This window comes from Marinifilum fragile JCM 15579, assembly GCF_001310955.1.
Taxonomy (GTDB): domain Bacteria; phylum Bacteroidota; class Bacteroidia; order Bacteroidales; family Marinifilaceae; genus Marinifilum; species Marinifilum fragile.
The window spans coordinates 57,672-115,342 of record NZ_BAZX01000009.1; the positions used below are offsets into that span (position 1 = coordinate 57,672).

Annotated in this window: 55 protein-coding genes, 1 tRNA gene and 1 pseudogene (2 of these 57 cut by a window edge); 33 read left to right on the forward strand and 24 right to left on the reverse strand. The window is 36.3% G+C overall.

Annotated features, from left to right (window positions below; translation table 11 throughout):
* Positions 1-287: the 5' portion of an STAS domain-containing protein gene (locus JCM15579_RS08850; protein ID WP_083464610.1), read on the reverse strand. Its footprint begins 25 nt before the window's first position; 287 of the gene's 312 nt are visible here — the first part of the coding sequence; its start codon is at positions 285-287; its stop codon lies beyond the left edge, outside the window.
* A gap of 354 nt (positions 288-641) precedes the next feature.
* Here JCM15579_RS08850 and JCM15579_RS08855 point away from each other — a divergent pair, with 354 nt between their 5' ends.
* The 6 genes from JCM15579_RS08855 to JCM15579_RS08885 all read left to right on the forward strand — a co-directional run bounded on the left by JCM15579_RS08855 (position 642) and on the right by JCM15579_RS08885 (position 9,686).
* The gene (locus tag JCM15579_RS08855; protein ID WP_218186114.1) at positions 642-3,842 is read left to right on the forward strand and encodes a S41 family peptidase; all 3,201 of its coding nucleotides are present in this window, start codon (positions 642-644) and stop codon (positions 3,840-3,842) included.
* A gap of 736 nt (positions 3,843-4,578) precedes the next feature.
* Positions 4,579-6,363: a DegV family protein gene (locus JCM15579_RS08865; RefSeq protein ID WP_054718795.1), complete on the forward strand. Its 1,785-nt coding sequence runs from the start codon at positions 4,579-4,581 to the stop codon at positions 6,361-6,363.
* Between the two features lie 188 nt (positions 6,364-6,551).
* Positions 6,552-7,334 (forward strand): DUF1295 domain-containing protein, encoded by a 783-nt coding sequence (locus tag JCM15579_RS08870; protein WP_054718799.1) that lies wholly within the window; start codon positions 6,552-6,554, stop codon positions 7,332-7,334.
* 16 nt (positions 7,335-7,350) lie between these two features.
* The gene (locus JCM15579_RS08875) at positions 7,351-7,938 is read left to right on the forward strand and encodes a peroxiredoxin (RefSeq protein ID WP_218186115.1); all 588 of its coding nucleotides are present in this window, start codon (positions 7,351-7,353) and stop codon (positions 7,936-7,938) included.
* Entirely contained in the window at positions 7,935-8,537 is a 603-nt protein-coding gene (plsY, locus tag JCM15579_RS08880) for a glycerol-3-phosphate 1-O-acyltransferase PlsY (RefSeq protein ID WP_054718802.1), read from the forward strand. Before JCM15579_RS08875 ends, plsY begins: the two co-directional genes overlap by 4 nt.
* Positions 8,538-8,624: 87 nt before the next feature.
* Positions 8,625-9,686 (forward strand): ATP-grasp domain-containing protein, encoded by a 1,062-nt coding sequence (locus JCM15579_RS08885; protein ID WP_054718805.1) that lies wholly within the window; start codon positions 8,625-8,627, stop codon positions 9,684-9,686.
* A 63-nt stretch (positions 9,687-9,749) separates the two neighbouring features.
* Here JCM15579_RS08885 and JCM15579_RS08890 read toward each other — a convergent pair whose 3' ends face one another.
* The 14 genes from JCM15579_RS08890 to JCM15579_RS08955 form a co-directional block, all read right to left on the reverse strand.
* On the reverse strand, positions 9,750-10,742 hold the full coding sequence (locus JCM15579_RS08890; protein WP_054718808.1) for an electron transfer flavoprotein subunit alpha/FixB family protein: 993 nt from the start codon (positions 10,740-10,742) through the stop codon (positions 9,750-9,752).
* 9 nt (positions 10,743-10,751) lie between these two features.
* The gene (locus JCM15579_RS08895) at positions 10,752-11,537 is read right to left on the reverse strand and encodes an electron transfer flavoprotein subunit beta/FixA family protein (RefSeq protein ID WP_054718811.1); all 786 of its coding nucleotides are present in this window, start codon (positions 11,535-11,537) and stop codon (positions 10,752-10,754) included.
* Positions 11,538-11,598: 61 nt separating this feature from the next.
* On the reverse strand, positions 11,599-12,738 hold the full coding sequence (locus JCM15579_RS08900; RefSeq protein WP_054718814.1) for an acyl-CoA dehydrogenase: 1,140 nt from the start codon (positions 12,736-12,738) through the stop codon (positions 11,599-11,601).
* A 122-nt stretch (positions 12,739-12,860) separates the two neighbouring features.
* A complete protein-coding gene (locus JCM15579_RS08905) occupies positions 12,861-14,066 on the reverse strand; it encodes an acetyl-CoA C-acetyltransferase (RefSeq protein WP_054718817.1) in 1,206 nt (401 codons plus the stop codon).
* 46 nt (positions 14,067-14,112) lie between these two features.
* Positions 14,113-14,772, reverse strand: coding sequence for a 3-oxoacid CoA-transferase subunit B (locus JCM15579_RS08910; RefSeq protein ID WP_054718821.1), 660 nt, complete (start codon positions 14,770-14,772; stop codon positions 14,113-14,115).
* Between the two features lie 33 nt (positions 14,773-14,805).
* On the reverse strand, positions 14,806-15,594 hold the full coding sequence (gene kamE / locus JCM15579_RS08915) for a lysine 5,6-aminomutase subunit beta (RefSeq protein ID WP_054718824.1): 789 nt from the start codon (positions 15,592-15,594) through the stop codon (positions 14,806-14,808).
* A gap of 67 nt (positions 15,595-15,661) precedes the next feature.
* Entirely contained in the window at positions 15,662-17,230 is a 1,569-nt protein-coding gene (gene kamD, locus JCM15579_RS08920; protein ID WP_218186116.1) for a lysine 5,6-aminomutase subunit alpha, read from the reverse strand.
* The gene (kamC, locus tag JCM15579_RS08925) at positions 17,230-18,642 is read right to left on the reverse strand and encodes a lysine 5,6-aminomutase reactivase ATPase KamC (protein WP_054718827.1); all 1,413 of its coding nucleotides are present in this window, start codon (positions 18,640-18,642) and stop codon (positions 17,230-17,232) included. Before kamC ends, kamD begins: the two co-directional genes overlap by 1 nt.
* On the reverse strand, positions 18,629-19,651 hold the full coding sequence (kamB, locus tag JCM15579_RS08930; RefSeq protein ID WP_054718828.1) for a lysine 5,6-aminomutase reactivase subunit KamB: 1,023 nt from the start codon (positions 19,649-19,651) through the stop codon (positions 18,629-18,631). The genes kamC and kamB overlap by 14 nt, the downstream gene beginning before the upstream one ends.
* On the reverse strand, positions 19,638-20,900 hold the full coding sequence (gene kamA / locus JCM15579_RS08935; RefSeq protein WP_054718831.1) for a lysine 2,3-aminomutase: 1,263 nt from the start codon (positions 20,898-20,900) through the stop codon (positions 19,638-19,640). Before kamA ends, kamB begins: the two co-directional genes overlap by 14 nt.
* Positions 20,900-21,934 carry an L-erythro-3,5-diaminohexanoate dehydrogenase gene (kdd, locus tag JCM15579_RS08940; protein WP_054718834.1) on the reverse strand — a complete coding sequence of 345 codons (1,035 nt, stop codon included), beginning with the start codon at positions 21,932-21,934 and terminating at the stop codon, positions 20,900-20,902. Before kdd ends, kamA begins: the two co-directional genes overlap by 1 nt.
* 34 nt (positions 21,935-21,968) lie before the next feature.
* A complete protein-coding gene (kce, locus tag JCM15579_RS08945) occupies positions 21,969-22,793 on the reverse strand; it encodes a 3-keto-5-aminohexanoate cleavage enzyme (protein WP_054718837.1) in 825 nt (274 codons plus the stop codon).
* 9 nt (positions 22,794-22,802) lie between these two features.
* Positions 22,803-23,186 (reverse strand): 3-aminobutyryl-CoA ammonia lyase, encoded by a 384-nt coding sequence (gene kal, locus JCM15579_RS08950; RefSeq protein ID WP_054718840.1) that lies wholly within the window; start codon positions 23,184-23,186, stop codon positions 22,803-22,805.
* A 14-nt stretch (positions 23,187-23,200) separates the two neighbouring features.
* On the reverse strand, positions 23,201-23,851 hold the full coding sequence (locus JCM15579_RS08955; RefSeq protein ID WP_054718843.1) for a CoA transferase subunit A: 651 nt from the start codon (positions 23,849-23,851) through the stop codon (positions 23,201-23,203).
* A gap of 497 nt (positions 23,852-24,348) precedes the next feature.
* Between JCM15579_RS08955 and JCM15579_RS20750 the strand changes: the two genes are divergently transcribed.
* Together JCM15579_RS20750 and JCM15579_RS20755 are read left to right on the forward strand one after the other, a co-directional pair.
* On the forward strand, positions 24,349-24,957 hold the full coding sequence (locus JCM15579_RS20750) for a zinc-binding metallopeptidase family protein (RefSeq protein ID WP_218186117.1): 609 nt from the start codon (positions 24,349-24,351) through the stop codon (positions 24,955-24,957).
* A gap of 5 nt (positions 24,958-24,962) precedes the next feature.
* Positions 24,963-25,928: a M28 family metallopeptidase gene (locus JCM15579_RS20755; protein ID WP_218186118.1), complete on the forward strand. Its 966-nt coding sequence runs from the start codon at positions 24,963-24,965 to the stop codon at positions 25,926-25,928.
* A gap of 141 nt (positions 25,929-26,069) precedes the next feature.
* Here the strand turns inward: JCM15579_RS20755 and JCM15579_RS08965 are convergent, their stop codons facing one another.
* Positions 26,070-26,507, reverse strand: a complete 438-nt coding sequence (locus tag JCM15579_RS08965; RefSeq protein ID WP_054718845.1) for a hypothetical protein — start codon at positions 26,505-26,507, stop codon at positions 26,070-26,072.
* 184 nt (positions 26,508-26,691) lie between these two features.
* Positions 26,692-27,369 carry a zinc metallopeptidase gene (locus JCM15579_RS08970; RefSeq protein ID WP_054718849.1) on the reverse strand — a complete coding sequence of 226 codons (678 nt, stop codon included), beginning with the start codon at positions 27,367-27,369 and terminating at the stop codon, positions 26,692-26,694.
* A 276-nt stretch (positions 27,370-27,645) separates the two neighbouring features.
* Here JCM15579_RS08970 and JCM15579_RS08975 point away from each other — a divergent pair, with 276 nt between their 5' ends.
* The 4 genes from JCM15579_RS08975 (at position 27,646) to JCM15579_RS08990 (ending at position 29,907) form a co-directional block, all read left to right on the forward strand.
* The gene (locus tag JCM15579_RS08975) at positions 27,646-28,815 is read left to right on the forward strand and encodes a 1-acyl-sn-glycerol-3-phosphate acyltransferase (RefSeq protein WP_054718852.1); all 1,170 of its coding nucleotides are present in this window, start codon (positions 27,646-27,648) and stop codon (positions 28,813-28,815) included.
* A gap of 104 nt (positions 28,816-28,919) precedes the next feature.
* The gene (locus JCM15579_RS08980; RefSeq protein WP_054718855.1) at positions 28,920-29,135 is read left to right on the forward strand and encodes a hypothetical protein; all 216 of its coding nucleotides are present in this window, start codon (positions 28,920-28,922) and stop codon (positions 29,133-29,135) included.
* Positions 29,136-29,301: 166 nt separating this feature from the next.
* Positions 29,302-29,496, forward strand: a complete 195-nt coding sequence (locus JCM15579_RS08985) for a hypothetical protein (protein WP_054719019.1) — start codon at positions 29,302-29,304, stop codon at positions 29,494-29,496.
* Positions 29,497-29,625: 129 nt separating this feature from the next.
* The gene (locus tag JCM15579_RS08990; RefSeq protein ID WP_054718858.1) at positions 29,626-29,907 is read left to right on the forward strand and encodes a hypothetical protein; all 282 of its coding nucleotides are present in this window, start codon (positions 29,626-29,628) and stop codon (positions 29,905-29,907) included.
* A gap of 58 nt (positions 29,908-29,965) precedes the next feature.
* Here JCM15579_RS08990 and aspS read toward each other — a convergent pair whose 3' ends face one another.
* A complete protein-coding gene (aspS, locus tag JCM15579_RS08995; protein ID WP_054718861.1) occupies positions 29,966-31,717 on the reverse strand; it encodes an aspartate--tRNA ligase in 1,752 nt (583 codons plus the stop codon).
* 208 nt (positions 31,718-31,925) lie between these two features.
* Here aspS and JCM15579_RS09000 point away from each other — a divergent pair, with 208 nt between their 5' ends.
* The gene (locus JCM15579_RS09000; protein WP_054718864.1) at positions 31,926-32,387 is read left to right on the forward strand and encodes a nucleoside deaminase; all 462 of its coding nucleotides are present in this window, start codon (positions 31,926-31,928) and stop codon (positions 32,385-32,387) included.
* A gap of 251 nt (positions 32,388-32,638) precedes the next feature.
* On the forward strand, positions 32,639-33,355 hold the full coding sequence (gene deoD, locus JCM15579_RS09005; protein WP_054718867.1) for a purine-nucleoside phosphorylase: 717 nt from the start codon (positions 32,639-32,641) through the stop codon (positions 33,353-33,355).
* 137 nt (positions 33,356-33,492) lie between these two features.
* Here deoD and JCM15579_RS09010 read toward each other — a convergent pair whose 3' ends face one another.
* Entirely contained in the window at positions 33,493-34,719 is a 1,227-nt protein-coding gene (locus JCM15579_RS09010) for a 3-phosphoshikimate 1-carboxyvinyltransferase (RefSeq protein WP_054718870.1), read from the reverse strand.
* 210 nt (positions 34,720-34,929) lie between these two features.
* A complete protein-coding gene (locus tag JCM15579_RS09015; RefSeq protein ID WP_172677405.1) occupies positions 34,930-35,460 on the reverse strand; it encodes an adenine phosphoribosyltransferase in 531 nt (176 codons plus the stop codon).
* Positions 35,461-36,300: 840 nt separating this feature from the next.
* Between JCM15579_RS09015 and JCM15579_RS09020 the strand changes: the two genes are divergently transcribed.
* The 9 genes from JCM15579_RS09020 to JCM15579_RS09060 all read left to right on the forward strand — a co-directional run bounded on the left by JCM15579_RS09020 (position 36,301) and on the right by JCM15579_RS09060 (position 44,101).
* On the forward strand, positions 36,301-36,891 hold the full coding sequence (locus JCM15579_RS09020) for a putative outer membrane beta-barrel protein (RefSeq protein WP_054718876.1): 591 nt from the start codon (positions 36,301-36,303) through the stop codon (positions 36,889-36,891).
* 48 nt (positions 36,892-36,939) lie between these two features.
* Positions 36,940-38,046 carry a DNA-processing protein DprA gene (gene dprA, locus JCM15579_RS09025; RefSeq protein WP_054718879.1) on the forward strand — a complete coding sequence of 369 codons (1,107 nt, stop codon included), beginning with the start codon at positions 36,940-36,942 and terminating at the stop codon, positions 38,044-38,046.
* A gap of 204 nt (positions 38,047-38,250) precedes the next feature.
* Positions 38,251-39,585, forward strand: a complete 1,335-nt coding sequence (gene gdhA, locus JCM15579_RS09030) for an NADP-specific glutamate dehydrogenase (protein ID WP_054719022.1) — start codon at positions 38,251-38,253, stop codon at positions 39,583-39,585.
* 120 nt (positions 39,586-39,705) lie between these two features.
* On the forward strand, positions 39,706-40,473 hold the full coding sequence (locus tag JCM15579_RS09035; RefSeq protein ID WP_054718884.1) for a TatD family hydrolase: 768 nt from the start codon (positions 39,706-39,708) through the stop codon (positions 40,471-40,473).
* Positions 40,474-40,484: 11 nt separating this feature from the next.
* Complete coding sequence (locus JCM15579_RS09040) at positions 40,485-41,519, forward strand: asparaginase (RefSeq protein WP_054718887.1); 1,035 nt, start codon at positions 40,485-40,487, stop codon at positions 41,517-41,519.
* Between the two features lie 214 nt (positions 41,520-41,733).
* Positions 41,734-42,546, forward strand: coding sequence for a MotA/TolQ/ExbB proton channel family protein (locus tag JCM15579_RS09045; RefSeq protein WP_054718890.1), 813 nt, complete (start codon positions 41,734-41,736; stop codon positions 42,544-42,546).
* Positions 42,547-42,555: 9 nt separating this feature from the next.
* Positions 42,556-43,005, forward strand: coding sequence for a hypothetical protein (locus JCM15579_RS09050; protein ID WP_054718893.1), 450 nt, complete (start codon positions 42,556-42,558; stop codon positions 43,003-43,005).
* Between the two features lie 44 nt (positions 43,006-43,049).
* A complete protein-coding gene (locus JCM15579_RS09055; protein WP_054718896.1) occupies positions 43,050-43,628 on the forward strand; it encodes an ExbD/TolR family protein in 579 nt (192 codons plus the stop codon).
* A complete protein-coding gene (locus JCM15579_RS09060; protein WP_054718899.1) occupies positions 43,628-44,101 on the forward strand; it encodes an ExbD/TolR family protein in 474 nt (157 codons plus the stop codon). The genes JCM15579_RS09055 and JCM15579_RS09060 overlap by 1 nt, the downstream gene beginning before the upstream one ends.
* Before the next feature lie 98 nt (positions 44,102-44,199).
* Here JCM15579_RS09060 and JCM15579_RS09065 read toward each other — a convergent pair.
* Positions 44,200-44,273: transfer RNA gene (locus JCM15579_RS09065), tRNA-Arg, on the reverse strand.
* A 212-nt stretch (positions 44,274-44,485) separates the two neighbouring features.
* Here JCM15579_RS09065 and leuS point away from each other — a divergent pair.
* From leuS to JCM15579_RS09090, 5 genes and pseudogenes are all read left to right on the forward strand, one after another.
* The gene (gene leuS, locus JCM15579_RS09070; protein WP_054718902.1) at positions 44,486-47,245 is read left to right on the forward strand and encodes a leucine--tRNA ligase; all 2,760 of its coding nucleotides are present in this window, start codon (positions 44,486-44,488) and stop codon (positions 47,243-47,245) included.
* A gap of 91 nt (positions 47,246-47,336) precedes the next feature.
* Positions 47,337-47,929 (forward strand): annotated as a pseudogene (locus tag JCM15579_RS21400) (YitT family protein); the annotation flags it as partial.
* A gap of 87 nt (positions 47,930-48,016) precedes the next feature.
* Positions 48,017-48,196 carry a DUF2179 domain-containing protein gene (locus JCM15579_RS21405; RefSeq protein WP_262493505.1) on the forward strand — a complete coding sequence of 60 codons (180 nt, stop codon included), beginning with the start codon at positions 48,017-48,019 and terminating at the stop codon, positions 48,194-48,196.
* A gap of 12 nt (positions 48,197-48,208) precedes the next feature.
* On the forward strand, positions 48,209-49,075 hold the full coding sequence (locus tag JCM15579_RS09085; RefSeq protein WP_054718911.1) for a YitT family protein: 867 nt from the start codon (positions 48,209-48,211) through the stop codon (positions 49,073-49,075).
* A 96-nt stretch (positions 49,076-49,171) separates the two neighbouring features.
* Entirely contained in the window at positions 49,172-50,485 is a 1,314-nt protein-coding gene (locus JCM15579_RS09090) for a M23 family metallopeptidase (protein WP_054719024.1), read from the forward strand.
* Positions 50,486-50,516: 31 nt separating this feature from the next.
* On the opposite strand, the gene purN is transcribed toward JCM15579_RS09090, so the two are convergent.
* Positions 50,517-51,077: a phosphoribosylglycinamide formyltransferase gene (gene purN, locus JCM15579_RS09095; protein WP_054718915.1), complete on the reverse strand. Its 561-nt coding sequence runs from the start codon at positions 51,075-51,077 to the stop codon at positions 50,517-50,519.
* A 197-nt stretch (positions 51,078-51,274) separates the two neighbouring features.
* On the opposite strand from purN, the gene JCM15579_RS09100 reads away from it, so the two are divergent.
* The 5 genes from JCM15579_RS09100 to rprY all read left to right on the forward strand — a co-directional run bounded on the left by JCM15579_RS09100 (position 51,275) and on the right by rprY (position 56,219).
* Positions 51,275-51,511: an acyl carrier protein gene (locus JCM15579_RS09100; RefSeq protein ID WP_054718918.1), complete on the forward strand. Its 237-nt coding sequence runs from the start codon at positions 51,275-51,277 to the stop codon at positions 51,509-51,511.
* A 21-nt stretch (positions 51,512-51,532) separates the two neighbouring features.
* Positions 51,533-52,786 (forward strand): beta-ketoacyl-ACP synthase II, encoded by a 1,254-nt coding sequence (gene fabF, locus JCM15579_RS09105; RefSeq protein ID WP_054718921.1) that lies wholly within the window; start codon positions 51,533-51,535, stop codon positions 52,784-52,786.
* A gap of 3 nt (positions 52,787-52,789) precedes the next feature.
* Positions 52,790-53,530 (forward strand): ribonuclease III, encoded by a 741-nt coding sequence (rnc, locus tag JCM15579_RS09110; protein ID WP_054718924.1) that lies wholly within the window; start codon positions 52,790-52,792, stop codon positions 53,528-53,530.
* A gap of 512 nt (positions 53,531-54,042) precedes the next feature.
* A complete protein-coding gene (locus tag JCM15579_RS09115; protein ID WP_172677406.1) occupies positions 54,043-55,527 on the forward strand; it encodes a sensor histidine kinase in 1,485 nt (494 codons plus the stop codon).
* A 5-nt stretch (positions 55,528-55,532) separates the two neighbouring features.
* Positions 55,533-56,219: a response regulator transcription factor RprY gene (rprY, locus tag JCM15579_RS09120; RefSeq protein WP_054718930.1), complete on the forward strand. Its 687-nt coding sequence runs from the start codon at positions 55,533-55,535 to the stop codon at positions 56,217-56,219.
* A 65-nt stretch (positions 56,220-56,284) separates the two neighbouring features.
* Here rprY and JCM15579_RS09125 read toward each other — a convergent pair whose 3' ends face one another.
* Together JCM15579_RS09125 and lepA are read right to left on the reverse strand one after the other, a co-directional pair.
* Positions 56,285-56,989 carry a hypothetical protein gene (locus JCM15579_RS09125; RefSeq protein WP_157471407.1) on the reverse strand — a complete coding sequence of 235 codons (705 nt, stop codon included), beginning with the start codon at positions 56,987-56,989 and terminating at the stop codon, positions 56,285-56,287.
* Positions 56,990-57,486: 497 nt separating this feature from the next.
* On the reverse strand, positions 57,487-57,671 hold the final stretch of the coding sequence (gene lepA, locus JCM15579_RS09130) for a translation elongation factor 4 (protein WP_444542998.1). It continues 1,552 nt past the right edge of the window; 185 of the gene's 1,737 nt are visible here — the last part of the coding sequence; its start codon lies beyond the right edge, outside the window; its stop codon occupies positions 57,487-57,489.

Here is a 57,671-nt window from a genome sequence, read left to right on the forward strand (position 1 = left end):
TCTTTCATTCCAACAAGATCTACCAATTCAATAACATCATCAGATAAGTTCGCTAAAGAAAACAATTGCTCGTTGGCTCTGGCTAGCTCAGCAATGGCTTTTAATGCCGAAAATCCCTGAGAATCAATAAAGCTTACCCCATTCAAATCCAGCACAACTTGTTTTCCTGATTTTTCAATAAAATCAATGATTTCTTTCTTCACCATTTCCGAAATCATACTATTAATTCTGCGTGTTCCTTCTAAAGATGCGATTACAGATTGTTCTTGTATCCGAAAATTAAACATTGCAATTCTAATTGATTTATAGCTATATAGTATCAAACAAAGAAAACGGAAATTCTTTAAAATCCAATTTTAAGATTCTAATTTAAAGTTGATCCGATTCCAATAGCATAGTACGATACCGAACATGATTTTGTTCACATTCGAACAACTTTTTTTTTTCTGAACAAGATTCCAGACAATAATTTCCCTAATAATCATGTTATTATATTTTTTGGTATAATATCTGATAAGAATGCTTTGTCAAAAATAATCAAGTCACAATTTAGAGTTTTTAAACTAGACCAATTCGTTATGATTAAAAAACTGTTTTTTCTTACAACCTTTTTAATTGCGCTAGCAAAAAGTTTACTCGGAATGGATACACCTTTATGGCTTAGGTATCCGGCAATCTCTCCAAATGGTGAAACCATTGTTTTCGAATACGGTGGTGATCTGTTTACTGTTTCAGCTGAAGGTGGTGTTGCATATCCACTAACTACGAACACTGCATACGATTATAAACCAGTATGGTCACCTGATGGTTCTACCATTGCTTTTGCATCAAACAGGTTTGGGAATTTTGACATTTACAAAGTTGCCGTTAATGGAGGTACTCCTGAAAGACTAACATTTTATTCTGGTAGCGAATCTCCATCTTCTTTTACTCCTGATGGCAAGCACATTTTATTCTCAGCATTAATTAGCGATGATACTAAAAATGTAATGTTCCCTTCTGGTGCTTTATCTGAACTTTATCGTGTACCAAGCACTGGAGGAAAAATATCTCAAATTCTTACCACTCCAGCTTTAGATGCTAAATACAGTAACAATATGGAATATATCCTATATCACGACAGTAAAGGATATGAAAATCACTGGAGAAAGCATCATACATCTGCTGTAACAAGAGACATTTGGTTGTACAATACCAAAACACAAAAACATAGCATGTTCTCTGAATTTAATGGAGAGGATTTGTATCCGGTTTTTAGTGCTGATAACAATGAAATTTACTATTTATCCGAAAAATCAGGTAGTTTTAATGTTTGGAAAGCTCCTGTTAATAATAAATCTGAACTGACTCAAGTATCTAATTTTGATAAGCACCCAGTTCGATTCCTAAGCATTTCAAACAATGATAAACTTTGTTATTCCTATAATGGGGAAATTTACACTCAGGAAAAAGGCAAAGATCCAGTTAAACTTAAAGTAAGTTTAGCTACAGATAATAAAGAAAATGCCATTAGTTTCGAAAGATTGAGTAACGGAGCCAGAGAAATGAGTGTATCTCCTAATGGTAAAGAAGTTGCTTTTATAGTTAGAGGCGAAGTGTTTGTAACCTCTGTAGAATATGGAACTACCAAAAGAATTACCAATACTCCTGAACAGGAAAGATCAGTTAGCTTTAGTCCTGATGGCAAAGCATTATTATATGCATCGGAACGAAATGGAAGCTGGAACTTATATCAAACCAAATTGGTTCGTGAGGGAGAAACTCAATTCTCAAATGCAACTACACTAAAAGAAGAAGCAATTTTAGAAACTCCTGCGGAAACTTTCCAACCTAAATTCTCACCTGATGGAAAAGAGGTAGCTTTCCTTGAAGAAAGAGTAATTCTTAAAGTGATTAATCTTGAAACGAAGAAAGTTCGCGAGATTTTAGGCAAAAAATACAATTATTCATACTCTGATGGTGACCAACATTACGATTGGTCGAACGATGGAAAATGGTTTTTAGTTGACTTTTATCCTCATACTATCTTTATGCCAGATGTAGGAATTGTAGATGCTCAAGGCAATGGCAAGATGATCAATATTACCGAAAGTGGTTACAGCGATTCAAATGCCAAATGGTCACTTAAAGGCAATGCAATGATTTGGTTCACCGACCGCAGAGGATATCGCTCTCATGGAAGCTGGGGTTCTCAATCAGATGTTTACATTCAGTTCTTTAATCAGAAAGCATTAGATGATTTCAAACTTTCAAAAGAAGAGAAGGAATTAGTTAAAGAGGAAGAAAAGGCGAAAAAGGAAAGTAATAAAGAAGACGAATCTGATAAAAAAGACAAAAAAGATAAGAAAGACAAAAAAGATAAGAAGGATGATGAAAAAACTCCACTTGACATTGAATTCTCAGGAATGGAGGATCGTCAGATTTGTCTTACCATAAATCCTTCGAACCTATCGGATGCAATTTTAACTCCTGATGGAAAAAAATTATTCTACCTAAGTAAATTCGAAGATGGATATGACCTTTGGGTTAACGATTTGGAAGAAAAATCGACTAAAAAAGTACTTGATCTGAAAGGTGGTGGTGGAGCCATGCAGTTCGATAAAGATGCGAAGAATTTATTCTTAATGTCAGGAAGAAGTATTATCAAGGTAGACGTTGCTTCGAATAAGCGCAGTAACATCAGCTACTCTGCCGAGATGTACCTTGATAAGTCAAAGGAAAGAGAATATATGTTCAATCATGTTTGGACAACCATGAAGAAAAAATTCTACGATCCGGAGATGCATCAGCTAGACTGGGACTTCTACAAATCAGAATACGAAAAGTTTTTACCACATATCAATAACAACTATGATTTTGCAGAAATGCTAAGCGAATTGTTAGGTGAATTAAATGCTTCGCATACAGGTTCTGGTTATCGTCATAGCTCAAGTAATTCTGATAATACAGCAAAACTTGGCGCATTCTATGATTGGAAATATGAAGGTGATGGACTAAGAATCGCTGAAATTCTGGAAAAAGGGCCTTTAAATCAGGCTGATTCTAAAATTAAGCCAGGTGTAATCATCGAAAAAATTGATGGTATTGCAATCACAAAAGATAAAAGTCACTACCCATTGCTAAATCACAAAGCAGGTAAAAAGGTATTATTGAGCTTATACAGCCCTTATACAAAAGAGCGCTGGGAAGAAGTAGTAAAGCCTGTTTCAAGTGTTAGTACATTGCTTTACGAACGCTGGGTAAAAAGCCGTCAAGAAGAGGTTAAACGTTTATCTGATGGTAAAATAGGATATGTTCACGTTAAAGGTATGAACTCTCCAAGTTATCGTAAAGTCTACTCAGAGATGTTGGGTAAATATGGTACTTGCGATGCAATTATCGTTGACACCAGATTTAACGGCGGAGGCTGGTTACACGATGATCTTGTTACCTTATTAAGTGGTCAAGTCTATTCAACTTTATCCCCACGAGGACAAGACTTTGGTAAAGAGCCAATGTTCAAATGGAAGAAACCATCTGCAGTATTAACAGGTGAAGGAAATTACTCTGATGCATGTGCATTCCCATACGCATACCAAACTTTAAAAATTGGTAAGTTAATTGGTATGCCTGTGCCAGGTACAATGACAGCTGTTTGGTGGGAAACTTTACAAGACAAAAGCTTGTATTTTGGAATGCCTATGGTAGGTGTAAAAGACATGAAAGGAAAATATATCGAAAACCAACAAATTGAACCTGACATTAAAGTTCGTAACGATTACGAAATGGTAATTCAAGGACGTGATCAGCAACTTGAAAAGGCTGTGGAACATTTGCTTGAAGAGATTAAAAAGAATAATTAGTCTGTGTAGTCAAGATACCCCGAAAAGCACGGCTCACATTGGGTTAGTGCTTTCGGGAAATCTTAATTGCCTGCAAAGAATTAAGAGGCAAAGCTCATTACTTCTCATTTCACCTCAAATGAATTGAGCTTTGTCCTCGCTTTAAATGAACAACAACAAATATACCTCCTTCCAGAACTTTGGAAGAGTCTGTTCCTCCCTCCTCTTCAACACATTGAACAGACAAAATAAAGCCGAAAATTGCAAAGCATAGGGGCACTGCAATTTTCGGCTTTTTATTAATTATTTTCACTGAAAGAAGTACCCAAGCTTGTTGAAGCAAGTGTCATTTCGTAACAAAACTCAAAAACAAATAATGAGTAGATATTGACTTATGCATTGGTAAATCTTAAAAATGGAACAGCACCTCTTAAAATTGAACACACATCATTTACTTGAACAGGTAAATGGATCGTAATAGTTACATTATACTCCTCGCCGAAGATTTATACTTTTCTCGACGACAACAATTACACTCTTCGTCGACGTTTGTGATATTTCTCGTCGAGAAATATTACTTGATCCATACCTAGGTGTTGTAAGAAATAATAAACCAACTTTTGCAGGGAACTGTATCAAAAGATATTTAGCTTGTAAAATTGGCATTAAACTTTTCTGTCGATACAATTGTTTATAGCTAAGTAGTTTTCAAAATGCAATAATATAAGTACCTTAAAGTCAATCTTAAGAATCATATATGAATACCATGCAAAATATCGATGGTCGTTACCTCTACTTCGCCTTTTTAGCCGGTGCCAATAAGTTGATAAAAAACTTAAATGAACTAAATCGAATTAACGTTTATCCTGTTGCCGATAAGGATACAGGCAGCAATATGGCATCAACCATGAGATCAGTAATGGATCGTATTTCGCCCAATGTTTCCTACAAATTCATGGTCGATCAGATAGCAGAAGCAGCACAGGTAGGCGCTAGAGGGAATTCAGGAATCATCATGGCTCAGTTCCTATACGGATTAAGCAGTGAAACATCAGAAAAAAAGAGCATCAGCTTCTTAGAATTTGTCGAAAGTGTTCAATCTTCTATTCCATACATCTATGAATCGATTGGTACACCAGTTGAAGGAACCATGCTCACGGTAATCAAAGACTGGTCGGAATTTCTCTATTCGAAACGAAAACAACTGGAACAGTTCAAGCAAGTTCTGAATGAATCCATGCAAGTATTGGAAACATCGCTTAAAAGAACTACTGATCAGCTGGCAGTTTTAAAAAAGCACAACATTGTAGATGCGGGAGCCAAAGGTTTTGTGGTATTTATTGAGGGTGTTATGGATTTTGTAAACCATGGCATTATAGATAGAATAAAATCACCTAATTTCATTCCTTCTGCCTCCGCTGCCATTGATCATTTGGAAGATATCAATTATAGATATTGCACTGAAGCCATCCTTAAAAATTCTTCCATTGCCTTAAAGGAAATCAAAGAAATTTTAAATAAAAATGGCGATTCTATTGTAATTACCGGAGGGAAAAACTCTTGCAGAGTTCATGTTCACACCAACAATCCATCTGAACTCTTTCATCAATTAGAAAACTTTGCCACCATCAATTCTCCAAAGGTTGATGATATGCTAAGGCAGAGTGAAATCAGCAAAAATCAAAAATGGAAAATTGGGATTGTAAGTGATTCCACCTGCGATCTACCTCAGAAAATCATCGATTCTTACCAGGTGAATATAATGCCTTTGCATCTCTCCTTTGGTGATAGTCAATATCTCGATGGGATAACCCTTAAAGCCAGAGAGTTTTATGAGCTTTTAGATAAATCGGAACACTTTCCTAAAACCTCTCAAATCAATGAATATAGTTTCTTAAACACCTATTCTCAGATGGCTCAAAATTACGATGCCATCATCTCCATTCATTTATCTGAGAAATTCAGCGGCACCTTCCGCAGTGCACAAAAAGCTGCCGAAAGAGTACAAAAAGAACTAAATATTCCCATTCATGTAATCAATTCACGTAATGTATCTGGTGGATTAGGCCTTGCTGTCCTGCGTATCGCGAAAGCGATTGAGGAAGGAGAAAATATTGATGCAATTCTTTCCCAGGTAGATTCATGGCTGAACAAAACCAAGATATTTGTGAGTGTAAAGAGTTTAACTGCCATGATTAAAGGAGGTCGTGTTCCTCCTGCAGTGGGAAAAATTGCAATGTTTCTGAGAATTAATCCAATTGTATCCCTAAACGAGTTGGGAGAATCTAAACTATTTGGACAAGCCATTGGTCAGAAAGCCAATATCAATAAAGTCATTAAGCATGTTATGAACCTGAAGAAAGATCAAAAAATCTGGAACTATATCATCCTGCACGCCAATAATCATGAGGTAGCCAAAAAATATGGCGATCGTTTGAATGTTCTCTTAGGCAAAGCTCCTGTTGAAATCATTAATATCTCCCCGGTAATTGGAATGAATGCTGGAAAGGGCACTGTGGCGGTTGCACTTCAGTTTGAATAAAAAGAAAGATAATTATTATTGACTGTAAAGATGACATTAATGCCGTCTCTACAAAAATATCATTACAATTATTAACAACTCCACCTGTATGAGACTCTCAAGTTAATGACTACTGAAAATTAAATGGTTGGAATAAAACATTTTTTATTATTCGCTTGTTTTAGGATTGAACCGTAAGTATAGAAATTATGAATTTATATTTCAATGCAAGCATCCTAATTATCGTATTGGTAACATTACTATGGATGTATAGTGTATACATTAAAAATGCCAGTATCGTTGATATTTTCTGGGGATTCGGATTTGTTGTTATTGCTACTTATCTATTTTTTACAGCCGAATCTCAATCGCTGCGCCAAATCATTTTATTTACATTAGTTTCTCTTTGGGGATTGCGTCTTACCATCCATTTATTCATTCGGAATGCAGGTAAACCCGAAGATTTCAGATATCAAAAATTCAGGAAAGATTACGGGGAACACCGCTACTGGTGGTTCAGTTATTTTCAGGTTTTCCTTTTACAGGGAGTATTAATGTTAATGATTGCCTCTCCTTTGTTTGGTGCTTATATTGCTGAAGAAGATACTCCTTTAAATGTGTTTGATTTTGTGGCTATGGCAGTCTGGATTGTCGGAATCAGTTTTGAAGCAGGTGGTGATTACCAATTGACCAAATTTAGAAAACAAAGAAAAAGCAAGGATGAAGTCCTCTCATCAGGTTTCTGGAAATATACCAGGCATCCCAATTATTTTGGTGATGCAGCCGTGTGGTGGAGTTATGCGCTCTTTGCCATTGCAGCCCAACAATACTGGTTTGTTTTAGGTTCCCTGTTAATGACTTACCTCATCATTAAAATATCGGGTATTGCCATGTTGGAAAGAACACTTACAAGCGATAAACCTGCATACAAGGCTTATGTAGAAAGAACCAGTGCCTTTTTCCCATGGTTTCCTAAAAAGCAAGTGCAATAAATCAAAATGGTTTATCATGTTACAGAAAGCAATTCATATCAAAATGCAAGATTATTTCAGCACATTACATTGGGACCTACGCTTAAAGACATTAATTTTAGTACTCACAATTATTTTTCCTATATCGGCAATGGCAGGCAAATTAAAAGAATTACAAATTGGTGATCAAATTCCTATCTTTCAGCTTCAAAACCAAGATGGAGAACTCATCAACATCAAGGATTTTATTGGAAAGCAAAATCTTGTAATCTACTTCTATCCAAAAGATGATACGCCAGGCTGCACAAAACAGGCATGTAGTTTTCGTGATCAATACGAAGACTTCAACGATTTAAATGCAGAAGTTTTTGGCATTAGTGGTCAATCGGTTAGCAGTCATAAGGAATTTGCTGAAAAACACAAGCTGAACTTCAACCTGCTATGCGATGTGAACAACACGGTTCGCAAGCAATTTGGGGTACCCACCAACTTTTTTGGTCTTTTACCGGGAAGAGTTACCTATGTTGTGGACCGATCGGGGAAAATTGTTCATATCTTTAATTCACAGTTTCGAGCTGAAGAGCACATTGATCAGGCCAAAAATATCTTAAAACAACTTGAATGACATTCTTTTGGGACTATGCACTAATTCTAACAGCCTACATGCTAGGATCTTTCCCTGCAGGCTATGTGTATACCAAAATCTCAACTGGAAAAGACATTCGTAATTTCGGGAGTGGCAACATTGGTTCTACCAATGTAAAAAGAATTGCAGGTAGTAGAATTTCGATTTACACACAAATTACTGATATGACCAAAGGATTATTGCCAGTCTTATTTGTCCTTTTCATTCAAGAATATCAATTCCTCACGATTTCCCCTACGTTGATTTACTTTGTAGCATTGGCTGCAATACTTGGTCACAATTTTAGTTTTCTTCTAAAGTTTAAGGGTGGAAAGGGTGTTAACACTACTTTGGGGGCTTCGGTCTTAATTGCTCCCATATCTGTTTTCATTTCGGTAGCAGTTTATTTTATTGTGAAAAAAGGCTTTAAGTTTGTTTCTTTAGGCTCATTGGCAATTGCCATTTGTCTTCCTGTGTCTGCTTTCCTTTTGGGGAATAATCAGAATATCATTTTTTATCTTTTGGCTTGCTCTCTATTTATATTTGTAAGACATACCGCAAATATCAAGCGACTTTTTAAAGGAACCGAGTTGAGTTGAGATCACTCTCTAATTTAGGATCTCCGCATCTTTATTTCACATTGAGCATTGCAGTTTTCTGTGATATTTACTAACTTAACTCATAACATGACCACTAACGTATTACTAATAGATGATTATGGAGGTCCCAATTTATTGGACACCATTCGCTGCCTGAGTTATGAACAGGCTGTTAATATCTTTGTGGTTTCTCCTGAAAAGAAAGCGTATTTCAATACCATTCCCTATTCCAGGTATGTTTCAAAATATCAATATCTAAAATCATCGGAGCCCAAAGAGATCATTCAAGAAATAAGTGCTTTGGAAAAGAAATGGGATATTGACATGATTTTACCCGTTAAGTTTTCTAACTATCAGTTTATAACAGAGCACAAAGCTTTATTTAATGGTTCGGTATTTCCTCCAATGCCTAACCAAAGTTCGCTCGCTATCGTTACCAATAAACTTTTGTTAGCTGATTTTCTGGATAACAATTCTTTTTCAAGTCCTAAAACTAAAGAAATATCAGCCTACAACATTCAAGGTTTTAAGTTTCCTATACTTCTTAAGCCAAGAACTGATTACGAGGAAAACAGAATTATGGAATGTAAGTCGAGAGAAGAATACGAAGAAAATATCAGTAAAGAAGGTTTCAAAGCAGATGAATACGTGATACAGGAAAAACTTGATGGAGAAGATATCGATATCAGCTTCCTTGCTGAAAATGGCGAGATACTAGCCTATACCATACAAAAGGGTTTGGTGCGCGAAGCCTTTTCCTTTGCTACCGGAATAGAATTTCTGGACGATCAAAAACTATTGGATGAGACCAAGGCCATTGTCAAAAAACTTAAATGGAGTGGCATTGCTCACCTCGATTTTATTTACCTGAAAGAGACAGATTCCTATTTGCTTATCGATTTCAATCCAAGGATGTGGAGTACAATGATTGGTTCATTGTATGCTGGAGTTAATTTTCCTGGTTTTATGATTTCTCGTGCTCAAAACAAAGAAATTAAATTTGAGGGATACCAAAAGACCAAATTTTATCTGGCCAAACCAGCTTTACAGAGCAAAAGCTTCTCTAAACTCAAAACCTCATCTTGGTTATACATTATAAAAGATCCATTGCCAGAAATTGCAAAGGGAATTACAAGCATATTTAAATAAAAAAGACCTGCCAGAAATAAATCCAGGCAAGTCTTTCTACTAGTAGTGGTTATTCCCAATAAATTACTTTTCCAATCGCTCGGTAAGCTTTTTAATGATTTGTTTAGCGTCCCCCACGATACCCAAATCTGCTACCTGGAAAATTGGTGCGTCTTTATCTTTGTTAACAGCAATGATTAAATCAGAATCTTCCATACCTGCAACGTGCTGAATAGCTCCTGATATACCAAATGCAAAGTACAAGTCAGGACGAACAGTCTTACCTGTTTGACCCACCTGACGTTCGTGTCCGATGTAACCAGCATCAACCATTGCACGAGAAGCCGAAACTTCTGCGTCCAATACATTTGCCAATCCGTCCATGGCTTTGAAACCTTCCTCGTTTCCAATACCACGACCACCTGAAACCAAAATTCTAGCTTCAGTAATATCGATTAGATCAGAATCTTCTTTTACAGTTTCAAGCAATTTCACCTTGAATTTCTCCGACTTGAATTTTACTTCGTAGTTCACGATGTCACCAGCACGGTTTTCATCAGCATCCATTGCAAACAATACACCTGGACGAACCGTACCCATTTGTGGACGGTGGTTCTTACAAACGATAGTAGCCATTAGGTTACCACCGAAAGCAGGACGAGTCATCAACAACTCTTTGTTTTCACCTACCTCAATTTTTGTACAGTCAGCAGTCAAACCAGTTCCAACACGAGCCGATACTCTTGGACCAAGGTCACGGCCCAAGGTGGTTGCACCAATCAACATCGATTCTGGTTTTCTATCTTCAATAATCTGGCAAATTGCCTGTGTATATGGTTCTGTAGTGTATTCCGCCAATTCTGGAGCATCCACAACAATTATCTCATCGGCACCACGAGCGATTAAGCTCTGCGCCTGATCGGCAATATTGTGTCCCAAAAACATTGCATACACTTTGTCGTTCAACTCATCAGCTAATTTTCTAGCCTGTCCTAACAACTCTAAAGCTACATTCTGAATAACACCTTCACGTTGTTCAATGAAAACGTAAATCCCTTTGTAATCTTCTAAATTCATGGCTATATATTAGTTAAGAATGAATTTCTCTTTTAATTTCTTGATGATGATTCCTACTGCCTCATCAGTCTCTACCTCGTACAATTCACCTGCTGGTTTCAAACCACGTGCAAATGCTTTGTGTACACTTGTTGGAGAACCTTTCAAACCAAGGTTTTTCTCATCCACTTCAATTTCGTTGAATCCCCAAACCTCAACTTCTTTTTGGTAGGCATCAACAATACCACCAACGTTCATGTAACGAGGGGTATTAGCCGATGAAAGAACAGTTACCACACAAGGTGCTTCAACCTCTAGCATTTGGTATCCTTCTTCGATATGACGTTTCATGGTGAAAGTCTTATCGCCATCGAATTTCAAATCTTCAAGGTAAGATACCTGTGGCAAATCAAGGTGCTCCGCAATCTGAGGACCTACCTGTGCAGTATCACCATCGATAGCCTGACGACCAGTAATCAAAAGGTCGAATTCGATCTTTCTCAAAGCACCAGCCAAGGCGTGTGAAGTAGCCAAAGTATCTGCTCCGGCAAATTTTCTATCAGTCAAGTGGATCGCACGATCAACACCCATAGCAAACGCCTCACGAAGAATCAAATCAGCCTGAGGAGGTCCCATGGTAATTACTGTTACGTGGGCTCCTTGTTCATCTTTCAATTGAAGTGCCATTTCCAAACCACTCTTATCATCCGGGTTCATGATACTTGGCACACCATCACGGATCAAAGTACCCGTCTTTGGATCTATTTTAATTTCGGTAGTATCCGGTACCTGCTTAATACAGACAACTATTTTCATTTCTTTTTTGATTGGGATTGTAAGGACACGACATGTCGTGTCCATACGAATGAATTCATATTTACTTCAACATATTTGCAGAAATCACCATTCTCTGAACTTCTGATGTTCCTTCGTAGATTTCTGTGATCTTTGCATCACGCATCATACGCTCAACAGGATATTCTCTTGTATATCCGTATCCACCGTGAAGCTGAACTGCTTTGTTGGTAACTTCCATCGCTGTTTCAGCAGCGTAGAGTTTACACATTGCAGCGTCAACCGAATAAGGAACTTTCTGATCCTTCTTGTTGGCAGCTTTACGAACCAACATACGAGAAGCTTCAGTTTTGGTGTTCATGTCTGCCAACTGGAACTGAGTGTTCTGGAAACCTGAAATTGGACGACCAAACTGCTTTCTTTCCTTCACGTAACGCACAGTTTCGTTAATAGCTCCTTGTGCAATACCCAAAGCCTGAGCAGCGATACCAATACGACCTCCATCCAAGGTTTTCATTGCAATACCGAAACCTTTGTTCAATTTTCCCAATAGGTTCTCTTTAGGAAGAACAACATTTTCGAAAATCAACTCACAAGTTGCCGATCCGCGGATACCCATTTTCTTCTCTTTCTTACCAATTGAGAAACCTGGAGTTCCTTTTTCAATGATGAAAGCTGAAATACCACGAGTTCCTTTCGATTTATCAGTCATTGCGAAAATCACATAAACATGAGCATACTCTGCATTGGTAATAAAGATTTTACTCCCATTAATGATATAGTTGTCTCCGTCTTCAATAGCAGTAGTTTGCTGACCTGCAGCATCGGTACCAGCGTTTGGCTCTGTTAAACCAAAAGCACCAATCCACTCACCTGAAGCCAATTTTGGAAGGTATTTTTGTTTTTGTTCTTCTGTACCATTCTCCATAATTGGAGCAGCACACAATGAAGTATGAGCTGATACGATTACACCAGTAGTAGCACAAACCGCTGACAATTCTTCAACAGCCATAGAGTACATCACATTGTTACCACCAGCACCACCATATTGTTTAGGAATTGGAATCCCCATAATTCCAATCTTTGCCATTTTCTCTACTGTTTCGATAGGAAAACGTTCCTGCTCATCAACCTCAGCAGCTAAAGGTTTTACCTCTCTCTCAGCAAAATCTTTAATCATTTGCTGAAACAACACTTGTTCTTTTGTTAAGCTAAAATCCATATTTTTTATTAGATGTTAGTAGGTTTAGTGCAATTCACCCCTATTCTCACCTCAAAAATGCCCTAAACTAGGGCATTTGAGACAAGATATTTTTTTACTGCGTTTTACCTACTCAGTACTAATTACACGTTTTTCAAAATAATTGCGGTACCCATACCACCACCGATACAAAGTGAAGCCAAACCGTACTCTTTACCAGTACGCTTCATTTCATGAATCAAACTTACAGTGATACGTGTTCCTGAAGCACCAATTGGATGCCCCAAAGCGATAGCACCACCGTTCACATTGCATCTTTCCTTAAAGAAATCAACGTCTACAGCATGATCTTCACATAATTGCTTCACAACTCCTAATGATTGAGCAGCAAAAGCTTCATTTAACTCAAGCACTTCCATTTGCTCCAATTTCATATCAGCTTTCTTCAATACACTAGCAATAGCAGGAACTGGACCCATACCCATGATAGCAGGATCTACACCACCTTGACCAGTAGCTACGATTTCTGCCAATGGAGTTAAACCATACTTTTTTACAGCCTCTTCTGATGCTACCAATACAAAAGCAGCACCATCATTAATACCTGATGCGTTACCAGCAGTTACAGTACCATCTTTTTTAAATGCAGGACGTAAACCACCTAATTTTTCTTCAGATGTTCTTCTGTTGATGAATTCATCAGCATCGAAGGTGATGGTTTCTTTTCTTGTTTTGATTTCAACAGGAACAATCTCGTTCTTGAAATGTCCGTTATCCTGTGCGTTCATTGCTTTTTGTTGTGATCCAAAAGCAAATGCATCTTGCTCTTCACGAGTCAAGTTATATTTATCAGCAATATTTTCTGCTGTAATACCCATGTGATATCCTTCAAAAGCATCAGTTAAACCATCAAAAACCATGTGGTCAATCGCTTTCAAATCCATCATTTTGTGTCCGCCACGAACTTGTCCCGACATCACAAAACCAGAACCAGACATAGATTCTGTACCTCCAGCAAGAATCATATTTGCTTCGCCTGCCTTAATATTTGCATAAGCCAAGTTGATGGTTTTCATCCCAGAACCACAAATCATATTGATTCCGTAAGCAGGAACTTCCTGAGGAATACCAGCTTTAATCGAAGCCTGACGAGCAATTCCCTGACCTTGACCAGCCATAAGGATATTCCCAACAACAACTTCATCCAACTTTGCTGGATCAATTTTAGTTTCCGCTATAATATTTTTAATTACTGTAGCAGCTAAATCAGCAGCTTTTACAGGAGTTAATGTTCCTAAAAATTTTCCTATTGCAGTACGTTTTGCTGCAACGATATATACTTTGCTCATTGTTATTTATTTTATGATTTTGGCAGAGACACGACATGTCGTGTCCTTACTTACGCATTTCAATTAAATCTTCAGCAATAATCAATTTTGCATCAGTAGCTTCCTGAATTTGCTCCAATGTAAATAAAGGATTGTACTCCTTAAGTACGATACCTTCAGGTACAACTTCCATTACTCCCATTTCAGTAATAATCATATTAACCTGACCGGCAGCTGTTAATGGAAGATTACATTCCTTCAAGATTTTATGCTTCCCCTTAGCAGTGTGCTCCATAGCTAGAATCACACGCTTAGCACCTACAATTAGGTCCATAGCACCACCCATTCCAGGTGTTAATCTTCCAGGAATGATCCAGTTTGCAAGATTACCTTGTTCGTCAACCTGAAGAGCTCCCAAAATTGTTACATCAACATGACCACCTCTAATGATTCCAAAAGAAACAGAGCTATCGAAGCTACTAGCTCCTTCTTTGCAAGTAATGTATCCACCACCAGCATTTACAAAATCAGGATCTTCTTCTCCCTCAGCAGGAGCAGCACCCATACCAAGCATTCCGTTTTCCGATTGTAAAGTCACGTTAACATCTGCCGAAACATAGTTAGGGATTATTGTAGGCAAACCAATTCCCAGATTTACCACATCACCGTCGTTTAATTCGAGAGCAGCTCTTTTAGCAATTACCTCTCTGATTTCTTTTTTATCCATGTTTTATTAGTTATTGGTCAGTTTGACGATATACTATCCATTCAATCTTCTGCTTAATTCCTGAGCAGCATAAGATGCCACATCATCAGCATACTTGTTCATTCCAAAACCTGCATCGTAACCAAGTTCTTTTGCAAGTTCGTGTGAGATACGTGGACCTCCACAGATCAAGATTACTTTTTCACGCAATCCTTCTGCTTCTAAAAGTTCCACCAATTCAGTTAGGTTTTTGATATGAACATCCTTTTGAGTAACGGTTTGCGATACCAAAAGAACATCAGCTTCCATCTCAATTGCTTTCGCGATGAACTCTTCGTTTGGCACCTGGCTACCCATATTTAAGGCTTCCATCATTTCATATCTTTCCAAGCCATAATGGCCTGCAAAACCTTTCATATTCATAATTGCGTCGATTCCTACTGTGTGTGCATCAGTACCAGTACTTGCACCAACCACGCGAATCGGACGTCCAATATTTTCCTTGATAAATTCATCAGTTTCATGCATGTCCATAGTAGTCGATTCTACTTTTGGAACATGAATCCCTGTGAAATCTACTGTATGTGTACAGTTTCCGTAACAGTTAAAGAAGGTAAACCCTTCCATTAACTCTTGAACCATTACCACCTGAGGATTCTCGAAGCCCATTTTCCTCATCATCTGCTTTGCAGCTTCAATGGCTTCTTCTCCTTTTTTTACAGGAAGCGTAAAACTTACCTGAGTCTTACCATCGTTCATGGTATCGCCGTAAGGCTTTATTTTGGTAAGATCTAAGGTTTTATCAAAATCGTTGGAATCAGTTGAATAAAGACCTCCACTCATTTCTTTGTCTCCTATATTTTAAGTAGTATCAAATTTGACATTTGACACTTTGTACTTACTAGTTAATTTATTTCTTATGCAAAATCTCAATAAATGGATTGAAGTAGTTGCTACCTTTTTCAACAACTCCATCTAAACCTTTACCACCATCTTTCGGACGCTTGATATCAGCAAAAATTCCTTTTTCCAATGCGGTAAATAATCCTTCTTTCTCGATCTTTTCAACCAATTCAGTTGCATCATCAAGAACCTTAGCAGCTCTCTGACGGATGATACCACCTTCTTTAAATTCCATTTCGTCACCAATGCTCCTCATATTGTTGAAGATGTACTTGGCATTTTCGATTGAAAGATATCTGTCAGACATGAAAGGAGTGTGAATTGCTTCGGTTAACATACCAAGCAACTGAATTCCTTGTCCTGTCCAAATTGAAATCTGATTGAATAATGCATCCTGAACATTTCCTTTGAAAATATTACCAGTCATAAATTTTGTAGGAGGCATGTATTTAAGAGGTGCTTTCGGGAAGATTTCTCTGATCATCTGTGCTTGAGCAAGCTCATATAGGAAACCATTTTCCAGGTCAGGAGTCATCTCGAATGCGTGTCCTAATCCCATTTGTTCTTCAGGTAAACCAGCTACCAATGCCAATTGTTCGTTGATAAAATCAGAAGCCAACACGGTATGAGCCTCATCGAAAGCGTCAGCTGTAGTTAAGTAATTATCCTCACCTGTATTGATGATTACACCTGCAAAACCGTTCAATAATCTTGAAAAGTACTGGTCAACAATGGTACGCTGCATGTTAATATCACGGAAAAGAATACCGTATAATGCATCGTTCAACATTACATCCAAACCTTCCAATGCACCCATTGCTGCAATCTCAGGCATACACAAACCAGAGCAGTAGTTACACAAACGGATGTAACGACCTTCTTCCTCGCCAACTTTATCCAAAGCAGTACGCATGATACGGAAGTTCTCCTGAGTTGCAACTGTACCTCCAAAACCTTCGGTAGTTGCACCATAAGGAACATAGTCAAGCAACGACTGACCTGTTGTACGAATTACTGCAATGATATCAGCACCTTGACGAGCAGCCGCCTCAGCCTGAACTACATCTTCGTAAATATTACCAGTTGCTACAATTACATACAAGTAAGGCTTAGGACCTTCACCAATTGTATCAAGATAGTTATCTCTTTTTGCTTTGCGTTCTCTAATTTTATTGATGTTTTCATCAACAAATGGTTGAATTGCATTCTGAATTTCTTCCATTGGACGAATAGGAAAAGTTGTAATTTCCAATTCTCCTGCAGCAATTTTCTCAGCAATTTGCTGTGGGTTCAATCCGGTTTCAAGAATGGCATTTCCAATAAAGAACATTACTCCTTCACTCAAAACCCCCTTGTCTTTAATAGCATCTACCACCACATTTGGAAGTGGTACTTCGTTGCTATCAACCCCATCGATTCCCAATAGGCGACACAAAGTACGCTCAACTGCAACAGTTGAGTAGTTGTCTACGAACTTCTGAACATCATCAGCAATTCGCTTCGACACCTCTTTGGCGTGTCCTACTTTTTCAAAGTCAAGACCTAGTTTACTCCTTTGCATATTCAATTTATCCATTATAAAATTTCTTCCTTACTAGCATTCATATTCAATTGGTTTTGAGCTTTTTCAACGATCTCTTTATTGATACCCAATAAAGATGCAATTCTCAAAGCTTCATGAGGCACTTCCCCTGTATTGTCCTCTACCAAAGAATAATCCATATAACTGTTTATATTGTTTTTGGTGATTCTCTGATCCCCAAAATCCTTATCCAGACCTTTAACACGTAACTTTCTGAAATAAGAATTCAACCCACTGTAGTGTGTTGTAATCACACTTCGTGTATTGTTCTGATAAAAGATATCCGCAACCGCATTTACAATTGCCAATCCTTCTACCGGGTTTGTTGTTCTTGCCAATTCATCAACCAAAACCAATACATTTTCATGCGATTGAGCAACCTCAACCATTTGGTTTACATTCATCATTTCTGATGCAAAAGATGACAAACCATTTAATTCAGATTGATCATCTCCTACTGAAAGCATGATACGATTCACCAAACTAACTTTAGCTTTAGAGGCTGGCACAAAAAAACCAAACTGACACAGATACTGACAAAGAGCCAATGTTTTTAACACCACTGTTTTGCCTGCCATATTCGCACCTGTAATCAAACAAACCGATTTTTGAAGTTCAATATCAATTTCCTGATATTGCTTCTTTTGCTTTTGAAGTTCATCCTTAATCATAGGATGAAACATTCCATTGTATATTGTACTTTCTTTGACTAATTCTGGTCGATTAAAACTCAGCTGAATAACCTGTTTTGCTTTTGCGATTAACAAATCAAAATGTGCTAACTGATTCAAGGCAGTTCTCAAATCACCAGCAAACACTCTTATTTTGTCACAAAGTTCCTCTCTTACTCTTGATTCTATTTCCTGAGCCTTATCAAAAAGCTCCTCGAGCTTTGCTTCCGAATCACCATTTTCTGATTTGGCAATTCTTAAGTTCTTTCTAGCCTCAGCAAGCTCTTCCGAATAATCATCGTAGATATAAAAAGATGGAATCCCAGATTTTTGAGGATCAAGAATATCAACCAAACCAGACAAGTTTGGTAGACTAATCACCTCTTGCTTTAAATCTTTTTGCAGATTGAGTATACCATGACAATGAAATGCAAAAGATTTGATTTCGAACAATTCAATATCATCCAGAATCAAGTTTGCATCAAGGTTTCCAACTGTTCCTTTAATATCTCTTAAGTGAGAAAGTTTGCTTTGAATATCAGCAATTAGCTTTGGATCAGATTCAATTGACTGAATTACTTTATCAATCAAATCATACTCGATATTCAATTCAGTTTCATTGTACAACATTTCAGAATCCAACAGGCATCTCTTTCCCATTGGCGATTGCAAATCCAACTCTTCAGCCAGGTATTGTAATCCTTTTATCTCTGATATTGCTTTACGAAACTGCATTCTCAATTCTTTTTACATCGAAAACCGGCACTTGCAATTTTGTCTCCAAAGCAAGTTTAAGTTCATCTGAATTTAATCTGTAACCATCTGGCGATACCGGATTAATGGTTATGGCCACAAGGTTTGTTTTATCAAGCACCTGAATTTCACCTCCTTTTTTCACAAAGGCATAGTAGGTTTCAGGATTTGCAAAGACTCTTGTAAAGTCTCTGATAATTAATCTAATTTTATTTACCTGCTTTTGATTCTTCAAAAAATCAAGAAACTGATCGGTTACTGCTCCACTCACAAAAAAGTCGGTTCCAAACTGAAACAGTTTGTCCTTTTCTTTTTTAATCATTAAAACAGATGAAATACCAGTATCCTTTACTTCTCCTGATTCATCCAATGCCCAAATTCCATTTTCTATTCCTCTAAATTTTGGCTTCAATTCAGAATCGATCTCAGTCAACTGAATTAAATCATACACATATTGTGTTTTGAAAACCAATTGAGGAATATTTGCTGACAAAGCTGCACCTGTTGCCAAAATCATAGCTTCAGTAACCGCAGGTGAACCTAAACTTTTGCGAGACAGCGCACCATCTACAATAGTAAGGTCAACACCTTTTGCTTTTAAATCAGCAATTAATCTGACAATTTCTGCATTGTTAGCAGGCCCTGATAACATTACTTTTCCTGAATGAATTGTTTTTGCTGTTACCAATCTTCCCAAACTAGTGGTTTGTCTTGAAACATCAATAACTTCAGAAAACAACCTACGTTTTGCATAGTGCATTTCCGAAGTAACGAACATCATTCCTTCGTTAAGCTCAATTTCAGGTTTATGTGTTTGTGTGACTTGATCACGGTTTTCACCATCAATACCGATAGAAGTAAGTGCAATTTGTTTACGGCTGTCTCTTAATCGAGACAGCACGTAATTCAAACACTCGGTTTTCCCGGTATTCTTTTCAAGTCCAACAATAGAAAGACTTTTATATTTTTCTATATCCTTAAGAAAGGGCATCAACCTTTTTATTTCTTTCTTTTCTTGCCAAATGATCTGGTTCGATTGACAGTTTCTCACCATGTAACAATGAAGCAACACCTTCGCGTTTATCATCCATTGCACATTCAGGACAAGTACATTTGTCTTCGTAATGAGTAGGCTCAGTGTAAGTTGTGATTACCCCTTCGAAGTTTCTCAATACCACTTTACCTGGACTTTGTGAAACTACATACTGAGGCATTACTGGAGTTTTACCTCCTCCACCTGGAGCATCAACAACGAAAGTTGGCACAGCAAAACCAGAAGTATGACCACGAAGGTTCTCAATAATCTCAATACCTTTTGAGACTGGAGTTCTAAAGTGCTCTAATCCCATAGAAAGGTCACACTGATAAATATAGTATGGACGAATTCTGTTCTTCACCAAATTGTGCATCAACTTCTTCATCACGTGAACACAATCATTTACACCCTTCAACAATACTGATTGGTTACCCAATGGAACACCGGCATTTGCCAAACGTGCAACTGCTTCTTCTGCTTCAGGAGTAATTTCATCAGAGTGGTTAAAGTGAGTATTCAACCAAATTGGGTGATACTTCTTCAACATATTCACAAGATTGTCGGTAATACGCTGTGGCAATACAACTGGAGTACGGCTACCAATACGGATAATCTCAACGTGAGGAATATCTCTTAAACGGCTAATGATATACTCTAATTTATCATCGCTAATCAACAATGCATCACCACCAGAAAGAACAACGTCACGAACTTGTGGAGTATTTGCAATGTACTCAATCGCTTTTTCGATATTATCCTGAGGTGTAGAAGCGTCAGACTGACCTGCAAAACGACGACGCGTACAGTGACGACAGTACATTGAACACATATCAGTGATCAGGAACAATACACGATCCGGATAACGGTGAGTCAATCCTGGTACTGGTGAATCCTCATCCTCATGCAATGGATCCAATAGATCAGCATCCGCCTTGTGAACCTCTGCTGCAGTAGGAATTGCTTGCTTACGAACAGGGCAATTTGGATTTTCAGGATCAATCAAAGTCAAATAGTATGGAGTAATTGCCATACGCAAAGTTGCCAATGATTTTTTAACTCCTTCTTCTTCTTCCTCTGTAAGGTGAATGTATTTCTTTAGTTGCTCTAAAGTTTCAATACGGTTTCTCACCTGCCATTTCCAATCGTTCCACTGAATATCAGTTACCTCTGGAAATAATTCTTTTCTTCTATTGTTGTTAGCCATTACACGTATAATTTTTCGAACAACTCTCTAATTCCTTCTGATTTTCTAATAATATCTAAAGTTAGGTCGGCATGCCCAATTGCATAACCATTACCTACAATCATGTCAACATCTTTACCAACACCTTCAGCTCCTAAAGCAGCCTTGGTGAATGATGTAGCCATTGAGAAGAAGTAAACGCACCCTCTGTCTTTAGTGATCAAGATGGATGACATCTCAGTTGATGCAACATTCACGTTGTTAATCACAACATCACATCCTTCTTCACCAGCAATTTCAGTAACTCTTGTGTAAACATCCATTACATCGGTTGCATCACCAACAATTACTTCGTGAGCCAATCCAAGATCTTTAATACGCTGTGCATTCTCTTCAGAATATTCAACAACAATTACTTTTCCGTTTGTACCAACTTTTTCCATAGCTTGGTAGCAGCAAAGCACACCTGATTTACCACCACCACCGATGATACAAACTGTGTCGCCATCTTTTACCAAACGATCAACCTGAGCAGGAGCACCGGCAACATCTAAAGCTGCCAAAGCCAATTTTTCAGGAATATCAGTTGGAAGAACTGCATACAAACCACTTTCGAATAAAATTGCTTCTGCATCAACATCAACCTGGTCGTTAGAAACATTAATATTCTTGATTTTATTAATTTTTAAAGGAGTTAATGATAGAGAAACCAAAGTTGCAATCTTATCACCAACCTTTAAATCCTGATTTGGGAAATTAGGGCCAACCTCTTTGATGGTACCAATCAACATTCCACCAGAACCTGTAACAGGGTTTTGCATTTTACCTCTCTCGCCAACAATAGAAAGAATCATTTCTTCCATTTTAGCGGTATCAGCATCGCAAGCACCTTTGATCTGAGTAAAACTTGCAGAATCGATATTCAATGTTTGAACATCAATCAACAATTCATTGTCGTAAATCGACATTGTATTATCCAACTTTTGAGCTGGCTGTGGAAGAGTACCTTTTGGTTCAAGTACTCTGTGAGTTCCGTATTTATTTCCTTTGTTCATTTTCTATATTAGTATCAAGTACAAAGACTGTCCTCTATTTTTGTTTCAATCCTAAAATTTCTCTTGCCTCAGCTGGAGTAGCAATTTCACGGCCTAATTCCTTAGCCAAACGAACCACTTTCTCAACCAATTGACCATTTGATTCTGCAACTTGTCCTTTAGCAATCATTGTATTGTCTTCGAATCCTACACGAACATGACCACCATCAACGATAGCAGCAACTGCCAATGGAAATTCAAAACGCCCAATTCCTGCAACAGTATATGTAGCATCAGCAGGGATACTTTCACGCAAGAAAACAAAATCACGAAGTGTACCGGAAATACCTCCATTAACACCCATTACAAAATCGAAGTGCATTGGCGACTGAATAAATCCCTTCTTGTGTAGACGCAGTGCCATATCGATCATTGATTTGTCAAACACTTCCAACTCAGGCTTAATGCCTCTTTCGATCATCTTTTCACCAAAGTATTTAATTGTATTCTCGGTGTTTTCGAAAATCTCATCTCCACCAAAATTCAATGTACCACAATCTAGAGTTGCCATTTCTGGATTTAACTCGGTTGGCTGCAATCTTTCATCGTTGCTCATTCCAACAGCTCCTCCAGTTGATGGCTGGATAATTACATCTGGATATTTTGCATGAATCGCATCCATAACCACCTTAAAACGATCTTTGCTTTGAGTAGGAGTACCATCATCTTCACGAACATGAAGGTGAATAATACTTGCACCAGCTTCGTAAGCTAAACCTGCTTCGCGAACACATTCTTCTACTGTGTATGGTACATTTGGATTATGCTCTTTAGTTACTTCGGCGCCGCAAATAGCAGCCGTGATGATCAATTTTTCCATGGCAATATTTTATTTACGTTGACAATTTTTAGGAGTAACACATGTTCCTGTAGCACGACAAACTACTACTGGCTCTTCAAGAAAATCTGCTGCCGATTCAGAGATATCAGTTCTAGGAACGATTACCTTGCGAGCTTCGAAAGTCATTTTACGACTTGAATTTCCTTCTTTAATGATTTCACCAACTGCTTCGATATAATCACCAGCATAAACAGGAGCTAAAAACTCAACATTTTCATAACCTGCGAATAATCCCTCGTCACCATCACGACGGATTAATAATTCTGTTGCTACATCACCAAATAACTGAAGCATTTTTGCTCCATCAACAAGATTTCCACCATAATGTGCGTCATGAGAACTCATACGCATTCTGATCATTGCCTTTTCCATTTGTCTATATTAGTTTAGTTGTTGTTAACGATATAATCCACAAAGATTGAAGGAGTTCTTACCTGTTCAGGGCTAATCTCTCCAACTTCAACCATCTTTTCTGCCTCAGCAATTACCAAGTCTGCAGCGGTAGCCATCAATGGGTTAAAGTTTTGAGTGGTTCCTTTGTAAATCAAGTTTCCTTGATTATCACTAATGCTTGCTCCAATTAATGCAATATCGGCACGCAAAGGTTTTTCTAGCAAATACTCCTTGCCATCTACTATTATAACTTCTTTTCCTTCAGCTATAATGGTACCTAAACCTGTTGGTGTAAGCACACCTCCCAAACCAGCTCCACCTGAACGCACACGTTCAGCAAGAGTTCCTTGAGGGCAAAACTCAACCTCAATTTCACCATTGTTCATCTGCTCGATAGTTGCAGGATTGGTACCAATATGAGAAGTGATTACCTTCTTCACTTGCTTATTAGCAATCAATTTACCAAGACCTTTATCTGCAAAAGCAGTATCATTACATATGATAGTTAAATTTTTAACACCAGCCTTTACTAGCTGATCAACCATATTATTTGCAGTTCCTACAGACATAAAACCACCAATCATAAGGGTCATTTCGTCTTTTACTTTCGACACTGCTTCATTAATTGAGATTATCTTGTTCATTGAAATAATTTTTTTGAAAGATTTCTTCTCATTCCCATATTTTCAAGGAAAATTAGAAATCACACTGATTAATTCATGTACAAATATAAAGGATTAATTAATTCTTGGAAACGATTGCAAATCTAGGTATTAAGACTGATTCTAAACGAAAAACTTCAAACCGAATTTTACTTATAACCATTCTAAACAAGATCAAAATCGAACGATTTTTCGTTAAAAAATCTAATTTTGATGTTATATTTTTAACTCTTTATTTAAAATTAACACAACATTTAAATCGTATACAAAAAAATAACTGCTGCAAAACATGTAATAAAGAATAATTCTAAGCATATGTTTTAGAACAGAAAGCTTAAAAAGACAAAAAATTCTACTCTATTTCAAAATCACATCAAGTTGCCATTCAACATATTTGAAAATCATATTAACTCACCAGATTTCACTACTTTTAATGCTCACAATTCAACCTTAATATTAAACAACCTAAACACACTTTTATGAAACAAAACCTAAAACTCATCTTTATTGCCTTTTTCATTCTAACAGTTCAAAATACATTTGGGCAAAAAGATCCTGTGATCAAGAAAATTATCGAGATAGGTAAAACTGATAACCAGTGCATGGATCATCTTGATATTCTTAGCAACCGCTTCGGAGGCAGACTGATTGGCTCAAACGCCTATGACAATTCAGCCGAATGGGCAGCAAGCAAATTCAAAGAATGGGGCATGGAAGTCATCATGGATGAAGTTGGCAGTCTTCCAGTAGGATTTAACCGTGGTCCATGGTTTGGAAGAATGCTTGGAGGCAGCAACATGCACCTTCACTTTGCAACACCTTCCTATACTTCCGGAACAAAAGGAGTACAAAAAGGACATGTGGTTCTGGAGCCGAAAACCCAACGACAGTTTGACCGAATGAAAGGCAAATTAAAAGGAGCCTGGGTACTTATTGGAGGTGACAATAAAGGATGGCCAATCGATTATTCGGAAAAAGCTGAAGAACACAGGCTGAAATTCGCGCCAAAAATGCAAAAATCGAAAAGAAAAACGATAGCATCAGACAAATTAATTGGAGAAACAGACATGGCGAACAAGTTGAATTGATTCCTTTGAAAGAGGAGCCGGGATTATTCTACAAGCAAATGGTAGATGCCGGAATCCTTGGTATCATTCAGTCGGCAAAACTTCCTATTACGGCCATGTACGACCGAAAGAACCTAATGAACATGACTTTCGAGACGCTACCTGAAATTCCGGACATCAAGCTGAACGAACATCAATACAAAATCATTGAACAAATGACAAAAGAACGCCAGCGATTTGAACTGGAGTTTGACATTCGCAACCATTTTAGAATGGGACCTGTGAAATACCATAGCGTAATTGGTGTAATTAAAGGCAGTAAATACCCAAATGAATATGTCATTATGGGTGGACATTTGGATGCTTTTGATATCGCAACAGGGGGTGTTGATAATGGTTCAGGAGTTAGTCCTGCCATGGAAGCTGCCCGCCTGATTATGAAAGCCGGGGGAAAACCGAAGAGAACCATTTTAGTTTGCCTTTGGGCAGGTGAAGAATTCGGATTGCTAGGTTCGAAACATTGGATCGAAACAAATCAGGACAAACTGGATAAAATTGCCAACATGTTCAATCGCGATAGCGGCCCAACAGCAACCACCAGCCTAAGTGTTACAGAAGCCATGTGGGACGACATGGAAAAAATCTGCAAACCACTATCAACAATCAATCCTGACATTCCATTTACATTGGAAAAACGCCAGTCAACCAAGCGTCCTAAAACTCCATGGGGAACCGACAGTGGTCCATTTGCAGTAGCAGGCGTTCCAACCATGGAATTCGGAAAAACAGATCACTTTGGATACGATTTCAACTACAGAGAAATCTGGCACACCGAAAGAGATCTGTACAATATGAGTATTGCTGAGTATCAGGAACACTCATCTATCGTGACAGCTGTTGTGGTATATGGAATCGCCAACTTGAATCATCTTCTATCTCGTCAGGGATATTATATAGCGGATGAGGATAATAAGGAGATAACAGAAAAGTAAGAAAACTCCCCTATACATTTAGTGAGTAAATACAAAACAACCCCGGGTATGGCAGTCTATTGACTCCATACCGGGGTTCATATTTTGAATTAAAAATATTTGCAACTTTCAAAGAGATGACAATCAGCATCTCTTTTTTCCTTACAAATTCCTATAAATTCGTACCTGTCTGAATCCAAGAATAAAGAGTGCAACCAACTTGATCACCTCCATCACCACATACATTAAGTGAACCGAACTTTTTTCGGGCTGCATGCCTTGCATGATCAGTTGAGCATGCTCATTAAGTTCAGGCAGAAGATAACCCGACTGCGCCACAATAAATGTAAATATAGTGATCCCTGTCACCACAACCACTTTATCGGTATAATGTACAAAAACGTATACCAGCAAGATTGCGGTAAAAATCCGTTCTACAAAATTCAATGCCCCAAACACATGCATCCCCACCTCTAAAGCTGTAGGAGTATCCAGTGATTCCGCACGAAATTTCACCCAGGCTTCCATAAAGCTAATGGCAAGAAGAAAACCTACCCAGATAAAAGTGACTACAAAACCGTATTTTATAAATTTACTCATGTCTTATCTTATTATTTTGAATGAATAAAAATAAGAAAAGAATACGAACTAGTTCCTCTGAATTTAAAAAAACATTCATGATTCATCATCCATTTCCTTGTCAACTCATCTTATCAGTACAAAAACCACAAACAAAAAAGACTTCATTAAAAATGAAGCCTTCTCTTTTATCTTGTACAAACTACTACTCTCTCCTACCCATATAAAGCATCACATAATACATTAGCGTTGCCAAAGATGATAGTGCAGCCACAATGTAGGTGTATGCCGCCCATCTTAGCGCATCATCAGCACTTTTTTGCGATTCATAGGTCGTAATTCCCGTTGTCTTTAACCACTTTAAAGCCCGATTACTTGCATCGATCTCAACCGGTAAGGTAATGAAACTAAACAATGTGGTTGCAGCAAACATTACAATCCCTGCCAGTAACAACTGGGGAAAAGAATTGATCATGATAATTCCTGCCAATAAAATCCACTGCACCCATTTTGAACTAAAGCTAACTACTGGCACCAAAGCCGATCTCATTTGCAACCACGAATAAGCCTGTGCATGCTGAATGGCATGACCAGTTTCATGCGCAGCAACTGCTGCTGCTGCAACATTTCGCCCATGATACACTTCCTGACTTAGATTAATTGTTTTCTCTGCAGGATTGTAATGATCTGACAGTTGTCCACTCACCGATCCAATTCTCACACCTGTAATTCCATGATCTTTCAACATTTGCTCTACTACCTCTTTCCCACTCATTCCATTTGAAGTAGGAATTTGAGAGTATTTTTGAAATCTCGACTTCAGCTGGTGACTCACCAACCAACTCAACAAAGTAAATCCTATAAAAATTATCCAAATACTCATATTCTCTCATTTTAATTATTTCAATTCACTTAAATCAAATTCTTTGCCAATATATAATCATTTCATATTAGTGTCGATTTGTCAGACCCAAGTTTGAGCGTTGCTGTTTGTATCACAATCAAAATCACACCCATAAACCAGTAATCCTAAAATCCAAATCTTTGAAATTCAGACAGATTTAAAAGTCAAATATCCAAAAAATCGCTACAATTCCTTAGATTTACACATATAATGCTTATTTTTGCCATTCCTTAAAAAAACTAATTCAACCAAAGAATGATCACCGAATCAGATTTTGATGACATAAGACCATATAACGATTCAGAGGTAGCTGAAGTGATTAATCGTCTTCTTCAAGAGGAAGCGTTTATTAAGTTTGCACAACAACTTTTTCCTGGTTTCACTAAAGAAATGATAGAAAAAGCCTTGAGCGAAGTTAAAAGCATCAAGGAGTTTCAGGGTAATTTTATTATCCGATTGGCGCAACACATTATCGACAACACTACCAAAGGAATCACTATTAACGGATTGGAAAACTTAGATCCTAAAGAAAGCTATCTATTCATTTCTGATCATCGTGATATTATCCTTGATTCAGCACTACTTAATGTAATGCTGCATCACCATGGTTTTGAAACAACGGAAATTGCAATTGGAAGTAACTTATTAATTCAGCCTTGGATTGCTGATTTAGTAAAGCTGAACAAAAGTTTTGTCGTAAACAGAAATGTAACTGTTCGCCAAATGTTGGAAAGCTCAAAACAACTTTCCAATTACATCAACTTTGCCTTGAACACAAAGAAATCCTCAATTTGGATTGCCCAACGCGAAGGACGAACAAAAGATGGCGACGACAGAACCCAACAAAGTCTTTTAAAAATGCTACAAATGAGTGGCGGAAAAGAATTTGGTTCTCACTTCAAAAATCTAAGAATTGTTCCTGTTGCCATTTCTTATGAATACGAGCCTTGCGATGCTATGAAAACTCTTGAGGTTCATTTAAAAGAAACAGAGTCAGGGTATAAAAAAACTGCGAAAGATGACCTAAGAAGCATGATTCGCGGAATGATTAACGAAAAAGGTCATGTTCACTTCCACATTGGCAAACCAATATCACATATGCTGGATACCATTGAAAATATGGACGAAAGCAAAGATAAATTCAAGGCTCTTGCTGATTTAATAGATTATAGAATTCACAAAAATTACAAGTTGTGGCCTGATAATTATATTGCTTATGACATTGTTCACGACAGCAAAGAGTTTCTTGACAAATACACCATTGAGGAAAAGGAATTGTTCCTTAAACACATGGAAAAGAAAATTGCCACAATAGAAGATCGTGCTGAAGATATTGAAAGACTACACCAAATATTTTTTGAAATCTATGCAAACCCTGTAAAAAACAGGCTAGAATTAACAAAACCAGAATTTGTTGAAGATTAAATAACTCAAAAGGCTTTTGTAACAAAAGCCTTTTTTATTGTTTTTTCTTTTTATTGAAAGAGAATTTTAATAATTTCGGTCAACGAAAAATCAACTAGACGAATATGAAATTGATAAAGTTTCTTCTGATCATGTCTACCTTTTTAATAATGGTAGCCGCAATTTTTAATCTTTTAAATGCCAATGCCGAAACACCGGACAGAACAGGCGTTTATATCGAGTTAGTGGTAATGTTCGTCCTTACTCTTACGATGGTATTATTGAACAGCGTAGAAAAAAAGATGAAACAATTGGAAAACAAACAGGATCAGGAGCTTTAACAGCTCCTTTTTTTTGTGTCTGAAATTTGCAATTTATAGGCATTAAGAAATTTAAAAAATTGAATTAGCTAAATCCTAAATAATGTTAAGGCTTGTTAATACTTTTTATATTTCAATAAAGATTTTGGTATATTCGAATGCAGGCTCAAAACAAAAAGAAAAAGTAATGCTTGAACAAACAAAAATTGTACTGTCTAATGTCAGCTTTGACTTAGGTTTATTTCGAAAAGAACTGATTAAGGCACTCAAATGGTTACAACCATCTGAAATTGTCGCTCTTAAAAACTGGTGTTCGGAAAACTTTTCAGGAAGGTTCGATGAAATCGCATCTGAAGTTCTCCACCCACAATTGTCTTTATAATATTTATAATAACGAATAACTAGGAGAGGTGCAACACACCTCTCTTTTTTGTGTTTGTAAATTCCTATCAGTGACCTATTTCCTATTCGAAAAATTAGCTTAACTTCGCAGCTGATAAAATTTAAAAAGATGATAAAGTTTAAGCGTCATATTAAAGTTGATGATCAGGTATTCGAAACCTGGTTTGGAATGGAGATTAAAAAAAAAGGCAATAGACCAAATGTTAGTATTTTTTACTATACTGATGATCCAAATGAAGAATTAAGTGTTCACCAACTAATCAAAGGGAACTTTACAAGCAAAGATGAAGCTGTAAAATACGGTACCCGATTCATGAGAAGAATGTACCAAGACATGTTAAAAAGAGAAACTTCTTCTGGAGAAGAAAACGAAGAAGATACGATACTATAAATCACTTCATAAAAAAACCCGATCGATTGATCGGGTTTTTCTTTATCTGAATTTCAAATTATTTTTTTCTATAATCCAATCCTAACTCTATCATTTGCTCATCAGCAATTGTAGATGGAGAATCGATCATTACATCACGACCAGAATTGTTTTTAGGGAATGCAATCACATCACGAATTGAATCAATTCCTGCAAACAATGATGCCAAACGGTCGAAACCAAAAGCAATACCACCATGAGGAGGTGCACCATACTGGAATGCATCCATTAAGAAACCAAACTGAGCTTTTGCTTCCTCATCAGTAAATCCAAGGTGTTTGAACATTTGAGCTTGCAATTCGGTATTGTGAATACGGATAGAACCTCCACCAATTTCAACACCATTAATAACAAGGTCGTAAGCATTTGCACGAACTTTTCCTGGCTCTGTTTCCAACATGTGGAAATCCTCTGCTTTAGGAGAAGTAAATGGGTGGTGCATTGCGTGATATCTTTGAGAATCCTCATCCCACTCCAAAAGAGGGAAATCTACAACCCACATTGGTTTGAATACGTTTTTGTCACGTAAACCTAACTGAGTACCCATTTCCAAACGAAGCTCACAAAGTTGAGTTAACGTTGATTTCTTATCACCAACCAAAATCAACATCAAATCTCCTGGTTTTGCACCACAAGCTTCAACCCATTTTTGCAAATCTTCAGCGCTATAGAATTTATCTACTGAAGATTTAAGTGAACCATCTTCGTTATATTTCACGTAAACCAACCCTTTAGCACCAATTTGAGGACGCTTAACAAAATCAGTTAATTTATCTAATTGCTTACGAGTATAATTTGCACAGCCTTCTGCACAAATGGCACCAATATATTCAGCCTCATCAAACACTTTAAAATCGTTACCTTTTGCAATTACACTCAGGTCGACAAACTCCATTTCGAAACGAATATCTGGTTTATCGCTACCATATTTTTCCATTGCAACAGCATAATCCATACGTGGGAAATCGTAATCGATATCCACATTTTTCAATTTCTTGAATAAATGCTTGGTCAACCCTTCGAAAGTATCTAAAATATCATCTTGTTCCACAAATGCCATCTCGCAATCAATCTGGGTAAACTCAGGCTGACGGTCAGCACGCAAATCCTCATCACGGAAACATTTTACAATTTGATAGTAACGGTCGAAACCTGAAATCATCAACAATTGTTTAAATACCTGTGGCGACTGTGGCAAAGCATAAAATTCACCCGGATTCATTCTCGATGGAACGATAAAGTCACGTGCTCCCTCAGGAGTAGATTTAATCAATACAGGAGTTTCTGTTTCGATAAAATTCAATTGGTCAAGATAGTTGCGAACCTCAATACCCATTTTGTGACGCATCACAAGATTTTCGCGAACACAAGAACGACGCAAATCAAGATAACGGTATTTCATTCTTAACTCATCACCACCATCGGTATCATCTTCAATTGTGAATGGAGGCAAAGCCGATTTGCTCAATACCTCAAGTTTTTCAGCAATAATCTCGATATCACCTGTAAGTATTTTACTGTTTTTGCTTTCTCTCTCTGCAACTTTACCTGTAATGGCAACAACGAACTCACGTCCTAGCTTACGAGCCTGCCCACACAATTCAGCATTTGTCTCCATATTGAAAACAAACTGTGTAATGCCGTAACGATCTCGAAGATCGACAAAAGTCATTCCACCTAAATCGCGCGCTTTTTGCACCCAACCACTTAATGTTACCGTTTCGTTTACATTCTCAATTCTTAATTCTCCACAAGTATGAGTTCTGTACATCTTTTACCAATTAATTGAATTAAACTAGCTTTTAGCCTTTAGCTATTAGCTCTTAGCTTTTAAAATTCCGCACCAGAACATCCAAATCATACCATCGATTCTAAAATGGAATTCATTCTTTGTTACTGGTTTTGTTAACTTTGCGAAAATACTAACAATTTGTGAAACAGAACAGCTTTCATTAACAGATTTATAAAAAAGATTATTTATGAATTCGAACGATACAATTACTCCATTTTCCGATGAATATTTTATGAAACAAGCCATGCAGGAAGCCTACAAAGCTTTTGAAGAAGATGAGATCCCTGTAGGCGCAGTAATCGTTAGTAACAACAGGATAATTGCCCGTTCGCACAATTTAACTGAGCGATTGAACGATGTAACTGCACATGCCGAAATGCAAGCCATTACTTCGGCTGCCAATTATTTGGGCGGAAAATATTTAAAAGATTGCACCCTTTATGTTACTTTGGAACCTTGTAATATGTGCGCTGGTGCTTTGGCATGGTCGCAAATCACCCGAATTGTTTATGCTGCTGGAGATGAAAAAAGAGGCTTCACAAGATTTACTCCTTCTCCCTTACATCCGAGAACCGAAATTACATCAGGAATACTAGAAGAGGAAAGCTCAGAGCTTATAAAAAGTTTTTTCTCAAAAAAGAGGAGCTAGTCTTAAAAAAATCGAATCAAAATTATTTTTTTACAAAAAAAGATTACTTTTGTGATCGGCTTTAAATTTTTAAGCAGATTTTGTTAGCTATAATTCATCTGTCTAAAAACAAAAAAGCATACTACCGTCCAACCCATTTTATAATTCATTCTCTTTTTTAGAAAGCGAGTAAAGCGCAATTATTTGCGGTATGATTTATTATTATACGTAAAACGATTATCTTTATTAGTAAACTTTTAAAAAAGGATACCATGAGTGCACACAACGAAGCAAAAATGGGCGAAATTGCCGAAACAATACTTTTACCAGGAGATCCATTAAGAGCAAAATATATTGCTGATAACTTTTTGGAAGATGTAGTATGCTACAACCAAGTAAGAAACATGCTTGGATTTACAGGAACTTACAAAGGAAAAAGAATTTCGGTTCAAGGAACAGGAATGGGAGTTCCATCAATCTCTATTTACACTCATGAATTGATCAACCAATATGGTGTAAAAAACTTGATTAGAATTGGAACTTGTGGTTCATTCAACAAAGATGTTCACGTACGCGACGTAATTTTATCAATGACATCATGTACCGATTCTGCAATTAACAGAAACTTGTTTAGAGGTATGGATTATGCTCCATGTGCTGACTTTGGCTTGCTAAGCGATGCACACAAGGCTGCTGTTGAAAAAGGCGTGAACGTAAAAGTTGGATCAACTTTAACATCAGATGTTTTCTATCACGACCTTAACAACAACCCTGAACCGTTTAAACTATGGGCAGATTATGGAGTATTGGCTGTTGAAATGGAAGCTACTGCTTTATATACTTTAGCTGCTCGTTATAACGCAAAAGCACTGGCAATTATGACCGTAAGTGATCACATTCTTACTGGTGAAGAAACAAGTGCTGATGAGCGTCAAACCACTTTGAACACAATGATTGAAATTGGTTTGGAAACTGCAATTAGGCAATAATTTTAGATCAGATACATTTTAATGTACAGAATGGAGGGGCTATCGGGGCTCCTCTTTCTTTTTGGCATACATCTAAAATTTCATTAAAAAAGCTTGACTGGATATTGCCAGACAAGCTTCGGATATTTTATAAAGAACTATTTTTCTTCAACAGCAAATCCCAATTCCTGTAACTGCTCCCAAAACTCAGGGTAAGATTTTTTCACCACTTCAGGATCGTTGATTACAACATCAGGACGAACAAAAGCCACTGGCGCAAACGCCATAGCCATTCTATGATCGTGATAGGTTTCGATAACAATATTCTCATCCTCCTCTTTTCGTTCACCATCCCAGGCCAATTCACCTTCTGCAGGTTCATGAAGAATATATCCCAATTTGCCCAACTCGGTAATTAAAGCATGAATTCTATCGGTTTCTTTGATCTTAAGAGTTTCCAATCCTTTAAAGTGAAATGGAATTCCTTTTAGGCAGGAACACACGGCAAAAGTTTGTGCCAAATCGGGCATTTGCAAGAAATCATATAATAACCTTTTACAATCACTCTCCTTCTTTTCTATAAACATGCCTCGTTTCGAGTATTGTGTTTTCACACCCAACTTTTCGAACACAGGCACCAATCCCGAATCTCCCTGGAAACTTCTTCTTCTCAATCCATCAAGGTACAATTTCCCTTCAGCGGCCAAAGCCATAAACGACCACCAGTATGATGCTCCTGACCAATCGCCTTCAACCGTATACGGAATTCTTTGGTAAGCTTGTTTGGCAACAAATATCTCCTGTCCTTTAAATTCCGATTTTACACCAAACTCTTCCATAATATTAAGAGTCATTTCGATGTACGATCGTGAAACCACATCTCCTTTCAACTTAATGCGTAAACCGTTTTCCAAACTTGGTGCAATTAGTAAGAGCGCCGATATGTATTGCGAACTGGTATCACCCTTCAATTCTACTTCCTTACCGGTGATATTCGATCCAAAAATCTTTAGCGGAGGATATCCTTCTTTCTCCAGGTAAGAAATTTGAGCTCCCAACGAATTTAATGCATCCACCAAAACACCTATTGGACGTTCTTTCATTCTATCAGATCCTGTCAAAGTCCATTCACCAACAATTTTTGACAAATATGCGGTCAAAAAACGCATGGTTGTCCCTGCATGACCTACATCAAAAGTATTGGTATTCGAGAATAAAATGTTTTGCATCACTCTCGAATCATCACAATCAGATAGATTTTTAATTGGCTCAAAACTATTGCTCAAAGCATTAATTATCTGCACTCGATTCGAAATACTTTTCGATGATGGAAGTACAACTCTTCCTTCCAGAACTTTATTAGGTTTAGAAATGGAATATTGCATGATCTATTGATTTTGTAGTTATACCGATTATTAATTAGTAAAATTCATTTGATTGCTGCGCACTAATGAATAACTAATTATATATCGGCATTTCAATTAAATATTTCTCTATTTCGCAAATTGCTCACAGAGAAATTTAAATGGTTACACAAAAATAGGCCAACAATTATGAATGATTGTTGGCCGACATATCATTAAAAGTAAAACTCTTTAAAAATGAAATAAAGAATCTACTTCGAAACTCGTATTCAATTTGTCGCGACCTTTTAAAAAGTCAAGCTCTACAAGGAAATTTACAAAAGCCTTGTTCACACCACATTTTGCAAGTAGGTTGATAGAAGCTGCTGCTGTACCTCCTGTTGCCAACAAATCGTCATGCAACAAAACAACATCATCTTCAGTTAAAGCATCCTGGTGGATGTGAATTTCATCCTCGCCATACTCTAAAGTATATTTTTCAGAGTACGTTGCAGCAGGCAATTTACCTGGTTTACGAATCGGCACAAATCCAGCATTTAATTTGTAAGCCAACACTGTTCCCAAAATAAAACCACGACTCTCTAATCCTACTACCTTGGTAATTCCTTTGTCTTTATATTGCTCGTATAATGTTTCTACTAATGTTGCCACATGCTTTTCATCTTTCAACATTGTAGTAATATCTTTAAAAACGATTCCTTCCTTTGGGAAGTCAATCACATCTCTGATTGAATTTTTTGCTTCTTGAAGTCTTGCTTCCATTATCATTTTATTTTTCCAGGTGTAAAAAACACAAATCCGAGTTGGCTAAAAGGCGCAACAATTCGGAAGAAGTGGAACATTCACCCCCTCATCACTTATATTATTCAAAATATTTACTTGATAAAGTGTGGGATAATTCCGGGTAAAAATAGAAAAGTCCGTTTAAATAAACATTATAAATTGCAAAAATCGCACAATCTTTTTACAGATATTTAAATAAAGACTATCAACAACATTGAGGAAGATATTTTCGATTAGTTATTGTCGAATATATCCATTAGTTTTTACCTTTGGTGTGGAATTTTACACACAAAACATGACAATCAACAATCAAAATCGAGCAAGCTGGATTAAACTAGCCTACTATTTATTAATATTCCTTTTTTTAGCTTCAATTATTCTTCTGTTGTATTTAAATATCAACAAACCATATCAGGTAATTGGAATAATCAGTGCGTTTGTTATTTCGGCAATTGCTTTTCATTTCATTTAAATTTTAATTTCATCATATATAAGGAAGGTGATGATAAAATCATTCTTCGATACTATCCTCTTCATCCCTTTCATGATAATTTTAAATCCATTGAGATTCCTAAAAATTGCTTTGCCAAGTACGATTTGGAGACAAAAACTTTTGGACTTAAGCCAATTGTTACACTATATCAATTAACCGACAAAGGAATTGCAAAGTACCCATCGGTTTGTTTGTCTGCACTTTCCAAATCTGAAAGAAAGAAATTAATAGATTCTCTATCTCGAAATAGTCTGAAAAAGTAATTCAGGGCATACTATATTACTTTATTCATCGTTAGCCATACCATATAACAAATAAACTTCAGAATGAAATTTAAAACTCTTGTAGCAATTTTGCTATGCACACTATCTTTAAATACTCTTGCGCAAAACAACGATTTACGCCTTAATATAGGAATTCCTTTAGGCAAGTATGGCAAATTCGATCACAACTTTGCAGGATCTGATGAAACCAACTATCCTTCAATTTTAATACAACTTGAAAAAGGATGGCAGGAAAACTTGAGCATAGGTGCGTATATTGGTTATGCAGGACAGAAACATGAATACGATTTTGGCCACAGCGAAATAAATTACAATTATTACCGATTGGGAAGTGTACTTACTTATAAATTGAATGATTGGCTATCAGGCATGAATATCTCCACTGGTTATGATGTTGATTTGTACACTTCAGTTAAAGCTGGTTTTTCTTTGGAGCATAAGAAATATGAGAACACAAGACCCAATGCAAGTTCGGATGCAGTATATTCAGACAATACTTCAAACGATTTGTTGTTTGATTTAGGAGTTGTACTTGGCGCACGTTATCATTTTTCAAATCAATTTGGATTATTTACAGAATTAGGCTGGGCTAATGCCGGATTTTTAACCATCGGAACAACATTTACTTTATAAATATTTTGTAAATTCATATCCAGATTATTACAATCCTATTAATAAGGTATGGATAGAATTTACAAAATTGCTTTAAGCTTTATAAATGGCTTTGGACCCGTAAATATTAAAAAGTCTATTGCCTATACTGGCAGCATTGAAGCTTTTTTTACAGAGAAGAAACAAAACCTTCTGAAAATTCCAGGAATTGGTCAGGCATTTATTCAAAAGTTAGACCGAGAAGCATCTCTTCTTCAGGCTGAAGAGGAGCTTAAATTCATTGAGAAAAATGAAATTCAAATTGCATTTTATCTCGAAGACAACTATCCAAAAAGACTACTTAACTGTTCCGATTCTCCTTGCACACTATATTATAAAGGTACTGCTGATTTGAATGCCAGCAGAAACATCAGCATAGTTGGCACAAGAAATGCCAGCGATTATGGGAAAGAGCAATGCTCTAAACTAGTTAAGGATCTATCGGAAAAATCAATAAAAACCACAATAATTAGCGGACTGGCTTACGGCATAGATATTTGTGCACACAAGGCTGCCATGCAATATCAACTTCCAACCATAGCTGCTATTGGTCATGGCTTTCAGCAAATGTACCCGGCTCAACACAGAAACTATGCCGAGGAGATCATCCATAAAAGTGGAGCAATTGTTAGTGAATTTACCTCAAACAGTAAGTTTGATCCAAAAAACTTTGTCCGACGCAACAGAATAATTGCTGGCATGTCGGACGCAACCATAGTAATAGAATCTGCCCGAAAGGGCGGTTCATTGGTAACTGCTGATATTGCTAACTCATACAATAGAGATGTATTTGCTTTTCCTGGAAGAATCAGCGATAAATATTCCGAAGGATGTAATTTCCTAATCAAAACCAACCAAGCTCACTTAATAGAAAACATCTCAGACTTGGAGTATATCTTAGGTTGGGACGATCAGACTAAAAAAACAAAGGAGATTCAAACCAGACTCTTTGTAGAACTTACCAAGGAGGAGGAAAAAATAATCTCGACACTTCGAGATTTAGAAAAAACACCTATTGATTTAATTTGTTTGAAAAGTTCATTTCCGATGAGCAAGGTGTCAAGTTTGCTCTTAAAACTAGAATTTGATGGCATGGTGAAGTCACATCCTGGAAAAATCTACTCCTTAAATTCATGAAAATTGTCAATTTTTATGCTTTCATGTTGTAGAACAGAAATTAAGCCTTTTTATCTAGTTGATTCATTGCATATTACAATTTCCGAAAACGTTATAAAAAAAATCAGCTTTTAATTTGTGATTATGAAAATTTGTCTACATTTGACACCAAGAACTAATAATTAAAACACAACAAACAATTTTAATTTCATAACAAGTTTGGATATGGAAGCAAAAATAATTGAATTCATGGATAGCCTTAAGGCTAAAACTCCAGGTGAAGCTGAGTTCCATCAGGCAGTACAAGAAGTAGTAGAAACAGTTTGGGAAACTTATGATTCTAACCCAAAGTACAAGGCAGCTAAGATTCTTGAAAAAATGTGTGAGCCTGAGCGCGTAATCATGTTCCGCGTACCATGGATCAACGATAACGGTGAAGTTGAAATCAACCGTGGATACCGCGTTGAATTCAATAGTGCAATTGGACCTTACAAAGGTGGTTTACGTTTCCACCCTTCTGTAACGTTAAGTGCATTAAAATTCTTAGGTTTCGAGCAAACTTTCAAGAATTCATTAACTACTCTTCCTATGGGTGGTGGTAAAGGTGGTTCTGACTTCAACGCAAAAGGAAGATCAGACAACGAAATTATGCGCTTCTGCCAAAGTTTCATGACTGAGCTTTGCAAGCACATTGGTCCTAACACTGACGTACCTGCAGGTGATATAGGTGTTGGTGGTCGTGAGATCGGATACCTATTCGGACAGTACAAGAGAATCCGTAACGAGTTTACCGGAGTATTAACTGGTAAGCCACTTGAGTTCGGTGGATCTTTGATTCGTCCAGAAGCTACTGGTTTCGGTTCTGTTTACTTCGCACAACACATGTTGGCTGAGAATGGTGAAACTTTAGAAGGTAAAACTGTTGCTCTTTCAGGTTTCGGTAATGTAACTTGGGGTGCTGCTCTTAAATTAACTGAGCTAGGTGCTAAAGTTGTTACTATTTCAGGTCCTGACGGATATGTATATGACAAAGAAGGTTTGAATGCTGAGAAGATTGAATACCTATTGGATCTTCGTGCTACAAACAACGACATCGTTTCTCCTTATGCTGAAAAATTCGGTGCTGAATTCTTCGCTGGTAAGAAGCCTTGGGAGTGTAAAGTTGATTTAGCTTTCCCATGTGCTATCCAAAACGAGTTGAACGAAGACGATGCTAAGCAATTAGTTGCTAACGGATGTAAGTACGTAGTAGAAACTTCAAATATGGGTTGTACTGCTGAAGCAATGATTTACTTGGTTGAAAATGCAATTTTCGCTCCTGGAAAAGCTGCTAATGCTGGTGGTGTTGCAGTTTCAGGTTTAGAAATGTCTCAAAACTCATTACGTTTCAACTGGTCTGCTGAAGAAGTTGACGAGAAGTTGGGTCGTATCATGAAGGACATTCACGAAACTTGTGTGAAGTTCGGTAAGAACGGTGAAAACATCAACTACGTTAAAGGTGCTAACATTGGTGGCTTCGTAAAAGTTGCTGAAGCTATGCTAGCTCAAGGATGCGTTTAATATGAATTACGCCTAATATATAAAAAAGCCGGCTCTGCCGGCTTTTTTTGTACTGATTTCTGTTCAAATTCCTTTTGTATTCCTGTTGCGATTCAATAAGTTTGCACAAAAAGTAAAAATATGAATCTAATCGATACTCATTCGCATATTTACTCCGAAGATTTTAATGATGACATTAATCAAATCATTGAAAATTCAAAGGAGGCAGGAGTTGAAAAAATACTTTTACCCAATATCAATTCTCAATCAATTGATCAAATGCATTCTTTGGAAAGGATGTTTCCAGGCTACTGTATTCCGATGATGGGATTACATCCTACTTCTGTAAAGGAGAATTTTCAGGATGAATTAAATATTTGCAAAAATTGGTTAAACTCAAGAAAATACTGTGCAATTGGTGAAATTGGAATTGATTTGTACTGGGATAAAACATTCGTAAAAGAGCAACAAATTGTTTTCGATACTCAAATTAATTGGGCATTAAAATTCAATCTGCCAATAGTGATCCATTCCAGAGAATCTTTCGATGAAATATTTGAGATATTGGAAAATTATAAGAATTCTAACTTAAGAGGAGTATTTCATAGTTTTTCAGGAAATCTTGAGCAAGCAAATAAAGCAATTGAATTAGGTTTCTTACTTGGTATAAATGGGATTGTAACTTTTAAAAATTCAGGTTTAGATAAAACCATTGCCAAAGTACCCCTAGAAAAGTTAATGCTGGAAACAGATGCGCCTTACCTGGCTCCTGTTCCCAAAAGAGGGAAACGAAACGAAAGCTCATACGTGAGATACACCGCACAGAAAATTGCAGAAATTTATCAGACCAAAATAGAAAGAGTGGCAGAAATCACGAGCTACAATGCAAGAAATTTGTTCAACTTATAACACCTCTCTCAATGGACAAAAAACAAACTTCTATTCTAATATTATATACCGGAGGTACAATCGGTATGGTAAACGATCCCGAAACAGGATCGTTAATTCCTTTTGATTTTGATCACATCGTAAAACAGGTTCCAGAATTAAAGGAATTCGGATACGAACTTACTTCCATCGCTTTTGATCCATTAATCGATTCTTCAAATTTAAACCCTGAAGTCTGGGTGAAAATTGCAGAACTGATTAAAGAGAATTATAACAATTACGATGGATTTGTTGTGCTTCACGGAACAGACACAATGTCCTTTACTGCATCTGCATTAAGCTTTATGCTTGATAATTTGCAAAAACCGGTAATATTAACTGGATCCCAATTACCAATTGGCACCTTAAGAACCGATGGAAAAGAAAACCTAATAACAGCTATTGAGATAGCGGCAGCTTATAAAAATGGACAAGCAATGGTGCCAGAGGTTTGTATTGTATTCGAAAATCAATTGTTCAGAGGAAACAGAACTACAAAGCACAATGCAGAACATTTTAATGCATTCTATTCATACAATTATCCTGATTTGGCAAAAATAGGAATCAATATCAATTACAATTATTCAGCTATTCATTATCCAAGTCATCCAAAACAACTCGAAATTAGTACAGAGTTTGATACCAATATCGCCATTTTAAAAATCTTCCCTGGAATCAACAAACAAGTGGTCGATTCCATATTAAATATCGAAGGTTTAAAAGGAGTGGTAATGGAAACATATGGTGCGGGCAATGCTCCAACCGACAAATGGTTTATCGACTCTATCAAAGAGGCAATCAATCGAGGGATTGTTATATACAACATTACCCAATGTGCCGCAGGAAGTGTTGAAATGGGGCTATATGAAACAAGTTTAGAGCTACTTAAGGCAGGTGTAGTGAGCGGGCATGACATTACTACAGAGGCTGCAATTAGCAAACTAATGTTTATCTTGGGTAAAAAGCTAGACATGCCACAAACCAAATTGCTTTTAAATAAATCTCTAAAGGGCGAATTAAGCCAATAGAATATTTGTTTTTCACATTTTTTTTGTAATTTGGTGCACTGTTTAAAGCTTTCTATATTACATAAATACCAAATCACAGGTAGTTGAAAGCATTATAAACAGAATAGTTTTAAAGAATAATATACAAACAACTAAGGAATTAGTTGTTTAAAAGATCGCAATCGTTTAATTTTGTAAAAAATAATTTCGTTAATTAAAATTTGAAAAACAGACTATGAAAAAGTTATTTGCATTTATAGCAGTTATCGGGATGCTAAGCTTAGGAGCATCATCTTACGCAGTTGCTCAGGATGAGACAGCAGAAACTACCGTAGATACAACTCAGGTTGCAGAGGAAACTACAGTTGAAGAGCCTGCAGCTAAAGTTATGGAAGAAGAAGCTATCGAAAGCACATCTTTCCACAAAGTTGTTAAGAAGCAATTCATCCAAGGTGGTGCAATGTTTATGAGCTTCGTATTGCTAGCTCTTATCTTAGGTCTTGCTTTGTCTATTGAAAGAATCATTTACTTGAACCTTTCAACTACAAACACTAAGAAATTAATTGCTAACCTTGAAGATGCATTAAACAACGGTGGTGTTGAAGCTGCTAAAGAAGTTTGTAGAAATACTCGTGGTCCTATCGCTAGCATTTTCTACCAAGGTCTTGACCGTATCGACGAAGGTATTGAAGTAGTAGAAAAATCAGTTGTTTCTTATGGATCAGTTCAAATGGGTCTATTGGAAAAAGGTCTTTCTTGGATTGGTTTGATGATCGGTTTGGCACCTATGTTAGGATTTATGGGTACTGTAATCGGTATGATTGATGCTTTCGACTCAATTCAGTCTATGGGTACTATTTCTCCAGCAGCTGTAGCAGGTGGTATTAAAATCGCTTTGATTACAACTGTATCTGGTTTGATCGTAGCAATGATCCTTCAAGTATTCTACAACTACTGTACTGCTAAAGTTGACAGTATTGTAAACAACATGGAAGATGCTTCAATCTCTCTTCTTGATATCCTTGTAAAATACAACATGAAAAAATAATTATAGACTATGTCAAATACATTGAGTAAATATTTAAATATTCTTACCTATGTAATGATTGGTCTAACAGCTATTTTTGTGATCATGTTTTACTTAGGTGGAGAAATCCCAAACCAAGCACACACAACTCCAGTTTACACTGACCTTTTGATCAACTGGGCTAAAGTATTGTTTTTTGCATCTGCTGCATTATCAATTCTATTCCCAATCATTCAGATCGTTGTTAACCCTAAAGGAGCTCTTAAAGGTTTGATGGGATTAGTAGTACTTGGATTAGTAGTCCTTGTATCATACAGCATGTCAGACGCTACTTTGTTAGACCTTCCAGGTTATACAGGTACTGACAACAACCCTGCTTCACTTCAATTTGCTGATACAGTACTTTACACTATGTATATCCTAGGTATAGGAACTGTAGCATCAATTGTAGTTACTGAAATTATTAGAAGATTACGTTAAGAATATGATCCGAGTTTACGGATTCGGATCGCAATACCTTTATTATGGCAAGAAAAACACCAGAGATTAACTCAAGTTCGATGGCCGATATTGCATTCTTGTTGCTGATTTTCTTCTTGGTTTCGACTACTATGGATGTGGATACTGGTATCTATAAAAAATTACCTCCTATTCCAGAAGATCAAACTAATGATGAAGAAGTTAAGGTGAAAAAACGTAATGTTTTAGCGATATTGGTAAACCGTAACGATGAGTTGTTGGTGAATGGTGAACTTTTGGATATCTCGCAGTTGCGTGAGAAAACCAAAGAGTTTATCCTGAATCCAAACAACAGTGAAGACCTTCCTGAAAAACAAGTTAAAACAATTCCATATTTTGGAGATGTTATGGTTTCGAAAGGATTGGTTTCATTGCAGAACGACCGCGGTACGAGTTACGAAATGTATATTAGAGTACAGGATGAGCTTGCAATTGCTGCTCGTGAATTAAAAGACGAAAAAGCAATGTCTAAATGGGGAAAAGTATACAGTGAATTGGATGATGAACAACAAGAAGCTGTAAAAAAATATGTCCCTATGGCAATATCCGAGGCTGAACCTAAAAACGTAGGAGGGAAAAGATAATGTCAAAATTTAGAAAAGAAGGAGGCAAAGAACTTCCAGAAATTTCAACAGCGTCACTTCCTGATATTGTATTTATGCTTCTATTCTTCTTCATGGTATCAACTACCATGCGTGATGTAGAATTGAACGTAAGCTATGTACAGCCACAAGCTAAGGAATTGACAAAGCTTGAGAAAAAGGACTTGGTAAGCAACATCCATGTGGGTGTTCCTTTAAGAAAGTATCAAAAGACTTTTGGTACCGAATCAAGAATCCAATTGAACGATCAGTTTGCAACTGTTGATGATATTCAATCTTTCATTGCATCAGAAAGAGAAGCAAGAAAAGAAGAATTACGTAACAAGTTGACAACCTCTCTAAAAGTTGACAGATACACAAAAATGGGTATCATTGTTGACATTAAACAAGAGTTAAGAAAAGCAAGTGCTTTGAAGCTGAACTATTCAGCTCTTCAAGGTGCTGATGAAAAATAAAATTTTTCGCGCTTAAAATATAAAAGGAGTCCATTAGGACTCCTTTTTTATGAAATTAATTTCATAAAAAAAGCTTGGAAATACATCCAAGCTTATTGTGACCCGTACAGGATTCAAACCTGTGACCTTCAGAACCGGAATCTGATGTTCTATTCAGCTAAACTAACGGGCCAATGTGTGCACAAATTTAAAAAATTATTTTGTTCTCCTTTCCTACTCTAACATTCAATCTATAATTGATTTTCATCAACTCTTCTAAAGCTCTATTAACCAATTTTTAATAATAACATCAGTTCACTCAAAAACAGCTCTTTTATTTCTAAACTTTTACTAATTTTGCGGACTGAATACATTGAAATAACCATATTTTATCAAAATATTACAATGGAGTACACATTTAAAGAAATAGAACAAAAATGGCAGAAATACTGGAGCGACAATAAAACCTACAAGGTTGATGTCGATGCAGACAAGCCAAAATTTTACGTGCTTGATATGTTCCCATACCCATCTGGAGCTGGATTACATGTTGGTCACCCACTAGGTTACATTGCGTCTGATATCTATTCTCGTTATAAAACCCTCAAAGGTTTTAATGTACTCCACCCAATGGGATACGATGCTTACGGATTACCTGCAGAACAATATGCAATTCAAACAGGCCAACACCCAGCAATTACCACTGAGCAAAACATTACACGTTATAGAGAACAATTGGACAAAATTGGATTCTCTTTCGATTGGGACAGAGAAGTTCGCACTTGTGATCCTGAATATTACAAATGGACACAATGGGCATTCATTCAAATGTTCAACCACTATTTCGATAACGAAACAGAAAAAGCTCAACCAATTTCAGCTTTGGTAGAAAAATTCGAGGCTGAAGGAAATGCAAATGTTAATGCTGCTTGTTCTGAAACTGAAACATTCACAGCGGAAGAATGGAAATCTTTATCAAATACAGCACAACAAGAAATTCTTTTGAATTATCGTTTGGCTTACCTTGCAGATACCATGGTAAACTGGTGTCCTGAATTGGGAACGGTTTTAGCCAATGATGAAGTAAAAGATGGTTTATCTGAACGTGGAGGACATCCTGTCGTGCAAAAGAAAATGCGTCAGTGGTCACTTCGTGTGTCGGCATACGCTAAAAGATTATTGGATGGCCTTGACAATTTGGAATGGACTGATTCTTTGAAAGAAATTCAAAAGAACTGGATTGGACGTTCCGTTGGTGCAGAGGTAAATTTTGGAGTGAAAGGTTCTGATATCAAAATGGAAATCTTTACCACTCGTCCTGACACTATTTTTGGAGTTACTTTTATGGTTTTGGCTCCTGAAAGTGAATTAGTCGATTCTTTAACTACTCCAGAATGTAAAGAAAAGATTGATGCATATATTGAAGCTACCAAGAAAAGAACAGAAAGAGAACGTTTGGCTGATGTTAAGACTGTAAGCGGAGAATTTACAGGAGCATATGCAATCCACCCATTTACAGGTGAAGAAATTCCAATTTGGGTAAGTGATTACGTTTTGGCTGGATATGGAACAGGTGCAATTATGGCCGTTCCGGCACATGATAGTAGAGATTATGCTTTCGCTAAAAAATTCGATTTACCAATTATTCAGGTTGTTTCTGGCGGTGACATTTCTGAGGAATCATATGATGCTAAAGAGGGCCAATCAATGAACTCTGATTTCCTGAACGGATTAGATGTTAAGGATGCTATTGTTAGAGCAAATGAAGAAGTTGAAGTAAGAGGCTTAGGTAAGAAAAAAATCAACTATAGATTGAGAGATGCAATTTTCTCTCGTCAGAGATATTGGGGAGAACCATTCCCAGTGTATTTCAAAGAAAACATGCCATACATGATGGAGTTGGATCAGTTACCTTTGGAATTGCCTGAGATTGACAAATACTTGCCAACCGAAAACGGTGAACCACCATTGGGACGTGCAAAAAATTGGACAACAGCAGATGGTCACCCAATCGAATTAAACACTATGCCTGGATTTGCTGGATCATCAGCATATTATCTGCGTTATATGGATCCACGCAACAACGATGCATTGGTTTCTAAAGAAGCTAATGAGTACTGGCAAGATGTTGACTTGTACATTGGTGGTACCGAGCATGCAACTGGTCACTTGATTTATTCTCGTTTCTGGAACAAATTCTTATTCGATATTAACGAAGTTTGTAAGGATGAGCCTTTCAAGAAATTGATTAACCAAGGGATGATCCAAGGTCGTTCAAACTTTGTTTACAGAGTAAAAAATACCAACAAGTTCGTTTCTTTTGGACTGAGAAAAGAGTACGACACTACCGCTATTCACGTAGACGTAAACATCGTGAAGAATGATGTATTGGATACAGAAGCTTTTAAGGCATGGAGACCTGAATTTAATAATGCAGAATTCATTCTTGAAGATAACAAATACGTTTGTGGTTGGGCTGTTGAAAAAATGTCGAAGTCGATGTTCAACGTCGTGAATCCAGATGTGATTGTAGAAGAATATGGTGCTGATACGCTTCGTCTGTACGAAATGTTCCTTGGACCATTGGAAGCTCACAAACCATGGGATACTAATGGTATTGATGGAGTTCATAAATTCTTAAAGAAACTTTGGAGATTATTCTACAATGGAGAAAACTTTGAAGTTTCTGAGGTAGAACCTACAAAAGATGAGTTGAAAGTTCTTCATAAAACCATTAAGAAAATTCAGGATGATATTGAGAGATTTTCTTTCAATACATCAATTTCTGCTTTCATGATTTGTGTGAACGAATTAAGTAGCTTAAAGTGTAACAATAAGGCAATATTAGAAGATTTCTTAAGACTTCTTGCTCCTTTTGCTCCGCACATCTCTGAAGAATTATGGAACAAGTGTGGTAATAACGAAAGTATAACCAAAGCAAGTTTCCCTGAATTCAACGAAAGTTTTATTGCTGAAGATACTCACTCATACCCAGTATCATTTAATGGTAAGATGAGATTTAAGTTAGAGTTATCATTAAATCTGAGCAAGGATGAGATTGAACAGGAAGTTCTGAATTGCGAACAATCTCAAAAATGGATAGATGGTAAAACACCTAAAAAGGTAATTATTGTTCCTAAAAAGATAATCAACATAGTAGTTTAAAGTAGAAAACAATAAGCAAAATTTATAATCAGGCTTCGTTTTTCAAATAAACGGAGCCTTTTTCTTCACATTGAATTATTTTTAAATTAGAATGAAATTCTCTATTAAAGAATTAAAATCATATGCTATTATTACACTTGGGTTGTGTGTTTATAGCTTTGGATGGACTGCATTTTTGATTCCTTCAGAAATTGTAGCAGGTGGTGCTGGTGGTATTGGAACCCTTATTTATTACGCTTCCGGAGAAACTATTCCCGTTGGTACTCATATCTTGTAATCAATGTTTTTTTGATTTTAATTGCTCTACGTGTACTGGGTAGTAAGTTCGGAATAAAAACCATATTTGGGATTGTTGTAGGTTCCATTTTATTAACACTACAACAAAGAATTTTTTCAGAACCTTTAGTGGATGACAAATTTATGGCAACTATTATTGGTGGTATTTTAGGCGGAGCAGGTATTGGAATCACTTTTACACAGGGAGGAAGTACAGGAGGAACTGACATTATCGCCATGATGATTAACAAATATTACAATATAAGTCCTGGCAGAATTATTCTCTATCTGGATATTTTTATCATCGCATCTTCTTATTTTCTTTTTAAAGATATCTCAACCATTGTATATGGATACGTTGTAATGGGAGTTGCAGCCTATGCTATTGATATGGTTATATCCGGAGCAAAACAATCTGCTCAATTATTCATCATATCGCCTTATCATGAAGAAATTGCACAGAGAATTGGCACAGAAACCGGGAGAGGAATTTCTATGATACACAGCACAGGTTGGTATTCAAAAGAAGAAAGCAGAATGTTAATGATTGTAGTTCGTAAACATGAAACACAACGTATTTTCAAATTAATTAAAGAAATCGACTCGGAAGCTTTTATTTCAATGGCTTCGGTAATGGGAGTTTATGGCTTAGGCTTTGAAGAAATTAGAGCTTAAAACTATTATACAATGAGCAAACAGAAATCAAACTTATCAGAAAATATTCGTTCCTACCTGATTATTACAATTGGTTTATTTATTGGTTCAATAGCATGGACTGGTTTTATAATTCCTGCAGGAATTGTAGGTTCAGGTGTAAGTGGAATTGCAACCATGATTTATTTCGTAAGCGGAATAAAAGTAGGTTACAGTGTATTTTTAATCAATACAGTTTTCCTGCTTGTGTCCTTACGTATACTTGGCTTCTCTTTTGGAATTAAAACATTATATGGCATTACCGTCATTTCTTTTTTCCTTTGGTTATTTCAATCCATTATTACTGAACCTTTGGTTTCAGATCGATTTATGTGCTCAATTATAGGTGGTATTATGGCTGGTGCAGGTGCAGGAATGATCCTTTCCAGAGGGGGAAGTACCGGTGGAACTGACATTCTTGCCATGATAATCAACAAGTACAAAAATTATAGTCCAGGACAACTTCTTCTAACAATTGATGTGGTAATAATCTCTTCATCGTATTTTTTAGAAAATTCCATTGAACAGGTGGTATACGGATTTGTAACAATGGGCGTAAGTGCTTATGTAGTCGATATGATTATTGAAGGAAGTAAGCAGTCTGTTCAAATTATAATTTTCACACAAAAACCTGAATTAATTCGAAAAGAAGTAATTCATAATTTAGATCAAGGACTTACAGTAATAAATGCTACAGGAGGTTACAGTAACCAAGATGTTAAAATTCTGATGGTATTGGCAAAAAAACGCGATTCGCAGACCATTTTAAAAATGATAAAGCATGTAGATCCTGATGCATTCATATCTATGGGTAGTGTAATGGGTGTTTACGGTCAAGGTTTCGACAAAATCAAATCCTAAAACTTAAAAAAGCTTAAATCATGTAATCTCTGTCCTTTCATGTTGTATGACTATAAAAACAGTTATACCTTTAGGCTCAAATTCAAAATTTCCGAAATGAAAAAGTTCTTCAACTATAAAACTCTCATTATTGCAACGCTTATTTTAATAGGCCTATTACTTTTAAAAAAATTTAAATCAGATGTACCTGAAGAAGTAAAAAGTAATAATCATGAGATGATTGATTCCACGCAATTGGTACCAATCAATATAAAATACGGATTTGCAATTGATGATTTTGATGTTGAAGAAAGCAAGGTTAAGAAAAATCAGAGTTTGTCTACAATATTAAGACAATACGATGTTTCGTATGCAGCAATCGATAAAATTGCAAAAAAAGCCAAAAATGTTTTTAATGTAAGAAGAATAAAATCGGGACAAGAATATTCTGTTTTGTTCTCAAAAGACAGCGTAAGAACTCCAGAATATTTTGTATACGAGAACACACCAGTAGAGTATATTGTATTTGATTTACGTGATACTTTGCATGTATACAAAGGGGAAAAAGAGATCATTTATAAGCGTAAGCAAATTAAAGGAACCATTGAGAGTTCCCTTTGGAATGCTATGGTGGAAGCTCAAGCTGATCCTATTTTATCCATCGAATTATCTGAAATTTATGCCTGGACTATAGATTTCTTTGGTATAGGTAAAGGCGATGAATTCAATATCATTTATGAAGAAGCTTTTGTAGGTGATGAATCAATACATGATATCAAAGTACTAGCTGCCAATTTTATTCATCACAAATCAGATAATTATGCATTTGCCTTTAAAGAAGGAGAAAAAAATGGTTTTTTTGATGAAGAAGGAAAAAGCTTGCAGAAAGCATTCTTAAAAGCTCCTTTGCGTTTTTCAAGAATCAGCTCAAGGTTTTCTAACCGCAGATACCATCCTGTACTAAAAAGATATAGAGCCCATCATGGCGTTGATTATGCAGCTCCAACAGGAACTCCTGTTCACAGTATTGGCGACGGTGTAATTATTAAAAAAGGTTATCAGAAAAATGGTGGCGGAAGATATTTAAAAATCAAACACAACAGTGTATACACCACAACCTATATGCATTTATCCAGATTTGCCAAAGGAATGAATTCAGGGGTTAGGGTAAAACAGGGGCAAACCATCGCATATGTTGGTTCTTCCGGATTATCAACAGGACCACATCTCGATTTCAGAGTTTTCAAAAATGGCAGTCCAATTAATCCATTAAAAATGAAATCTCCTCCTGTAGCTCCTGTTAAGACAGAGAATAGAGCTCAATTTGAAATCCTTAAAAACAAATTGATGAAAGAATTAAATGGTTTAGATAGTATTCCGGAGCCATCAATACCAGATTCTTTAAACAATACTCTGTCTCTCAATAAGTAAAAGACAGTTTAAAAATAATAGAGCAATTACTTTAAAGTAATTGCTCTATTATTTTAGGGAAATGTTCATATTCTAATTTGTGAACTTTATTTGCAACATCCTCAGCAGTATCATTAGGTTCTACCGAACACTTGGCCTGAAACACAATTTCACCTTCATCATATTTCTCACTTACCATATGTATGGTAATTCCTGATTCTGTTTCCTGATTTTCAACCACCGATTCGTGAACATTCATACCATACATCCCTTTTCCTCCATATTTTGGCAATAAAGCTGGATGAATATTTACGATTCTATCCGGAAATTCCCGCAACAAATTAGCTGGTATCAGCCATAAAAAACCAGCCAATACTATAAAATCAACTTTCTTTTCTTTTAAATAATCCACCACTTTTGATGTATCTTTAAAGTCTGATCTTGAAAAAACTAAAGAAGGAAGTTTTAACTTTTCTGCTCGATTTAGGACAAAAGCATTAGGATTATTTGTGAGAACGCAAGCAATCTCAACATTTGAATTATTTTTAAAATGCATTGCTATATTTTCGACATTAGTGCCTGAACCTGAAGCAAATAAGGCAATTCTTTTCATGATGAATTTGTTGTTTAAATGGTATGCTCAAAGGTATATAAAAGCCATTGGATGTAAAATAATTTCGCTAGAAAAGGAAAAAGAATTACATTTGTCCCCAACTTTGTGAAAAAGATTTGAATTTTTTCAAGTAAATTTATTTCTTTGCACAGTTGAAAATTAATTAGTTTAATATTAATCATTTAAAATTTAAAGTTATGTCTGATATTGCATCTAGAGTAAAAGCTATCATTGTTGATAAGTTGGGTGTAGACGAAACTGAAGTAACTCCAGAAGCTAGCTTCACTAACGATCTAGGAGCTGACTCATTGGATACAGTTGAGCTAATCATGGAATTCGAAAAAGAGTTTAACATCGCTATTCCAGATGATCAAGCAGAAAACATCGGTACAGTAGGTGACGCTGTTTCTTACATCGAAGAAAACGCTAAGTAATTATTAACCAGACCCTTTTTTATGGAATTTAGAAGAGTAGTTGTAACTGGGCTCGGAACAATTAACCCAATTGGTAACAGTGTTGCCGAATATTGGGAGAATTTGGAGAATGGTGTAAGCGGTTCTGGAATGATCACTCATTTCGATGCTTCAAAATTCAAGACTCAGTTCGCTTGCGAAGTTAAAAATTTCGATCCTACAGAGCATTTTGATCGCAAAGAGGTTCGCAAACTGGATTTATATACTCAGTATGCACTAGTAGCTGTTAAAGAAGCTATGGCTGATTGTGATTTAGATCTTGAATCGGAAGATTTAACCAAAGCCGGAGTAATTTGGGGTTCTGGTATCGGCGGTATTAAAACTTTCTTAGATGAAGTTAAAGGATATGCAAACGGGGATGGAACTCCTCGTTTCTCTCCGTTTTTCATTCCTAAGATGATTTCGGATATTGCTGCCGGCCATATTTCGATGAAGTATGGATTCCAAGGACCAAACTACGGTACAGTTTCTGCATGCGCCTCCTCTTCACACGCAATTATTGATGCGATGAACTACATCCGTCTAGGTAAAGCTGATGTCTTTATCACAGGTGGATCTGAAGCATCAGTAAATGAAGCAGGATTAGGTGGTTTTAATTCAATGCAGGCATTGTCAACTAACAATGAGGAATATCAAACTGCATCTCGTCCTTTCTGTAAATCTCGTGACGGTTTCGTTATGGGTGAAGGAGCAGGCTGTTTAATTCTTGAAGAATACGAACATGCCAAAGCACGAGGAGCTAAAATTTATGCTGAAGTTGTTGGTGGAGGAATGTCCGGTGATGCATATCACCTTACTGCAACTCACCCTGAAGGTAGAGGAGCCATTAACTCAATGAAAATGGCTTTGAATGACGCTGACTTGAAACCAGAAGATATCGACTATATCAATGTTCACGGAACATCAACTCCAGTTGGTGATATTCCTGAAACTAAGGCGGTACAAACTGTTTTCGGCGAGCATGCATATAAATTAAACATTAGTTCTACAAAATCGATGACAGGACACTTGTTAGGTGCTGCAGGATCGGTTGAAGCAATTGCTAGTATCTTAGCAATCAACAACCAAATAGTTCCTCCTACCATAAACCACAAGGAGAAAGATCCAGAAATCGATGAAAGGCTAAACCTTACACTTCACAAAGCTCAGAAGCGCGAAATTAGAGCTGCTTTGAGTAATACTTTTGGTTTTGGCGGACACAATGCATCCGTAATTTTCAAATCATTTAGTGAATAATTTGTGATTAAGTCTATTATTCAATCCATAAAACTTTTTTTCTTTCCAAGGAGGGAGTTTTATGGATTGTTATTTGATTTTCTAGGGTTTTATCCTAACAAACCCGACCTGTATGAATTGGCTTTCATACACAAATCGGCCAGTATCCCTAAGGATGGCTTCAACATGAATAATGAACGTCTGGAATATCTGGGCGATGCAATTCTTGGTGCCGTAATCGCCGATATTCTTTATAAATATTTCCCCAACAAAGACGAAGGTTTTCTTACTCAAATTCGTTCTAAAATTGTTAGCCGGGAATCGCTTAACAAGCTAGCTCTAAAAATTGGCTTGGACAATCATGTAATATCCAATGTAAATATGAATAACAATAAACATATTTATGGAGATGCATTCGAGGCCTTAATTGGTGCAATTTATCTTGACCAGGGATACCTTAAAACCCGTACTTTTATCGAAGATAAGATCTTCAAAAAATATATCAATTTGGAAGAGGTTGTAACTGTAGAAACCAACTTTAAGAGCAAATTGATTGAATGGGCTCAAAAGAACAAAAAAGATGTCTACTTCGACACACAAGAAGACGGTGTTGATAAAACATTACGCTTGCCTTTATTTATTTCTGAAGTTGAAGTTGAAGAGGTTAAAATGGGTAAAGGCATTGGGACTTCTAAGAAAGAAGCTCAGCAAAAAGCAGCCCGCGAAGCTTTAAAGAGAATCAACCAGAAAGAGTTGGCATCCTAATTCTATCTATCTTTTGTATTGTTGATGTTTTTCAGGTTTAAGTTGACCTGACAAGACTTGCTATGTAGAATTGTAAGATTCTTTTGGTGAACTATAGGTACAAAAAAAGGACGGTAACCACAACCGCCCTTTCATCTAACTATTAACCAAAATTTTTAATCAAGGAGATTGTTCCTTATAGATTCGCTCTCCGATAGCAAATATAGTATCAAATTATAAACTTCAAATACCTTTTCAGTAAAAATTTGTTAAAATAACGAATTTTTGCCTTAATTATAATCAGTCCTAATTTAGAAAAGCTTTTTCATTAAAAATTCCTAAAATTCTGATCAATAACAAACTTATACAACTCTTGTGTTAAAGATTGTTAAGTCGTAATTGTAGGATGATGATTTTTTTATCTTTGTATACGTGAAACAAGCATGATTAAAAACACACTACAATAATTGTTTTTATCTTGCAACTTCCTCCCAATAATAATCGGGATGACTAGTGGAAGAAAACAAAAAAAGATGAATCAGAAATACATTTGGTTAGTTACGATTGTTTTATGTATATCATTATTTGGATTAATATTAGTCCAAATTAAATATTACCAATCGGCATCAAAACTTAAAGAAGAACAGTTTTCTTTAACTGTTAGCAAAGCCTTGGATCAGGTAGTTTCTAAGTTAGAGCATGATGAAGAGATGCAAATGATTCTAAAAGGCAATGGCTCTAATCATTCAAACATAGCAGGACATTCCGAACTAGCTTCAGGAAGTTCCACGATTTCTTTCACTATGGATCAAAAACATGATAAGGCCATTTTAAGTATCTCACATGAAAACAAAAATATCAATATAGACGAAGGATCATTAAATGGTGGGTTAACCAAATTTCAGGAGCAATTTAATAAAGCCTTAGCAAGTAGTGGAAATTATGGAGAATTTGCTAACAAATTAAAAAATGCAAACCTAAAACTTAGTGAACGTGTTGATCTTAAATCGCTACCCACTTTAATTGAGCAGAAGTTAAGAGATAATGGAATCAAATTAAATTTTGAGTATGCGGTAAAAGTGAATGGTATTAAGTTTGAAACTGCTTCAAAAAATTATTTTAGGAATCCTTCTGTGGAGAAATATACCAAACCACTGTTTCCAAACGATTTGTATTTTGCAAGAAAAAACATTTTACATGTTTATTTTCCTGGTCAGCAAAAGCACATGATTCAATATACCATGCTGTTTCCATCTTTCATTCTTACCTTGATTTTGATACTTTGCAGTGCTTTTACAATTTTCATCATCTTCCGCCAGAAGAAATTGTCGAAAATCAAAAATGATTTTATCAACAATATGACTCACGAGTTTAAAACTCCGATTTCAACAATATCATTGGCATCGCAAATGTTGAAAGATAATAGCGTTGAAACCACTCAAAGCTTTATTGATCATATTGCAAAAATCATAAATGATGAAAGTAAACGATTAACTTATCAGGTGGAAAAAGTGCTACAAATGGCAGTTTTTAACGAGGCCAGAATGAAGTTAAAGTTGAAACCTATAAGTGTTCATAAAATAATTCAAAATTTATTACCTAACTTTACTATTAGAGTAGAAGATAGAAATGGTAACATGTATCAAAATCTAGACGCTAGCCAGGATGTAATTATGGCTGACGAAGTTCATGTTAGCAATATTATCTCCAATCTGTTGGATAATGCAATCAAATATTGCAAAGACAGTCCAGAGATAAGTATCAGTACGCGAAATAAAGACAAAGGTATTGTTATTTCAATTACTGATAATGGCATTGGAATATCGAAAGAAGATCAAAAAATGGTTTTCGAACGATTTTTCCGTGTTCATACAGGAAATGTGCACAATGTTAAGGGATTTGGCTTAGGTTTATCCTATGTGAAAAAAGTAGTGGATGCACACAATGGTGAAGTAAATGTAGATAGTGTCCTCGAAAAGGGATCAAAATTTGAAGTATATCTTCCTTTAAAAAAATAGACGCAATGGAACAAGTTAAAATCTTATTAGCCGAGGATGATGCGAATCTAGGCCTTTTGCTTAAAGAATATTTAATTGCTAAAAATTATAACACTACTCTTTGCGAAGATGGTGATAAAGCCTATGATGAGTTTTTAAAAAACCCTTACGATCTGTGCATTTTTGATATCATGATGCCTCATCGAGATGGTTTTACACTTGCAAAGGATATTCGCTTAATCAATAGTGAAATTCCAATTATCTTCCTTACCGCAAAATCGATGAAAGAAGATGTTTTGGAAGGATTTAAACTTGGTGCCGATGATTACATGACCAAACCATTTAGCATGGAAGAACTTTTGGTAAGAATTGAAGCCGTTTTGAGAAGAACCGCAGGAGTTAAGCCGGAAATTAATCAGGAAGAATTTAAATTGGGTCGTTATACTTTTGATGCTAAAAAGCAATATTTGGTTGATGGAGATGAGACCATTAAACTAACAACCAAAGAATCAGAACTTTTAAAGTTACTTTGCAACAATGTAAATAAGGTATTGGAACGCAACCTGGCTTTAAAAACCATTTGGTCTGACGATAATTATTTTAATGCGCGTAGTATGGATGTTTACATTACCAAACTTCGTAAACACTTGAAAGAAGAGCCAAGCATTGAAATCATCAACGTTCACGGTAAAGGTTATAAACTGATAATGTAAAATCCACTAGATATCAAAAAAAGCTGCTTTTTAAAGCAGCTTTTTTTGATTATGAGAGGAAGAAACTACTCCTTTTGTTTCTTCGTTTTCTTTCTTTTAATCTTTTTCACCTCCTTGGCATCCTTCTCCTCCACGGTAACCTCAACATCAACTTCTTTATCTCCATGTTTTTCAATCCAAACATTATCTTCGCCTGAACTCTTTATTTTAATGATTTTCACGCCATCCTCATCAGTAATTTCAACGTCATCGGAATCTTGAATGATAATAATTTTTTCTGCTTTTTTGCCATGAAATGGAAGTACATTCAATTTGTGTTTATCCCCATGAAGCATTTCAATATGGATGTCTTTCGAAATACAAGAATCACCTGAATGGAAAATAAAACTTCCATCCTCATCCGAAAACTTAAATTTCTTCATCATTTTTATTGCATCCCCATCAAAAGTAGAATCGATATTAAAAACAAAGCTCTCAATCATTTTGGAATGCTTTCCATGCTTTTTATCATCTCCTGAATAACAAACCATATGCTTTCTCATTAAAGAATCTGGTACGCCCTTTAATTCTATAATTTTCATGATCTCATCATGATCTTTATGCTCGTGGAAAATCGTATCGATGACAGTTTCCTTTCCGTCTTCAATCACTTTCACCTTTACATGCACCTCATGTTTTTCCTTTTTCTTATCCTTCTCTTGAGCGAAAGTAACTTGTGACACCAATAACACGGCACAGCATAGGCTTAATAAGAGTCTAAATCGTTTCATAACAATTGCATTTAAATTTGACTTGAATTATCTACAACCTTAGTTCGGTTAAAAATATTCAGCACAGAAAATCAGATTTATTCAAGATTTAGTTTAAAAAAACTGAAAGAATACCGGGGTATTTTGAAGAGTTTTTAAGCTAAAGATTGGGTGAAGATGACTTTTCTCTCTGATTTCATTATTTTTTGCATAAATCGCTTCATATTTTTTCAAATTATCCCGATAGAACTTCTAAAATCTGAAACAATTTCTACTAAAAAATAAATGAAACTGTGTACATATTTTTAATCGAACTCAGGTTTTTATCAAATGTATGGCACAACTGAAAGAAAGGCAGTTAAGCTTTAGCTAAAAAGAGTTAAGGAAAGGTTAAAATACAGTGAACAATGATCAGTTACCAGTAAACAAACCATAAAAAAAGCTGCCCGAAAAATCGAACAGCTTTGTATATCTTTTTTAATGCTGACAGAATCATAGAAAGCTGTCTGATTAAATAGTTAGTCTAATTTAAGAACCGCAAGGAAAGCTTTCTGTGGAACTTCTACGTTACCTACCTGCTTCATACGCTTCTTCCCTTTTTTCTGCTTTTCCAAAAGTTTACGCTTACGTGTGATATCACCACCATAACATTTTGCGGTTACATCCTTACGAACAGCCTTAACAGTTTCACGAGAAATAATTT

Bases quoted from the DNA above. Each gene is read 5' to 3' on its own strand.
- JCM15579_RS08855 (WP_218186114.1), top strand. From the start codon at position 642: ATGGATACACCTTTATGGCTTAGGTATCCGGCAATCTCTCCAAATGGT.
- JCM15579_RS08865 (WP_054718795.1), top strand. From the start codon at position 4,579: ATGAATACCATGCAAAATATCGATGGTCGTTACCTCTACTTCGCCTTT.
- JCM15579_RS08870 (WP_054718799.1), top strand. From the start codon at position 6,552: ATGAATTTATATTTCAATGCAAGCATCCTAATTATCGTATTGGTAACA.
- JCM15579_RS08875 (WP_218186115.1), top strand. From the start codon at position 7,351: ATGTTACAGAAAGCAATTCATATCAAAATGCAAGATTATTTCAGCACA.
- plsY (WP_054718802.1), top strand. From the start codon at position 7,935: ATGACATTCTTTTGGGACTATGCACTAATTCTAACAGCCTACATGCTA.
- JCM15579_RS08885 (WP_054718805.1), top strand. From the start codon at position 8,625: ATGACCACTAACGTATTACTAATAGATGATTATGGAGGTCCCAATTTA.
- JCM15579_RS08890 (WP_054718808.1), bottom strand. From the start codon at position 10,742: ATGAATTTAGAAGATTACAAAGGGATTTACGTTTTCATTGAACAACGT.
- JCM15579_RS08895 (WP_054718811.1), bottom strand. From the start codon at position 11,537: ATGAAAATAGTTGTCTGTATTAAGCAGGTACCGGATACTACCGAAATT.
- JCM15579_RS08900 (WP_054718814.1), bottom strand. From the start codon at position 12,738: ATGGATTTTAGCTTAACAAAAGAACAAGTGTTGTTTCAGCAAATGATT.
- JCM15579_RS08905 (WP_054718817.1), bottom strand. From the start codon at position 14,066: ATGAGCAAAGTATATATCGTTGCAGCAAAACGTACTGCAATAGGAAAA.
- JCM15579_RS08910 (WP_054718821.1), bottom strand. From the start codon at position 14,772: ATGGATAAAAAAGAAATCAGAGAGGTAATTGCTAAAAGAGCTGCTCTC.
- kamE (WP_054718824.1), bottom strand. From the start codon at position 15,594: ATGAGTGGAGGTCTTTATTCAACTGATTCCAACGATTTTGATAAAACC.
- kamD (WP_218186116.1), bottom strand. From the start codon at position 17,230: ATGGATAAATTGAATATGCAAAGGAGTAAACTAGGTCTTGACTTTGAA.
- kamC (WP_054718827.1), bottom strand. From the start codon at position 18,642: ATGCAGTTTCGTAAAGCAATATCAGAGATAAAAGGATTACAATACCTG.
- kamB (WP_054718828.1), bottom strand. From the start codon at position 19,651: ATGCCCTTTCTTAAGGATATAGAAAAATATAAAAGTCTTTCTATTGTT.
- kamA (WP_054718831.1), bottom strand. From the start codon at position 20,900: ATGGCTAACAACAATAGAAGAAAAGAATTATTTCCAGAGGTAACTGAT.
- kdd (WP_054718834.1), bottom strand. From the start codon at position 21,934: ATGAACAAAGGAAATAAATACGGAACTCACAGAGTACTTGAACCAAAA.
- kce (WP_054718837.1), bottom strand. From the start codon at position 22,793: ATGGAAAAATTGATCATCACGGCTGCTATTTGCGGCGCCGAAGTAACT.
- kal (WP_054718840.1), bottom strand. From the start codon at position 23,186: ATGGAAAAGGCAATGATCAGAATGCGTATGAGTTCTCATGACGCACAT.
- JCM15579_RS08955 (WP_054718843.1), bottom strand. From the start codon at position 23,851: ATGAACAAGATAATCTCAATTAATGAAGCAGTGTCGAAAGTAAAAGAC.
- JCM15579_RS20750 (WP_218186117.1), top strand. From the start codon at position 24,349: ATGAAACAAAACCTAAAACTCATCTTTATTGCCTTTTTCATTCTAACA.
- JCM15579_RS08965 (WP_054718845.1), bottom strand. From the start codon at position 26,507: ATGAGTAAATTTATAAAATACGGTTTTGTAGTCACTTTTATCTGGGTA.
- JCM15579_RS08970 (WP_054718849.1), bottom strand. From the start codon at position 27,369: ATGAGTATTTGGATAATTTTTATAGGATTTACTTTGTTGAGTTGGTTG.
- JCM15579_RS08975 (WP_054718852.1), top strand. From the start codon at position 27,646: ATGATCACCGAATCAGATTTTGATGACATAAGACCATATAACGATTCA.
- JCM15579_RS08980 (WP_054718855.1), top strand. From the start codon at position 28,920: ATGAAATTGATAAAGTTTCTTCTGATCATGTCTACCTTTTTAATAATG.
- JCM15579_RS08985 (WP_054719019.1), top strand. From the start codon at position 29,302: ATGCTTGAACAAACAAAAATTGTACTGTCTAATGTCAGCTTTGACTTA.
- JCM15579_RS08990 (WP_054718858.1), top strand. From the start codon at position 29,626: ATGATAAAGTTTAAGCGTCATATTAAAGTTGATGATCAGGTATTCGAA.
- aspS (WP_054718861.1), bottom strand. From the start codon at position 31,717: ATGTACAGAACTCATACTTGTGGAGAATTAAGAATTGAGAATGTAAAC.
- JCM15579_RS09000 (WP_054718864.1), top strand. From the start codon at position 31,926: ATGAATTCGAACGATACAATTACTCCATTTTCCGATGAATATTTTATG.
- deoD (WP_054718867.1), top strand. From the start codon at position 32,639: ATGAGTGCACACAACGAAGCAAAAATGGGCGAAATTGCCGAAACAATA.
- JCM15579_RS09010 (WP_054718870.1), bottom strand. From the start codon at position 34,719: ATGCAATATTCCATTTCTAAACCTAATAAAGTTCTGGAAGGAAGAGTT.
- JCM15579_RS09015 (WP_172677405.1), bottom strand. From the start codon at position 35,460: ATGGAAGCAAGACTTCAAGAAGCAAAAAATTCAATCAGAGATGTGATT.
- JCM15579_RS09020 (WP_054718876.1), top strand. From the start codon at position 36,301: ATGAAATTTAAAACTCTTGTAGCAATTTTGCTATGCACACTATCTTTA.
- dprA (WP_054718879.1), top strand. From the start codon at position 36,940: ATGGATAGAATTTACAAAATTGCTTTAAGCTTTATAAATGGCTTTGGA.
- gdhA (WP_054719022.1), top strand. From the start codon at position 38,251: ATGGAAGCAAAAATAATTGAATTCATGGATAGCCTTAAGGCTAAAACT.
- JCM15579_RS09035 (WP_054718884.1), top strand. From the start codon at position 39,706: ATGAATCTAATCGATACTCATTCGCATATTTACTCCGAAGATTTTAAT.
- JCM15579_RS09040 (WP_054718887.1), top strand. From the start codon at position 40,485: ATGGACAAAAAACAAACTTCTATTCTAATATTATATACCGGAGGTACA.
- JCM15579_RS09045 (WP_054718890.1), top strand. From the start codon at position 41,734: ATGAAAAAGTTATTTGCATTTATAGCAGTTATCGGGATGCTAAGCTTA.
- JCM15579_RS09050 (WP_054718893.1), top strand. From the start codon at position 42,556: ATGTCAAATACATTGAGTAAATATTTAAATATTCTTACCTATGTAATG.
- JCM15579_RS09055 (WP_054718896.1), top strand. From the start codon at position 43,050: ATGGCAAGAAAAACACCAGAGATTAACTCAAGTTCGATGGCCGATATT.
- JCM15579_RS09060 (WP_054718899.1), top strand. From the start codon at position 43,628: ATGTCAAAATTTAGAAAAGAAGGAGGCAAAGAACTTCCAGAAATTTCA.
- leuS (WP_054718902.1), top strand. From the start codon at position 44,486: ATGGAGTACACATTTAAAGAAATAGAACAAAAATGGCAGAAATACTGG.
- JCM15579_RS21405 (WP_262493505.1), top strand. From the start codon at position 48,017: ATGATACACAGCACAGGTTGGTATTCAAAAGAAGAAAGCAGAATGTTA.
- JCM15579_RS09085 (WP_054718911.1), top strand. From the start codon at position 48,209: ATGAGCAAACAGAAATCAAACTTATCAGAAAATATTCGTTCCTACCTG.
- JCM15579_RS09090 (WP_054719024.1), top strand. From the start codon at position 49,172: ATGAAAAAGTTCTTCAACTATAAAACTCTCATTATTGCAACGCTTATT.
- purN (WP_054718915.1), bottom strand. From the start codon at position 51,077: ATGAAAAGAATTGCCTTATTTGCTTCAGGTTCAGGCACTAATGTCGAA.
- JCM15579_RS09100 (WP_054718918.1), top strand. From the start codon at position 51,275: ATGTCTGATATTGCATCTAGAGTAAAAGCTATCATTGTTGATAAGTTG.
- fabF (WP_054718921.1), top strand. From the start codon at position 51,533: ATGGAATTTAGAAGAGTAGTTGTAACTGGGCTCGGAACAATTAACCCA.
- JCM15579_RS09115 (WP_172677406.1), top strand. From the start codon at position 54,043: ATGAATCAGAAATACATTTGGTTAGTTACGATTGTTTTATGTATATCA.
- rprY (WP_054718930.1), top strand. From the start codon at position 55,533: ATGGAACAAGTTAAAATCTTATTAGCCGAGGATGATGCGAATCTAGGC.
- JCM15579_RS09125 (WP_157471407.1), bottom strand. From the start codon at position 56,989: ATGAAACGATTTAGACTCTTATTAAGCCTATGCTGTGCCGTGTTATTG.